This window comes from Haloferax elongans ATCC BAA-1513, assembly GCF_000336755.1.
GTDB lineage: Archaea > Halobacteriota > Halobacteria > Halobacteriales > Haloferacaceae > Haloferax > Haloferax elongans.
Genome location: NZ_AOLK01000026.1, coordinates 1 through 57671, shown reverse-complemented (window position 1 = coordinate 57671; position 57671 = coordinate 1). Strand labels below are relative to the sequence as shown.

51 protein-coding genes, 6 pseudogenes and 1 CRISPR repeat array (1 of these 58 running past the window's edge) are annotated in these 57671 nt (G+C 57.4%); of the genes and pseudogenes, 29 read left to right on the top strand and 28 right to left on the bottom strand.

All coding sequences use genetic code 11. The features are described from left to right. The 6 genes and pseudogenes from C453_RS19265 to C453_RS20755 all read left to right on the top strand — a co-directional run. A protein-coding gene (locus tag C453_RS19265) for a DUF4129 domain-containing protein (RefSeq protein WP_008327234.1) crosses the window boundary here: on the top strand, window positions 1-339 show its final stretch. Its footprint begins 402 nt before the window's first position; only the last 339 of its 741 coding nucleotides appear in the window; the start codon falls outside the window, past its left edge; its stop codon occupies window positions 337-339. Further along, window positions 336-2309: a DUF58 domain-containing protein gene (locus tag C453_RS19260; RefSeq protein WP_008327233.1), complete on the top strand. Its 1974-nt coding sequence runs from the start codon at window positions 336-338 to the stop codon at window positions 2307-2309. The genes C453_RS19265 and C453_RS19260 overlap by 4 nt, the downstream gene beginning before the upstream one ends. 25 nt (window positions 2310-2334) lie before the next feature. After that, window positions 2335-2829 carry a DUF7519 family protein gene (locus C453_RS19255; protein WP_008327232.1) on the top strand — a complete coding sequence of 165 codons (495 nt, stop codon included), beginning with the start codon at window positions 2335-2337 and terminating at the stop codon, window positions 2827-2829. Between the two features lie 178 nt (window positions 2830-3007). After that, window positions 3008-3286: pseudogene (gene tnpA, locus C453_RS19250) on the top strand (IS200/IS605 family transposase); the annotation flags it as partial. Then, window positions 3283-4669 (top strand): annotated as a pseudogene (locus tag C453_RS19245) (RNA-guided endonuclease InsQ/TnpB family protein). The pseudogenes tnpA and C453_RS19245, both read left to right, overlap by 4 nt. A gap of 78 nt (window positions 4670-4747) precedes the next feature. Continuing rightward, the gene (locus C453_RS20755; RefSeq protein WP_008327229.1) at window positions 4748-5269 is read left to right on the top strand and encodes a hypothetical protein; all 522 of its coding nucleotides are present in this window, start codon (window positions 4748-4750) and stop codon (window positions 5267-5269) included. A gap of 43 nt (window positions 5270-5312) precedes the next feature. Here C453_RS20755 and C453_RS19235 read toward each other — a convergent pair whose 3' ends face one another. From C453_RS19235 to C453_RS19220, 4 genes are all read right to left on the bottom strand, one after another. Continuing rightward, entirely contained in the window at window positions 5313-5639 is a 327-nt protein-coding gene (locus C453_RS19235; protein WP_008327228.1) for a hypothetical protein, read from the bottom strand. Between the two features lie 6 nt (window positions 5640-5645). After that, window positions 5646-5999, bottom strand: coding sequence for a hypothetical protein (locus tag C453_RS19230; RefSeq protein ID WP_008327227.1), 354 nt, complete (start codon window positions 5997-5999; stop codon window positions 5646-5648). A gap of 146 nt (window positions 6000-6145) precedes the next feature. Next, complete coding sequence (locus C453_RS19225; protein ID WP_008327226.1) at window positions 6146-6487, bottom strand: type II toxin-antitoxin system PemK/MazF family toxin; 342 nt, start codon at window positions 6485-6487, stop codon at window positions 6146-6148. Then, window positions 6484-6843, bottom strand: a complete 360-nt coding sequence (locus C453_RS19220) for a MarR family transcriptional regulator (RefSeq protein WP_008327225.1) — start codon at window positions 6841-6843, stop codon at window positions 6484-6486. Before C453_RS19220 ends, C453_RS19225 begins: the two co-directional genes overlap by 4 nt. Window positions 6844-6984: 141 nt before the next feature. Here C453_RS19220 and C453_RS19215 point away from each other — a divergent pair, with 141 nt between their 5' ends. The 3 genes and pseudogenes from C453_RS19215 to C453_RS20080 all read left to right on the top strand — a co-directional run bounded on the left by C453_RS19215 (window position 6985) and on the right by C453_RS20080 (window position 9572). Then, window positions 6985-7908: a winged helix-turn-helix domain-containing protein gene (locus tag C453_RS19215; protein ID WP_008327224.1), complete on the top strand. Its 924-nt coding sequence runs from the start codon at window positions 6985-6987 to the stop codon at window positions 7906-7908. Window positions 7909-7964: 56 nt separating this feature from the next. After that, window positions 7965-8780 (top strand): annotated as a pseudogene (locus C453_RS21040) (hypothetical protein). Window positions 8781-9104: 324 nt separating this feature from the next. Continuing rightward, the gene (locus tag C453_RS20080) at window positions 9105-9572 is read left to right on the top strand and encodes a hypothetical protein (protein ID WP_152418108.1); all 468 of its coding nucleotides are present in this window, start codon (window positions 9105-9107) and stop codon (window positions 9570-9572) included. Between the two features lie 178 nt (window positions 9573-9750). Here the strand turns inward: C453_RS20080 and C453_RS19700 are convergent. Further along, window positions 9751-9972 (bottom strand): annotated as a pseudogene (locus C453_RS19700) (transposase); the annotation flags it as partial. 102 nt (window positions 9973-10074) lie between these two features. Between C453_RS19700 and C453_RS19200 the strand changes: the two are divergent. Then, on the top strand, window positions 10075-10386 hold the full coding sequence (locus C453_RS19200) for a hypothetical protein (protein ID WP_008327223.1): 312 nt from the start codon (window positions 10075-10077) through the stop codon (window positions 10384-10386). 63 nt (window positions 10387-10449) lie between these two features. Beyond that, window positions 10450-11601: a signal peptidase I gene (locus C453_RS19195; RefSeq protein ID WP_008327222.1), complete on the top strand. Its 1152-nt coding sequence runs from the start codon at window positions 10450-10452 to the stop codon at window positions 11599-11601. Between the two features lie 44 nt (window positions 11602-11645). On the opposite strand, the gene C453_RS19190 is transcribed toward C453_RS19195, so the two are convergent. The 3 genes from C453_RS19190 to C453_RS19180 all read right to left on the bottom strand — a co-directional run bounded on the left by C453_RS19190 (window position 11646) and on the right by C453_RS19180 (window position 14198). Further along, on the bottom strand, window positions 11646-12743 hold the full coding sequence (locus C453_RS19190) for a LamG domain-containing protein (RefSeq protein WP_008327221.1): 1098 nt from the start codon (window positions 12741-12743) through the stop codon (window positions 11646-11648). 54 nt (window positions 12744-12797) lie between these two features. Continuing rightward, window positions 12798-13358 (bottom strand): DUF7344 domain-containing protein, encoded by a 561-nt coding sequence (locus tag C453_RS19185; RefSeq protein ID WP_008327220.1) that lies wholly within the window; start codon window positions 13356-13358, stop codon window positions 12798-12800. 210 nt (window positions 13359-13568) lie between these two features. Next, the gene (locus tag C453_RS19180) at window positions 13569-14198 is read right to left on the bottom strand and encodes a hypothetical protein (RefSeq protein ID WP_241430799.1); all 630 of its coding nucleotides are present in this window, start codon (window positions 14196-14198) and stop codon (window positions 13569-13571) included. Window positions 14199-14322: 124 nt separating this feature from the next. Between C453_RS19180 and C453_RS19175 the strand changes: the two genes are divergently transcribed. Together C453_RS19175 and C453_RS19170 are read left to right on the top strand one after the other, a co-directional pair. Next, window positions 14323-14895, top strand: a complete 573-nt coding sequence (locus C453_RS19175) for a hypothetical protein (RefSeq protein ID WP_008327218.1) — start codon at window positions 14323-14325, stop codon at window positions 14893-14895. A gap of 30 nt (window positions 14896-14925) precedes the next feature. Further along, a complete protein-coding gene (locus C453_RS19170) occupies window positions 14926-16233 on the top strand; it encodes a hypothetical protein (protein ID WP_008327217.1) in 1308 nt (435 codons plus the stop codon). Between the two features lie 71 nt (window positions 16234-16304). Here C453_RS19170 and C453_RS19165 read toward each other — a convergent pair whose 3' ends face one another. The 4 genes from C453_RS19165 to C453_RS19150 all read right to left on the bottom strand — a co-directional run bounded on the left by C453_RS19165 (window position 16305) and on the right by C453_RS19150 (window position 19726). Continuing rightward, complete coding sequence (locus C453_RS19165; RefSeq protein ID WP_008327216.1) at window positions 16305-17441, bottom strand: DUF5305 domain-containing protein; 1137 nt, start codon at window positions 17439-17441, stop codon at window positions 16305-16307. Between the two features lie 116 nt (window positions 17442-17557). Then, window positions 17558-17869: a DUF7521 family protein gene (locus C453_RS19160; RefSeq protein WP_008327215.1), complete on the bottom strand. Its 312-nt coding sequence runs from the start codon at window positions 17867-17869 to the stop codon at window positions 17558-17560. 1 nt (window position 17870) lies between these two features. After that, a complete protein-coding gene (locus C453_RS19155; RefSeq protein WP_008327213.1) occupies window positions 17871-18242 on the bottom strand; it encodes an ArsR/SmtB family transcription factor in 372 nt (123 codons plus the stop codon). 299 nt (window positions 18243-18541) lie between these two features. Beyond that, window positions 18542-19726, bottom strand: a complete 1185-nt coding sequence (locus C453_RS19150) for a LolA family protein (protein ID WP_008327212.1) — start codon at window positions 19724-19726, stop codon at window positions 18542-18544. A gap of 420 nt (window positions 19727-20146) precedes the next feature. Here C453_RS19150 and C453_RS19145 point away from each other — a divergent pair, with 420 nt between their 5' ends. Next, window positions 20147-20908, top strand: coding sequence for a rhomboid family intramembrane serine protease (locus C453_RS19145; protein ID WP_008327211.1), 762 nt, complete (start codon window positions 20147-20149; stop codon window positions 20906-20908). Between the two features lie 45 nt (window positions 20909-20953). Here C453_RS19145 and C453_RS19140 read toward each other — a convergent pair whose 3' ends face one another. Next, the gene (locus C453_RS19140; protein WP_049907936.1) at window positions 20954-21919 is read right to left on the bottom strand and encodes a DMT family transporter; all 966 of its coding nucleotides are present in this window, start codon (window positions 21917-21919) and stop codon (window positions 20954-20956) included. 203 nt (window positions 21920-22122) lie between these two features. On the opposite strand from C453_RS19140, the gene C453_RS19135 reads away from it, so the two are divergent. After that, the gene (locus C453_RS19135) at window positions 22123-22911 is read left to right on the top strand and encodes a helix-turn-helix transcriptional regulator (RefSeq protein ID WP_008327209.1); all 789 of its coding nucleotides are present in this window, start codon (window positions 22123-22125) and stop codon (window positions 22909-22911) included. Window positions 22912-22963: 52 nt separating this feature from the next. Here C453_RS19135 and C453_RS19130 read toward each other — a convergent pair whose 3' ends face one another. From C453_RS19130 to C453_RS19115, 4 genes are all read right to left on the bottom strand, one after another. Next, entirely contained in the window at window positions 22964-23155 is a 192-nt protein-coding gene (locus C453_RS19130) for a helix-turn-helix transcriptional regulator (protein ID WP_008327208.1), read from the bottom strand. Continuing rightward, on the bottom strand, window positions 23152-23556 hold the full coding sequence (locus C453_RS19125) for a DUF2178 domain-containing protein (protein ID WP_008327207.1): 405 nt from the start codon (window positions 23554-23556) through the stop codon (window positions 23152-23154). Before C453_RS19125 ends, C453_RS19130 begins: the two co-directional genes overlap by 4 nt. Window positions 23557-23756: 200 nt before the next feature. Continuing rightward, entirely contained in the window at window positions 23757-24161 is a 405-nt protein-coding gene (locus C453_RS19120) for a DoxX family protein (protein ID WP_008327206.1), read from the bottom strand. A 201-nt stretch (window positions 24162-24362) separates the two neighbouring features. Beyond that, on the bottom strand, window positions 24363-25196 hold the full coding sequence (locus tag C453_RS19115; protein ID WP_008327205.1) for a zinc metalloprotease: 834 nt from the start codon (window positions 25194-25196) through the stop codon (window positions 24363-24365). 635 nt (window positions 25197-25831) lie between these two features. Here C453_RS19115 and C453_RS19110 point away from each other — a divergent pair. From C453_RS19110 to C453_RS19090, 5 genes are all read left to right on the top strand, one after another. After that, entirely contained in the window at window positions 25832-26515 is a 684-nt protein-coding gene (locus tag C453_RS19110; RefSeq protein WP_152418107.1) for a rhomboid family intramembrane serine protease, read from the top strand. Between the two features lie 192 nt (window positions 26516-26707). Beyond that, window positions 26708-27397 carry a hypothetical protein gene (locus C453_RS19105; RefSeq protein WP_008327203.1) on the top strand — a complete coding sequence of 230 codons (690 nt, stop codon included), beginning with the start codon at window positions 26708-26710 and terminating at the stop codon, window positions 27395-27397. 84 nt (window positions 27398-27481) lie between these two features. Further along, the gene (locus C453_RS19100) at window positions 27482-29266 is read left to right on the top strand and encodes a spermidine synthase (protein WP_008327202.1); all 1785 of its coding nucleotides are present in this window, start codon (window positions 27482-27484) and stop codon (window positions 29264-29266) included. A 2-nt stretch (window positions 29267-29268) separates the two neighbouring features. Then, window positions 29269-29808 carry a hypothetical protein gene (locus tag C453_RS19095; protein ID WP_008327201.1) on the top strand — a complete coding sequence of 180 codons (540 nt, stop codon included), beginning with the start codon at window positions 29269-29271 and terminating at the stop codon, window positions 29806-29808. Further along, window positions 29805-30758 (top strand): hypothetical protein, encoded by a 954-nt coding sequence (locus tag C453_RS19090; protein WP_008327200.1) that lies wholly within the window; start codon window positions 29805-29807, stop codon window positions 30756-30758. The genes C453_RS19095 and C453_RS19090 overlap by 4 nt, the downstream gene beginning before the upstream one ends. A 46-nt stretch (window positions 30759-30804) precedes the next feature. On the opposite strand, the gene C453_RS19085 is transcribed toward C453_RS19090, so the two are convergent. Next, on the bottom strand, window positions 30805-31458 hold the full coding sequence (locus C453_RS19085; RefSeq protein ID WP_008327199.1) for a ribonuclease HI family protein: 654 nt from the start codon (window positions 31456-31458) through the stop codon (window positions 30805-30807). Between the two features lie 415 nt (window positions 31459-31873). Here C453_RS19085 and C453_RS19080 point away from each other — a divergent pair, with 415 nt between their 5' ends. The 4 genes from C453_RS19080 (at window position 31874) to C453_RS19055 (ending at window position 42375) form a co-directional block, all read left to right on the top strand. Next, window positions 31874-32302: a hypothetical protein gene (locus C453_RS19080; RefSeq protein ID WP_008327197.1), complete on the top strand. Its 429-nt coding sequence runs from the start codon at window positions 31874-31876 to the stop codon at window positions 32300-32302. 209 nt (window positions 32303-32511) lie between these two features. Further along, window positions 32512-33189: direct repeats of the CRISPR family, unit length 30 nt; unit sequence GTTACAGACGAACCCTAGTTGGGTTGAAGC. 1268 nt (window positions 33190-34457) lie between these two features. After that, window positions 34458-35024 (top strand): TATA-box-binding protein, encoded by a 567-nt coding sequence (locus tag C453_RS19070; RefSeq protein ID WP_008327193.1) that lies wholly within the window; start codon window positions 34458-34460, stop codon window positions 35022-35024. A 537-nt stretch (window positions 35025-35561) separates the two neighbouring features. Next, complete coding sequence (locus C453_RS19060) at window positions 35562-38744, top strand: PD-(D/E)XK nuclease family protein (protein WP_083881638.1); 3183 nt, start codon at window positions 35562-35564, stop codon at window positions 38742-38744. Next, a complete protein-coding gene (locus C453_RS19055) occupies window positions 38737-42375 on the top strand; it encodes a UvrD-helicase domain-containing protein (RefSeq protein ID WP_008327190.1) in 3639 nt (1212 codons plus the stop codon). The genes C453_RS19060 and C453_RS19055 overlap by 8 nt, the downstream gene beginning before the upstream one ends. 659 nt (window positions 42376-43034) lie before the next feature. Here the strand turns inward: C453_RS19055 and C453_RS19045 are convergent. The 8 genes from C453_RS19045 to C453_RS19005 all read right to left on the bottom strand — a co-directional run bounded on the left by C453_RS19045 (window position 43035) and on the right by C453_RS19005 (window position 52225). Further along, window positions 43035-43352, bottom strand: a complete 318-nt coding sequence (locus C453_RS19045; RefSeq protein ID WP_008327182.1) for an RPA12/RPB9/RPC11 RNA polymerase family protein — start codon at window positions 43350-43352, stop codon at window positions 43035-43037. 378 nt (window positions 43353-43730) lie between these two features. Then, window positions 43731-44075 (bottom strand): DUF7521 family protein, encoded by a 345-nt coding sequence (locus tag C453_RS19040; protein ID WP_008327180.1) that lies wholly within the window; start codon window positions 44073-44075, stop codon window positions 43731-43733. 1 nt (window position 44076) lies between these two features. Further along, window positions 44077-44436: an ArsR/SmtB family transcription factor gene (locus tag C453_RS19035; protein ID WP_008327179.1), complete on the bottom strand. Its 360-nt coding sequence runs from the start codon at window positions 44434-44436 to the stop codon at window positions 44077-44079. Window positions 44437-44537: 101 nt separating this feature from the next. Beyond that, complete coding sequence (locus C453_RS19030; protein ID WP_008327178.1) at window positions 44538-45851, bottom strand: hypothetical protein; 1314 nt, start codon at window positions 45849-45851, stop codon at window positions 44538-44540. A gap of 125 nt (window positions 45852-45976) precedes the next feature. Continuing rightward, complete coding sequence (locus C453_RS19025) at window positions 45977-46996, bottom strand: outer membrane protein assembly factor BamB family protein (protein ID WP_008327176.1); 1020 nt, start codon at window positions 46994-46996, stop codon at window positions 45977-45979. Window positions 46997-47414: 418 nt separating this feature from the next. Beyond that, on the bottom strand, window positions 47415-49190 hold the full coding sequence (locus C453_RS19020; RefSeq protein ID WP_008327175.1) for an ABC transporter permease subunit: 1776 nt from the start codon (window positions 49188-49190) through the stop codon (window positions 47415-47417). Further along, a complete protein-coding gene (locus tag C453_RS19015) occupies window positions 49187-50098 on the bottom strand; it encodes an ABC transporter ATP-binding protein (protein WP_008327174.1) in 912 nt (303 codons plus the stop codon). Before C453_RS19015 ends, C453_RS19020 begins: the two co-directional genes overlap by 4 nt. A gap of 1248 nt (window positions 50099-51346) precedes the next feature. Then, window positions 51347-52225, bottom strand: a complete 879-nt coding sequence (locus C453_RS19005; RefSeq protein ID WP_008327172.1) for an N-acyl homoserine lactonase family protein — start codon at window positions 52223-52225, stop codon at window positions 51347-51349. Between the two features lie 111 nt (window positions 52226-52336). Here C453_RS19005 and C453_RS19000 point away from each other — a divergent pair, with 111 nt between their 5' ends. Then, complete coding sequence (locus C453_RS19000) at window positions 52337-52678, top strand: winged helix-turn-helix transcriptional regulator (RefSeq protein ID WP_008327171.1); 342 nt, start codon at window positions 52337-52339, stop codon at window positions 52676-52678. 75 nt (window positions 52679-52753) lie between these two features. Here the strand turns inward: C453_RS19000 and C453_RS18995 are convergent, their stop codons facing one another. Both C453_RS18995 and C453_RS18990 read right to left on the bottom strand, forming a co-directional pair. Then, a complete protein-coding gene (locus C453_RS18995; protein WP_008327170.1) occupies window positions 52754-53398 on the bottom strand; it encodes a VOC family protein in 645 nt (214 codons plus the stop codon). A 215-nt stretch (window positions 53399-53613) separates the two neighbouring features. Then, the gene (locus C453_RS18990) at window positions 53614-54168 is read right to left on the bottom strand and encodes a hypothetical protein (protein WP_008327169.1); all 555 of its coding nucleotides are present in this window, start codon (window positions 54166-54168) and stop codon (window positions 53614-53616) included. Between the two features lie 104 nt (window positions 54169-54272). On the opposite strand from C453_RS18990, the gene C453_RS18985 reads away from it, so the two are divergent. The 4 genes and pseudogenes from C453_RS18985 to C453_RS20740 form a co-directional block, all read left to right on the top strand. Then, complete coding sequence (locus tag C453_RS18985) at window positions 54273-54539, top strand: hypothetical protein (RefSeq protein WP_008327167.1); 267 nt, start codon at window positions 54273-54275, stop codon at window positions 54537-54539. Between the two features lie 861 nt (window positions 54540-55400). Continuing rightward, entirely contained in the window at window positions 55401-55895 is a 495-nt protein-coding gene (locus tag C453_RS18980) for an NUDIX hydrolase (protein ID WP_008327166.1), read from the top strand. A 670-nt stretch (window positions 55896-56565) separates the two neighbouring features. Beyond that, window positions 56566-57027, top strand: a pseudogene (locus C453_RS18970) (ADP-ribosylglycohydrolase family protein); the annotation flags it as partial. A gap of 7 nt (window positions 57028-57034) precedes the next feature. Continuing rightward, a pseudogene (locus C453_RS20740) lies at window positions 57035-57308 on the top strand (hypothetical protein); the annotation flags it as partial. Window positions 57309-57671: the final 363 nt, after the last annotated feature.

Sequence of the window (57671 nt, the reverse complement as noted above, 5' to 3'; positions counted from 1 at the left end):
CCGGAGACTCACGTCCGGGATGTATCACCGACAAACGGTGTCTATCACTCGTGGTACACCATGGTCTCGCTGCTCGATTCAGCACCCGACCCGCAACGGACGCCCACGGAACTCGAGCAGGACGCACTCGAATCCGGATTTCCAGAGTCAGCAGTCCACTCGATAACTGACCTGTTCTGTGCGGTTCGATACGGCGGTCAACCGCCGACAAGCGAGCGTGAACAGCGTGCACAGGACGCTCTTGAGTCGATTCAGCGTGGTCGAACAGCATCGACCGACTTGGAAGCACCTGTCTCAGAAGAATCTGTTTCAGAAGCACCTCACTTGTCTGAGCCATGAGCAGCACCAACCGCATCGTTCTGGTCGTCGGTCTCGTGTCGAGTCTGACTGGTCTCTGTCTCGTCGCCCTGCCATCGGTGGCGAGTCTCGTCTCCCTTTCTGGCGTCGCACGAACAGCACCGATTGCACTCGTCGGCATGCTCTCGTTGCTTCTTGCAGCACGCTATGTCGCTGGCGAGATTTCCTCTTCGAAGGCCCGTCACGACGAACAACAGACGCGCTCGACTGAATTCCCCACTCCGAAGCACCGGCCCGGGTACGAACATCCCGGCGTAGCGTTTGCTCGGCGCTTGGGGGGTATCGAATGGACGGACCGCCGCGAGGAAGACCCGAAAGAACGACTCGAACTCCGGGCTGAACTCCGGCAGGCAGCGAGGACTGTCCTCTCTCGAACGGAACAGTGGTCCCGAACAGATGTCGAGACACGGTTGGACGACGGAACGTGGACTGAAAACCCACAGGCGGCGGCGTTTTTCGCTGACGACGTTGTTCCGTCACTCTCGCCTTGGCACCGAGTGCGCTCTCTCTGTCGCAGCGAACCAGTGTTTGCTCGACGGGCACGGCATGCCGTCTCCGAGCTCGCGAGTCGATTCGATGGGAACGACGTTTCACCGGAAGTGTCTGCTGCAGCCCAAACGTCGCTTGACGACGACCTAACCGTGACGACACGTTCGTTCTGGGACGGCCGTGAAGGCGCAGAGGCCCGTGAAGTGAGTACAGGACGGACACGTGGCGTCGCGGCGGCAGCACTCGGTGCTGCTGGACTCGGTATTGTCACGCTGCGACCAGCGCTCTTCCTCCTGACGGTGTTTGGTATCACCGTTTATGGGTATGCTCGTGCCGTCTCACTTCCGACACAGACGGTCTCGGTCACACGAACTGTGAGCGAGGCAGCTCCTGACCCTGGGCAAGAAATCGAGATAACCGTCTCGGTTCTGAACACTGGTGACGAGACGCTCGCTGATATCCGTGTCGTCGACGGTGTCCCCACGGGACTCATCGTCTCTGAAGGCTCGCCTACCTTTACGACCGCACTTCGGCCAGGGAAGGAGGCGACGTTTTCGTACTCCGTCGAAGCTGTCGCCGGCGCCCACACGTACGACCCGGCGCTTGTCGTCACGCGTGATGTCGCTGGCGTCAGAAAGCGAGAACGCCTTCAACAGTCGTCAGAGACGACGATTACGTGCCAAATCCGGGAACACCCCGTGTCTGGCAATGGTCTCCAGCAGAAGACGACAGTTCTCCCAGGCCAAGCACAGTCGCGGACCAAAGGCGCTGGCGTCGAATTTCATTCGGTACGTGAGTACCGGCACGGTGACCCTCTCTCGCGAATTGATTGGAATCGGAAAGCAAAGACGGGCGAGTTTACGACGGTCGACTTCCGAGAGCCGCACCTCGAAACGACTCTCCTCGTCGTCGACGCCCGTGCGGAAGCGTACCTGGAATCGGCGACCGACTGCACTGAACCAGTCGTTCGTCAGAGTGTGACAGCTGCGTACTCCATTGCCTCTCAGTTACTGGCGGACAGTACGCCTGTTGGAATCACAGCACTGTCCCCGCAGCCTTGCTGGTTGTCCCCGGGCACCGGTGACGTCCATCGCCGTCAACTTCGGGAGCTGTTGCTCAGAGAGTCTGCGTTTTCGTGGGACACACCGGACGGTGAATTCGACGCCATCGCCGCGCTTCGTGAAATCAACCAGCGAGCGTCGCTGGAGACGCAGATACTCTTCATTTCGCCTCTTTGTGACGACGAGGCGAGGGAGGCTGTCCGACGCCTCGACGCCTACGGCTACACAGTATCGGTTCTCAGTCCTGACCCGACGGTTTCGACCGCTTCGACGCGGACGTGTGGGGTCGGATACGCATCTCTCAGGAGACAACTCCGTCTCAAAGAACTCCGAAATGCAGGCCTCAACGTTACGGACTGGGACCCATCAGAGCCGTTTTCTGGGGTGATTTCTCGTGAATAGTAATCTACCTACGCGTCCCGAGGAGATGCCACCACTTCTGAGTAGTTCCATCGCACTCGTGACAGCTATCGGAACGGCCATCGTCACTGCAGTGTCTGTCTACACTGTCGCGGCGGGCACACTCGGCGTTTTGATTCTCGGTGCTGGCCTCGTTCGCGGCTCTGTGAACGTGTATTCGACGGGGACCGTTCTGCTCGTCGGTGCAATCCTGTTCGCCGGTGCTGTTGGGATGGCACCGTCATTTCTCCTTGCCGCCTCCTTCTTGCTACTCCTCTCGTGGAACGTCGGCCAAAACGGATTCAGTATCGCCAGAGAAGTTGGCGGCGATACCTCGACACGCCGAATCGAATTGGTTCATACAATCAGTAGCAGTGTCGTGTTGGCGGCTGGATGCAGTGTCGGGTACGCTGTGTTTCTCTCTGTTACGGGAGGTGAGTCGGTAGTCGCACTCGGTGCGCTTCTGGTCGGTGTCCTCGCTCTCCTGAGTACGCTTCAGGGGGAAGGATTATTTGAAAATTGATGTGTATGTGCACGAACCTCTCGACAGAGCTGCGTTAGCCTATCTGAACTGCAAATACATTTGTGCGTTCAGGATACTGTAGAGAGACTTCTCCGCATCGTTCCACTCCTGTGTTTCCGTACACAGTGAGTTCGAAGTCGCGTCCTTGACTGATACTTCGACGTCGTAATCTCCTCCACTCGAAACCATCTTCGCGGAAATCTGTGAGGACAAGGGCCTCGAACTGGCCGAGTCCGAGGTCATGCCCGACTACGTACACCTGTTCATCGGGAGTCCACCCAAAAACGCCCCGTCACTCATCGTCAACTGGGTCAAGGGCATCTCGGCGCGGAAATACAACAACCGCTACGACGACCGCGTGAAGTGGACTCGTTCGTACTACGTCGGTACGGCGGGGAGTGCCTCAAAGGGCGCTGTCGAACGCTATATCGCGGAACAGGAAGGTGACGACACATGAAGCGCGTCAACACCTTCGAGATGGTTCCACAGACCGAGAACGACAAAGAGTGCCTCCTACGGCTACTCGACGCCTCCGCCTCCCTGTGGAACGAACTGACCTACGAACGCCGTCAGAACTACTTCGGTGACGGCGACGTGTGGGACACCTCCGAGTACCGAGGGCGCTACAACGGCGTCGTCGGAAGTGCGACAGTCCAACAGGTCACGCGCAAAAACTCGGAAGCGTGGCGGTCGTTCTTCGCCCTCAAAGAGAAAGATGAGTACGCCAACCCACCTCGTACTGGGGCAACGAGGAAGACGGACGCGAACTCCGTACCTACATCCGAAACAACTAGTACACGATTGAGTGGGGAAAGCGTAGCCGTCTCGAAATCCCTGTCGGGCAAGAACTGAAAGACGAATACGGACTCGGCTACCACGAACGACTCCGCCTCGAAGTCCGAGGCAACCCGAAGTGGGACGGCAAACAGGTCGTCTGGAACTTGAGTACGACGAGGTGAGCGACACATTCAGGGCTTTTCAACCAGTCACCATCCCGAGAACCGCAACGCGGTTCTCGTGGGCCAATCAGAAGCCTCTGGCTTCTGATGACGTACCTGCTTCTCGACTGGATTCACCACTGGCTTCGGAAGAAGCCGCCCTCGACGTTGGCGCGAACAACCTCGTCGCCTGTTCCACGACTACTGGGGACCAGTACCTCTACGACGGTCGGAAGTTGTTCGGACGGTTCCGCGAGACGACAGACGAAATCGCCCGTCTACAGTCGAAATTGCCCGAGAGACGCAGTCTCTCGGAATCACGGAAGACGGAGTCTTCCGGACGACTCCGAGAGGGACGCTACAGTTCCAAGCGAATTCGACGGCTGTACCGACAGCGAACGAAGCGCCGTGACCACGCACAGAACGCGCTGGTGCGCGACCTCGTTGAACGGCTGTACGACGAGGGCGTGGCGACGGTGTACGTGGGCGACCTGACCGACGTGCTGGAAACGCATTGGTCAGTCAGGGTGAACGAGAAGACGCACAACTTCTGGGCGTTCAAGAAGTTCATCCACCGTCTCGCGTGTGTCTGTGAGGAGTACGTCATTTCTCTTGAAGCCGAGTCGGAAGCGTGGACGAGTCAGACGTGTCCCGAATGTGGCGACCACGAGGAGACAGTTCGCCACGGGGATACGCTGACGTGCCCATGCGGTTTCGAAGGGCACGCCGACCTCACAGCGTCAGAGACATTCCTTCGAGAAAACAGCGATTGTGAAGTCAGGCCGATGGCACGGCCCGTGCGATTCGAGTGGGACGACCACGACTGGTCGGGGAAACCACACCCTCACGAAAGTCCCAAAGAAGTGCGCACGAACCCGCAAGTTGCCTCCGTGGGTCGGTAGCCGAACCCCCAACGGAGGGATCCTCGCGCTTTAGCGCGGGGAGGATGTCAAAATCGCGTCCTCACTATCGGCACCCGAATGTCTGGCCTCTATGATTCGATTATGTCGCGGGCTGCTGACAGTGAATACATCGATCCCGAACACGTCTGGCCGCTCGGAATCGGCTGCACCGTCGTCCTCATCGCTCTTGTCGATATTCGTGCTCTGAATCAGCTCCTGGCGTCCCTTGACGGGTTCACACAGCTACGACAGCTGCTGGTAATGGCGTTGAAAGGGATTGGCGCGGGGATGATCGCACATTTCGCTTACAGTACGAGCGAGATCTCGTTTCGAAGCCGCCAAACGCTCCAGAGCAAGGAACGCGCGCTTATGATCATCCTCGGAGTTGGTGTCGGCGCCGGCCTCTTGGTCGACGTCGTCATCCCTCGGCTAATCGAACCCTTTCCGTTCGTCGTGGTCCAGACCGCTGGACTCCTGCTCGTGGTCGGCATGTGGTATCTGCACTTGTTGATCGAGAATTGGAAGCTGTCGAATGAGTGGCCCCACGTGCTGAGTGGGCTCCTCATTGCCTTCGGTCCGTATGTTCCCTACTTGTTGTAGGATCTCTCTGGGGACCTTCTGAGGGGCGGTATCAGGATAGGTCTCAATCGCCCTGTGAGTTCAGTTCGTTGAGAAACTGGCCAGCGGTCGTCCCGATACGAACGCCGTCGATGTTGGACATTTCGAGGTTATAGGTGGCGGTCCGGAAAGGCGTACCGTCGACGAGAACACGATGAATGACGGTACGGACGGGGCTGGTCCCGTACCTGTCGACGGCACTCGCCATTAGCTCGTTGAGATGCCCGTCCTGGTGATCTGTCCGGGGATGCTGGGCGCGCTCGAACACAAGTTCCACCACGTCGTCTATTGACGCGTGTTCTGGATTCTCGGTACGTTCACGAACGTCGTAGAGAGTCTCGGAATCGGTCATCGGTACTCACTCTGGGGTATCCGCGTCAGTATCTGCCGTCGATGGCTCCAGTCGTCGCTGCCGACGAACCTCGGCTAGGGCGTCTTCGAGCGTGGCCAGACATTCGATCGCTGCGAGTTCGTCGGTGATCTCGTCGAGGAGTGCGGCTCGTTCGATAGCGGTCTCGTCTCCCTCGGTCGTCTCGATCGAGGCAACGCAAACCTGGCGCACCTCGTGCCACCCACAGTTCCAACAATTCCGTGAGACCTCGATACACTCGTCTTCATCCGCTGCAAGGAGGGCGTCGGTGAGTGACGCCGAAGGCGGGTGGTCCGCCCCGACTTCGAGTGTAACCGAGGACCCGCACGCGGGGCAGTCCATGATCTTCCCGAAGAGCGCCCGTCTGTTGAAGATAGTGGAGCGATTCGAGTGTCGCACAAATACGCCGTGAAGGGAGAAGATTTCTTTTTCCGAGTGGGAGCGGCATCTGTGCTCTCGGTCGCGCTATTGGCAGCAGGCAAGTCCCTTTAGGAGGAGATGTAGTTGATCAACTGGCTCGCCACATCATTGGTTCGTTCGTCGACGAGCGAGGTCAGGTAATGCTCGACGTCCGCAGCACTGTTGAGAGTCACGATCGACCACGGGAGGACGTGACTTCGTTTACCGAGTGGGTCGCCCTCGTAGTCGTCGTCTTGGAGTGTGAGTGACTCCTCGTGGTACGTCTTCGTGGAGATCAGGACAGTGATGAGTTGCACGCCGTGAGTCGGGAATCGAGGGGCCCCGATAATGAGCAGTGGGCGACCTTTCTCCGAGAGCGGGTCTGTTCCCCAGACGATGTCGCCGCGTTCCAGGTCCTCGAACGCAGTCACTGTACGTCTTCCATCTGGTCGGTCCGGAGATCCTCGAGACGCTCTTCGCCGTATTGTTCGGCTGCACTCTCGTGGTGTCGGTGGAGCCGGTAGGCTGACTGGAGTCGTTCCTCGTCGTCTGTGATCGCCCAGTACGGGCGCTTGTGCCGCACGAGACCGCGCTCCTTCAATCGCGACAGGATTGCACTAACAGCGTCCGTGTCCAACCCGAGTCGCTCGGCGATCGTCGCTGCCTTCCACGCACGGTCGTCGTGGTCGTCGAGGAACAGCACGATCCGCTCGGTGTCATTCCGGTCCTCGAATTCGTCGGCGTCGGCGTTTTCGAACTCGTCGATATCGATGGTTCCGCTCGACATAGACTAGTGTTGGGACTGTTGGAAGATAGTTGTTTGGTATGTTTGCTTCATTGGGTTGGAGTATCTCCATCTCAACGGAATCAGCTCTGCGTTGCAAAACACCGAAATGATTTATATATTGGTTCGCTAGTATGCAATAGTATGCTCACAGAAGGCGAGATTCGTGCCCTCACTGCCCTTCGCGGTGAGCAGACGGTCTCTGAACTCGCAACGAATCTCGAGCGGAGTCTCAGCTACACCTCAGAACTCGTCGAACGGCTCGAAACGGCTGGCCTCGTCGAGACACGCCGACAGGGGAAAACAAAGCAGATTCGACTGTCGGACGCGAAGGCACTCGAGTTACTCGCGAACCTCACACAGCAGTATGCACACATCGACTGGCCGGAGCTGTTGTCAGGGGCGGCCCTCCGTGTGTGCTACTATCTCGATACCCCACGGACCGCGACAGAGCTCGCACGCCACGCCGACGTCCACAGAAGTACCGCCCACCGTGCGCTTGCCCCGCTTCAACATCGCGGACTCGTCTACCAACCCGACGACGGGGCGTACGCACTGAATGACGGCTTCGAACAGCTGAGTATATTCGCTCGTGAGCTTGCCCATCACGTCCACCGCCAGACGGTCGAAGCACAGACCGCCACCTACACCATTCTGTGGGAATCGCTTGACGAGTTCCTTGTGCAGACGCCGACTGAAATCACCGACGAACACTTTATTCCGACAGGCCCCGACCAATTCCAGCGATATGGCCTCCCGCTGTTGGCACGTGACCGTCGGTACTACCTCTATTCGGAGACGACGAGTGAGCTCTCGCCGGAGACATTGTGCTGCCACATGCTCGTGATCGATTCGGGCGCACGAACGCAGTCATACTGTCTACTCTTGCTCAGTCACGTCGATATCAACCGCGACGAACTCCGATCCCAAGCCGTCACGTACGGCGTCGACGATGTCGTCGACGAGCTTTGGACATATCTCGACACCAGCGGTGCCCAGCGAACGTCGCGACTCCCCGAGTGGGAGGACTTTCAGGAACTGGCTGAGGAGTACGAGGTGACGCCATGAGGGCGCGATTTGATCGTTCATACATCCGGTCGGAACTCGAGCGCATTGGCTAGCAGCTGGACACCCCACTCACCGTCTTCTTGATTGGCGGGGGGTCGATGGCGTTTCGCGGACTCAAAGAGACGACCAAAGATATCGACCTCATCGTCTCCTCCGGGGACGACCTGGGTCAGCTCCAAGTGGTACTCCTCGAACTGGGATACGATAGCGTCCGGGAACCGGACGAAGCGTACGAAGAACTTGGTGCCCAGCGCATCCTCGAGAACGATGATGGATGTCGCATCGACGTTTTCAACCAGTAGGTGATTGGCAAACTGATTCTGTCTCCCGGCATTCGTGAGCGGAGTTGCCGCGAGTGAAACGAGCGGGAGTACGGAAGACGAGCGAAGCGAGTCTGCAGGAGCGAACGGTATCTCGATCCGGAGAATCTCGTGGTCGAGCTCGTGCGTCCAGAAGCCATCTTCCTGTTCAAAGCGGTCGCCGGTCGGGTGGACGACATCGAGGATCTGTTTTCGGTGCTGCAGACTGGCCTCAATTTTGACGCCGTCGAAGCAGAACTCGAGACGCAGGTCGAACTCTTGGAGCAAGAACTGTTCGTGACGTACGTCAACGACGCGTTGACCGATCTCACCGAGCAACACAACGTGACGACACCGTTGCACGATCCCGTTGCGGAGCTCACCGAGCGCGTCTACGAGGAGCTCGAAGTGCTGCACGCGCTTGACGACCCGAAGTCGGTGGCTGCCCTGCAACAGGAACTCGACTGGCCTGCAGCGGCCGTCCAGGAGATTGTGCGACGACTGGAAGAGAAAGACGCCGTCGCAGTCACCGATGGGCGTGTCGAACGTCGCGCAACGACGAATAGAGAGTAGCGGGTTCAAAGCGGAAACAGAAGACCATACTGTCACAGCAAAAATAACGAATAAAGATACTGGAGAGCAGTGGTCCGCCCTCAGATTGGGCTTCTCCTACACGGGGGAGACTACAGATAACCAAGGTCATGCCGCGATACTATATGCTCAGAAGCAGGACGATATAGTCTCTGTCCGTGGGATCACTCAGCATGAGGGAGAGCCGGTCACAGTTCACGAAATGACGGGTTCAGCACACGGAGGTTCAGCACGCGCTTTCGCGACTGCTGATGACGGAAATGCATCCACATATACAGTCCCAGTTGTTGGAGGGGACAAGTAACAATGGCTCTAAATTACGTTGGCAGGATTCCGATTGATAATCTTTGTGATGCCTTTGAGGATCCGGACCATCAGTTAAATGATTGGTTAGACGAACACGGGATAGACTATAATGCAGAGGTGCTCAGTTGCGCAGCTATCAGTATCGGGGCCGTTAAGGCCGATCCTCGACTTGGGGCCATTGTGGCAGGAGTTTGTGCCGGGCCCACTTTAGGATGCGCAGTTAACGACGCAATTCGAGAGAACACTCCCTGTGATGCACAATATGTCGGGGTATACGTGACTGATGCGCGTTTTGCAGATGTGAAGTATCCAGTAGGACTCAAAGTCATGTGTGAGAGTATTGATGTACCCGAGGAAGCAGAAGAAGCCGCAAAAGAGATGGCTAATGATCTTGAGGATGCTGCTAATGATGGCGCTGACTATGCTGTCGAAGTGGGACAAGATGTTATTAAGGAAATAGAAAAATAATTGATAATGGAATCGATGAGATAGGTGATATAATAAACATGGGACAGGACTACGTTATTCAATAATAAACCCAGTCAATCAAATTTCTTCATTTTAATACATAACCAGATAATGATTCCAAAAAACACCTTGTCATAAAATTGGGCTCTGGTGAATCGCCATGCGGCGGTTGATTTGGCTAGGTTGCGGCACGCTTGATGTTATGAACGACACATTTCAAGACGAGTTCACGAAATTCTCGGTACCACGTTCGCGCACGCACGGCGTCGCCGTGCGTGCGCTTGATCGACGAGAAGACGGTCTCACACATTGATCTTTGACGGTATCGAGGCCCATCGACCCGCGCGTTATGCGCGTGGTCGATGGGGCGGAAGATGCGATGTTTAATCAGCGGTCTCACGCTCGTCGATTCCGGAAGTCCAACATCCCACTCCGGTTCACGCCGCCGACGTCGTGCCACTTTGTAGTCAGATTGATGTATGTTGAATTAGAAAATTAATCTATGTCGTTTGATATCCCTGCTTTGGACCTGCTCCCGGACGTTCCGCTTTCTCCTGATGCGGTCGGTCAGTTCGAGTCTGAGGATGGCATCTGCAGAGCGCTCCCAGTAGCAATCAAATCCACTGATTCCACGGGGTTCGAGCCGCCACACGTCGATGATATAATTTTAGCAACCCAGAGCGAAGTTCTCTACGTCACACGCTCACCTGGGAATGGGTGGGAAATCGAGCATTCGGAAGAATACGAAGCCGAGAACCAACTCACAGACGCTATCGAGTCAGTCACCGAGTTTGCGGAACACCAACTCTCGTAGCAGAGTGTCGCATGTTGCTTCCACCTCCGCTAGTTTGAAACCCTACAACTAAGAAGAGAAGCTATGTTGCGGCAGTTCGCAGAGGATTTTTTCACCGTCGTAGCCACGATTGTGGTCATCTCACTCGTGGTGGGTCAACTCCTCGGCCAACCTGTCCTTCTGGGGTACGTCACCTCTGGGAGCATGTCGCCGACGCTGCACACGGGAGATGCCTTTGTCGCTATCCCTGAACCGTTCTCTGGTGAAATCGAACCGGGAGATGTCATCGTCTTCGACGCCATCGAACTGCAAGGGGGTGGGCTGACGACACACAGAGTCGTCGAAGAGACAGAGCGGGGCTATATCACGAAAGGTGACAACAACCCGTTTCGGGACCAAAGCAGCGACGAACCGGTGGTCACAGAAGACAGAATCGTCGCGACAGCCCTCCAGATAAACGGCAACGTAATTCGAATCCCGGGGCTGGGGACTGCCATCGCGACGGTTCGAAACACCGTGTCTGGTGCACAAACGGCGTTGACGACTGCACTCGGTGTCGATTCACCGTTCGGCTCACAGGGGCTCAGCGGCTTGTTCATCTCCGTCGGACTCGTCCTGTTCCTCTTCATATTTATCGACGATTTACGCGATGGACAACAGAAGAGCCGAGACCGAAAGCGGTCACGAACTGACAGCGACGCCATCGACGGTCGGTGGGTCGCGCTCGGGTTAGCATTCTTGGTGCTCGTCCCGGCGAACGCCGCAATGTTGGCACCGAGCGGGACGCATCAAGTTGCTGTCGATGGAGACGAACTGTCAGACGATATCCAGCCCGGTGACCAGGTCGAAAACGGGTTCACCGCGAAGAACGGCGGGCTCGTGACGATGCTTATCTTCCTCGAGACGACCCATCCAGACGCGGAGATGAGCCAAAACAGGCTCGTCGTTCCACGTGATAAATCGGCGACAGCGACGCTCTTCGTGACCGCACCACCGCCGCGCAAGCAAACCGTCGTCACGATTACCGAGCGTCGATACTTCTTGATACTCCCGCCGAGTATCATCGAACAATTGCACTCAATTCATCCGGTTGTGGCTATCGCTGCATTCAACGTACTCATACTCTTGAGTGTCTCTGCGATGGTCGGTGCAGTGTTCGGGTTCGGCTCGAAGCGTCTTCGAGATACGAGCCGCGATATTCCGCTCACGCGTCGGCTAAAGCGCTTGTTCAAATGAGCACATTGTAAATTGCGGGCTCGCTGTCTACGACGAGGTGGATGTCACCCGTCGATGTTTCCGTGACGGTAGAGATTCCGAACTTCTTCCGCGGTCAGTGCTCGACTGTAGATACGGGCGTCATCTAACAGCCCAGTAAAGCCATAGTCGAGGTTCCCTCCGTGGTCGAGACCGTTTCCGATACGGAGTGGTTGCCCAGATGGTTGTGCATCGGGGACACTCGGGACGTCGTAGCCAACTTCGTTGACGTACACGTGGTCTCCTTCGTCACTGTGTGTCCAAGTCAGAAGCTGCCAGTGGCCCTCCTGAACTGAAATGCCAGTGAGTTCGTATCGCTCTGTCGTCTCGATCACGATTTCGTGGTCTCTGTTACTAAACGGTCGCTCGGCGATGAAGAACTGGTAGCTTTCGTCGCCGACCGAATTCCACTTGCTAAACAACCTCGCCAGGTCGTGACTTGATCTCTCCCAGTATCGCACCCAAATAGAGAGTGTGAAGTCAGACGTCAGGTCTAACTCGTCGTCGTCTTGGACCGTCACGACATCGTGATTGCCGTTGAAGCGCAACGTCCTATCTTTGGGCAAGGCGTTTCTCGGCCACGTCTGCGGCCACGTAGAGCGACTTCGTTGCGCAGTGTGGGAACCCCATTCGTCGTCGAGGTACGTGGTATTCTTGGGCTCGCTGAACGTCCACCTGGCGACTTGGGGGTCGTCGCACACGATGGTGAAGTCTCGTGTAAGTTCGACTTCTTGATCGTTGCCACCTGCAGAGATAGTGAGTTCGACAGACGTCGTCTCTTGGGAACACGACAGCGTGGCTTCGATGTCGCCCTGTTCACCGGGCGCAAGTTGCCTCGGTGTCTCGACATCGCGTATCGGCGCGCCGAGTGGCACGTCGACGTGGAACCACGTGAGTGGCTCGTCGAATCGATTCGTCAGCGTGGTGAGTGTCACGCTGTTGCCGTCACTGCCCTCTACATGCGTGTCACCAACACCAAGGAGGGCGTTCGAATCAGCCTCTGTTCTAAGGGTGCTTGCTCGGTCGGCGTTAATCGTCGTGAACCCGGCGGTATCGACAGCGAGCATTCCCGCGCCGGAGGCGAGTAACGCGAGTGCGCCCCGCCGAGTCCACTTTTTCGTCATTCTTGGATTTCTGGGAGTGTATTCGTCATTCTATGGGCCTTGGGGAACTATTCGTCATTGCATAAGTTCTGGTGGTTTGTCGGTCTCTCCCAACTGCATACGCCGATTCTGGTAGACGTGATACGCCGCAGAGCCCATGAAGAGAAGCGAAATAACCGCGGCCCACACCAGTTGTGGAATCCAGGCGGGGAACACGCCAACCCAGACGGCAGCGACGAGGCTAATCGCTACTGCCGAGAGCCCAAGATAGTATTCGGCCCACGGAATCGAGTTGCCTGGTACGACATCCAGATAGACGTCCAAATCTGTCGCCTGTTCGGTCAGTGTGATGGTCCCGTTATCGTGAGTGATGACACCTGCACGTTCCAACGCCGGAAGGTGTGTCTGCTGCATCGAGGTGTACACGCGATGTCGTTCGGTAGACGTGACTTCGCGGACGGACTTTCCGTTTTCCCATGCTGCGACTTGTTCAGCGAGGTTCGAGAGTTCAGTTGGTCCATCTCCTTGTTTGATCGCGTGGAGGGCGTATCGACGGCGGTGGTTACTTAAGAGACCGTAGACCTCGTCGCGCGAGACAGGTCTCTCACCAGAGCCTCTCTGCTCCAACTGCACCATACGCGTATCTTCAGTATTGACAGTAATACGTGTTCTCGTTACGTTCTGCATTTTGATATTGTCAATGGCAACCAATCATCAATACCGATAGTATCTTCCAACGTGGCGAAGGAAAACGCCACCCAACTCTCCAACTGACCGTCAGCAGAGTCGCGAGACGAACGCCGACAGACAACCCAAGCGAATACCCATATCCGCCGTGAAGACCGATTAGGCTTCGTTGATCGTGATGGTCAGCGTTTCACTCTCGGTCCCGGTGTCGCCAGTTTCGAGTTTGGCACTCAGTTCGGACGTCGTATCGGCGGCGACGTCTTCGCTGTAGGGGTTGCTTCCGCCAATCTCGGTGAGGAACGTGTCGCCAGATTCGAGTTCGACAGAGAAGGCCTGTCCACTGCCATCGTCGTTGTTCACCAGCGTGAAGAAGCCAGTGGGGTAGGTGTACGTGCTGTTCGGCATCAGACGCTCGTCGGTACTCCCGTCTTCGTATCCGAAGACGACAGTCACGTCGTTGGCGATGAGACTCACGTAGTTCTCGTCGATGTCAGCGTTTCCGTTCGCATCGAGCGTATCGCTCGCCGTGGGGAACAGCGTCGTGGGGTCTGTGACGAGCGTTCCGTCAGCGCTGCGCAGCGCGACTTCGTCGGAAGACGCGTCAACCAACACGTCCGTGAACCGGTCTGCAATCTGCGAGCCGTCTTCGTTCCCGTCGTCGTCGACGCCGACCACGTTGACTTCGACTTCGCGTGTCGCCTCGACTGTGCTAAATGCGCCAGAGCCGAATGCCGCACCAGTTCCGATACCAATCGTCCCGATGAGTCCGAGGACACTTCTGCGGTTCATCTTCATACCCGTCCCTTCACAAAGTGACGACTTACTAATGACTGGCGTTAGCTGGGTTAAACCACTGATTAAGGGGGCTAATGCTGTTCAGTAATAAGCCCATGTACGAGAGAGTTCAAGTAAGATGAATCGCAGAAGTCTCTTACTCAGTATCGGTGCCGCAAGCGTTGGAACGGGTGCCGTCTTCGGCTCCGGTGCGTTCACTTCTATCGAGGCAGACCGCAACGTCGATCTCAATGTTTCCAGTGACAGCGGGTCGGCACAGGTAAGTTTCGACAAGGGAAGTGGCGTTGGTGCGGGGACGATTATCGGGACAGATACGAGCGAGTCCGTCGACGTGATCAAGTTCGAAGAGACGAACCTCAACGAGCGCGCGAAGACGACGTTCACTGACGCTCTCGAAATCGACAACAACGGCAGTAACACGGTTAATTTGTACGTCGATGGTAGCACTGATGGCGTCGGTGACGACCCGAGTAATGGCGACGTTCTCGACTTTCGTGTCGACGACGCGTCTATCGTCGGCGACGGGACGTCCGGGAACGCAATCGAACTTGGTCCCGACGGAAACAATGGGCAGAACGCTGACGTCGTCGAAGTCGACATTGTCGTCGACCTCCTGGACGACAACGTCGATGGAAGCAGCCTCGACGATATCGGATCGGTGACGTTCGTCGTGGAAGCGACGAACAACTGACGGACGAGCCACCTATAGGTCCCCGCAAGTATGAACCGTACCCTCGTCGCCCTCGTCGCTCTCGCCGCAGTTCTCAGCGGCACCGTCTTAGCGACAGGTGCCTTCACGGGTGGCGACGAGATTGCACCAGCGTCCGACTCTGGGGTGTATCTCACCGCGGCAGACACCGAGAACGGCAACCAGTACGTCGAGTACGACGACGCTGGACGCATCCGACTCCATCTCTCTCCGGTCCTTCCAAACAGTCACACGCAAGTGAACGACCTCTTTGTCGTCGGATTCGCTGGCTACGAGAACAGCAACGACAGTACGACCGTCCGACTCAGGACCGATAGCGAGCGGATAACGATTCATCGGATGGACACCGGCCAGCGCGTCGAGGGCGAACCCATACAGCTTCGTCCAGACGAGTCTGTGTTGTTCGGCGTCACTGTCATCCCCGAGGACCGCGATTTCACCGGCGAAATCACCGTCGAAGCCACCGTTCCTGAATCGGGGTCCAACTCTGGCGGAGGGTCCGGTGGCTCGGGTGGTAGCGGCGGCTCGGGCGGCGGTTCGGACGGTGGCGATGGCGGAGCTGGTGGTGGCGGCGATGGCGGAGCTGGTGGTGGCGGCGATGGCGGAGCTGGTGGTGGCGGCGATGGTGGAGATGGTGGCGGTGACGATGGAGGTTCTGCCGGAGGTGGCACGGGTGGTGCTGGCGGTAGCACCGGCGGAAGCGACAACGATGGTGCTGACGGTGTCGATAGCGGAACGATTGGTGACGATGCGACGAACGACTCAGGGACCCAGGGTACCCTTACGACTGCCACCACCACTCCCGAACAGTCAGGCGATGAGAACACGAGCGATGACACCGTCACCAGTGCTCCCGAGTCGGACGATGGCGATACCACCGACGACGGGCAGTCGTCGAGGCCGACAGACGGGACTGAACAGTCCACCGAACTGAGTGGGTTCATCCCTGGACTCAGTCCCGTCTTCGGTGTCTCGTGGGTATGGTGGTTCCCACTCGGTGGGTTCGCTGCCGTGCTGTCGAACTACCTCGTCCAGACGCGACTTCGGGACGTGCTGCCCGTCTTCAAGACACAACAGTCTGTGCGACGCCGCCGACTGAGAGACGTTCTTCTACGCGAGGCCGCAGTAGGGGCGGTTGTCGTCGTCCTCTCGGTACTGGTCTCGTTCGCCCTCGCGAGTGCTGGCATCACCGGTGTCCCACAACTCGTTGGCACACTCGGCTTTTCGGTCATCGCCGGCAGCACGTCGGGCTACAGACGCCTGCCGAACCTTCAGCTTACCAGTCACGGTGTGGATGGCGACCCACTCGAATCAGAGTAGTTAGGCCGAGCGACTCGTCGCGTCGGCTTGGCCGAGTTGCCCGTCAGGAGTTGTTTGGGCCGAAAGAGCCGTCAGGAGTCGACCGAGTCGTCGACCTGCGCTTCGTCGTTGTTGTTCCAAAGGAATTCCCCGTCGGTCTCTGGCTTCGGTGGCTTTTGATACCGGAACAGTCGGTCGCCGGTAAATACGACAAATTCGTCGCCCTCTCGCTGCTCGATGACGCGGTTGTCCGTGTCGATGGCGACGTCGACCAGCCCTTCGAGGGAATCGACTTCGACAGACCAGACAGTCTCTCCGACGGGTTTGATTTTTCCGACAGTAATCCAGTCGTCGAACTCCTCGCGGGCTGACTGATAGGCCATCCACTCTTCTTCGCGGTCACTGAGCGAGAGTCGACCGGTCGACCGCGCAACGACGAGGCCGCCCGCGGCGACCACGCCAAGCAAGAATAGCACTGGACTCCCGACCTGCCGGAGGAGGCCATAGTCGGGCGTGACCGTCACGTCTGCGGTTCTCTCGTCACCGTGGTTGATTCGTCCGGGGTCTTCGACGCGGTAGCTATTCTGTCTCGGAACGACCGGGAGGCGGTACGTTCGAGCCGTGTCCACTTCCTGTCCGTTCCGAGTCCCCGATAGCTCGACCCGTGTGACAACCATCACGTCGAGTTGTCCGGGCGTCCCACCGTGTTCACGGTCGATACGACGAACGGTTTCAGTCGCGTCGCTGACGTTCAGCGAGAAAGGAACCGAGAGGCGTTCGTCTGGCGTGAGTGTCTCGTCTCGTTCTTGGGCGAGTTCGCGCTCAACCTGCCAGTAGACGACTTCGTCGGACGAACCGGCCGACTCGACAGACCGGTACTGCACAACTACTGTCGTCTCTGCGGCGAGGTCGCTGTCGTTGCTGACTCCGTACGTATAGCTGAACGAACCGGTCAGTACGGGAGCGACGTGGGTCACGTACACTGACCGGTCTCGGAGGACAGTTCCCTCGGCGAATGCCGACGTTCCATTGCGGACTGTCGCGTTGTGCGTGTACGAGCCGCTGGACTGCCACGAGGAGAGTTGCCGAGTAACTGTCTCGGTTTCCGGGGCGACGTGGGTCGTGTACGTCATGTACCCGCCAAGCAGTCCGACGACCAGCAGACAAACGAGAATCAGACCGAAATTATCGACAATTGTCTTCGTGATATCACGTCGCCGACTGCTCATAAAATATGAAACGACGAGTGAGGTAGATAAGGTTTGATACAGATTGGCGGCGGGACGGGTTCAGCGATTTCGAAGCGCGAACCCGAGGCGGGTGACAAACAAGTACGTAGGACGGGTCACTCCCTGGAGTGTAACGAATAGGCGATGAGGAGGACGCCGAGGAACTGGAACGTCCGCGTGGCGAGTGTCAGCGGGCGCTGGTATTGCAGCCCAATGTAGCCCTCTCGAAGGAGGACCGAACCGACGAAGGCAACGCTGAACGCGACGGCTGTGAGGAAGAATAGCCCAAGCGACAAGGCCTGCATCGTCCGGCTATCGTGGCGGAGATAGCCGCGATAGGCTTGATAGCCAACGTAGCCACCGACGAGCGTCGAGCCGAAGGCGAGTGCAATGATAAGCCAGTCGAGTGTCGCAGTTAGTCCAACCATCTCAGAGGTTCTCCCACATTTTCTTGAATCGGTCGGCAGTGTCGTCTTCTTCTTGGCCTGGGAACGCCTCGGGAGACGTTCGGGTTACGGATGTTTCGAAGCTTCCGACGTCCAACTCGAGAGAGAACTCCGAGAGTGTAGCCGCATAGACCTTGTAATGGTTACCGCTCTTCTGGACTTTGGTTTGTTCTTCGATAAGACCGTATTCCTGTAATTGTTCGACCCGCCGGTAGACTGTCGGCTTGGACATCTCACATTGGGTGGCGAGTTGTTGGGCGGACATGGGTTTGATACTTGTTGCTGCGAGGATGTCTCGGGCGTACTCGTCGCTGAGGATGTCGAGAATCTCACTCAGCTCCGGCTCCTCAGTCACGCTTCGACTGTGGAACTGTAAGCCGAATAGAAAGCCTGACCGGTTTCGGGGTCAGCGATTCGGGGGAGACTGAGCCGACAATGGAGTGCAGGGGTCATCGTATTTCAGTGTGCGAGTACTTTGGAGGGGTGATGTCAGAGGGGACCACGATGGCTATCGTGGTATCGCGATGGGCAGGGGTGAAGTGACGGGTGCGGGCAACACCCTATCGACTCCGAGACATCCATCGCATTTCGACGAAGGGGCTGGGAGATAATATAAAAGTGGGAGTAGTTTCTGGGTCAGAAACAACCCCCGAATTACGAGTTCGAACAGCCGACTGATTGCCCGACAGCGACGAGTTCGTCTGTACTGACACCGGTGCCACGGACGGTGTACCGGTACTGGTCACAGTTCCACGACAACGATGTCGTCGGGCCACGGTCGAATGTCGCCGGACGGCCATCGATAGTCAGGTCCTGGTCTTCGGAGTCGATGGCGTAGGTCATGTTGTACTTGGCAATCGTTATCCGTCGTCCTTCTGTGGCGTACCGGAGGCCGACGCTCTGGATTCGACCGGTGGTTCGGGTTGCGTACGTCAACTCGAACTCGGCAGGGAGAGACGGGTTCGGAATCGAAACCGAACTCTGTGCTCTGAGTCTCTCGACGCTGTGGTACCATTCTGTTTTGGGGGTCTTCGGGCGTTCGACTGTCGTCTCTGCGGTGATTTCAGGACGGAACGTGTCCGCCGGTACCTGCGGATTGAAGCTCACGTTCGTATATGTCGTCGTCATCGACCGGGTGGTTCCGTCGATAGTCCACTCAGTCTGTTTTCGGAGTGGGTAGAACCGTTCCGTGTCGAGCCACAGGCGCTGTCGGAATTGGGTGTCGGTTTGGTTTGTCGCGGGCGTGACGCTGATGACGTACGCATTTCGCCCGCCGACAGAGGCTGTCTCGACGTACTCAGCAGTGTATCCGCCAGATGCGTTGGTGTCTGGAGCAACCCCGTGCCGTGGGACAACTGGGAGTGGTGCCACGTCCGGTGCCTGTGGTCGCCCAGACTCGTCTGTGAGTCCTGCGGCAGTGACGAGCCGCTGGAGACGGAGCGAAGTCACCGACTCGGCCGGGGGACCAGTCAAGTGGATGGCTGTGACGGTGCTCCGGTTTCGAGTGTGGAGCCACAGGGTTGAGCCGTTAGAAACCTGTAGTGTGTAGCGCCGCGACGAGTCGTCTTGGAACTGAACGCGCTTCTTGTCGGTTCCAGGGACGAGCGTCACGTCGGCGACGGTTCGAGTTGTCGTCGTTCCATTTTTTTCGTGGATGACTGTTCGAGTCGCGTCGAGTGTGTCTATCGAGTGGTAGCGTTCGCTCACGTTCGCGTCGACTGATGGACTGCTGTCGGTCGCGACGAGTCCCGACGACCAGATGATGGCGGGGAGCGCGACTCCGACGATGAGGAGGACGACGAGTGAGCGTCGGTCGGTTGGGAGGGGAATTTTAGCCATTTTAATGACACGATCGCCTGATGGGAACTATCCAGGTGCGTGAGGTCGAGACGTGAACAGGTCCACAACTTACGTGGACATGTCGCTCGAGGACCTTCTCAGCACGTGGTTTGCGGCGGTTCTAGAAGAAACTTGGGGACGTAACAAGACAGTGACGGTATCGAAGCAGACAGTGAAAATATAATTAAATCACAACACTTCCAACGAATTATAAATGATATAATTCATACCAGTCCTCCGAGGGCCAGTTTTGATAACTACTGCAAAAATATTATACCTATTCAGAGTACAATAATGTGTAAGAGCGTGCGCGCCGACACAGAAAACACGAGTCAGAAGTCGTTACGCCGGCTATTTGTTGAGCGCACGCACCTGGTAGACTTTGGGTTTATCTGCACGTTCCCCGCCATACTGCTTCTCGTGTACCAACTGCCATACGCGGTCCGTGAGTCTCTCGTATTCGATTACACCGACCCGACGGTCGTGACCGCGTTTACCTCGTCGTTCGTTCATCTGGAGACCGGACACCTGCTCACGAACGTCTTTTTGTACCTCGTCGTCGTCCCAACACTGTATCTTCTGGGTATCGCGAGTGGTAACCGGCAACGATTCTACATATTCGTGAGTACAGTTCTCGTTGCATTTCCTCCTGTGCTTTCATACTTGAACCTCGCCATCATTCGGTCCTCGGCCACGCTTGGCGCATCGGGTGTCGTTATGGGCCTCGTTGGATGTCTCCCGCTCACGTTGGCTGACTATTTGGAGAGTCGGTTCGCTATCGGCCCGGTACGGACGTTCGCACCGATGATGTTTCTCACGAGTTTGGGGCTCGTTTCGGTCTTGAGTGTCCAATCTGTCGTCCCGGAGAACTCGACGGTGTTGTTCGTGACTGCCGGACTGGTCCTCGCTGTCTTCCTCACTGTCTTGTTCTACGCAATCTCAGCCTACGAGCAAGTAGATAATATCCTCTCGAAACTTCGCTCCAGTGCCGACGCGACCGGCTACTTCGAATTGAGCGTCGCTGCCATCTTTCTGTTTGTTACGGTTCTGTTCGTCGCATTTCCGGTCGACCCGACGACTGAGAATGGTGTCGTAAATCTCTACGAACACTTCGTCGGCTACTCGTTGGGCTTTATCGCATCGTTCACGACGGTCGAAGTACTGAACCAATTCGGACGTTGAGGTCGTCTCCGCTGCTGTCTGCCGACCGAAAACACCCGACGAAACTCAGTTCGTCGAACGAAGCGACGACAGCACCACGTCGTACAACGCTTCTACTTCTTCGACAATCGAGTCACTCGCAAGGACAGCGAAGCCGACGAATATCGTCGCGAACCCCGTGATGGTCGACGCAGAGATGGATTCTCCAAGGAGGACCGACCCACCGAGCGTGGCGACGATTGGGACCGCGTAGAACACGAGGTTCCCGTGAATCGGTCCCACTTCGTCGAGAAGTCCGAAGTAAGCGATGTAGGCGACTGCACCGGCGAAGATGCCGACGTATCCGAGTGCGACGATTGCACTGGGGGTCCACGTAACCATCGACAGCGACTCCCCCGAAGCGACACTAAAGCCGTGGGTGAGAACAGCGCTCACCGGGAGCGCCCACGCTGTCCGAACGGTACTCGAAATAGATGTCTCGGCCCAGCGGATGACGACAGTCCCGAGTGTGCCGGTGACAGCGCCGAGGAACACGACGCCTTTCCACACAGCCGCTCCGCCAAGGAGATTCGACGGGTCGACGTTGACGACGAGCGCGACACCGACCAGTCCGATGAGCATCCCGACTGCGCCGCGGGACGAGAGGCGTTCGTCTGCCAGAACGACCATCGCGAACACGGGCGTCAAGATTGGGTTGAGACTGAAGATAATCGACCCGACACCGCTGGAGACGTACTGCTGGCCAACGAAGAGGAAGGCGTTCGACAGCCCGATTACGAACACGCCAGTTGCAAGGATACCGACGATGTCGTGAACTGACTGAGGACGTAGTTCGTCGCGTGGCGTCGTCACAGCGACATACGCAAGCAACACGACAGCAGCGATGTCGAACCTGAGTGCGACGAACAGAAGCGGTGGGAAGAACTCGAGTCCCGCCTTCGCTGCGACGAACGTCCCTCCAAAGAAGACACTCGCGAGCGTGAACAACACGAGGCTTCGGTGCGTGCCTCCTGTGCTCCCGTGGGCCTTCATTCCGAATACTCACCCCGGGCCGCTGAGAGAAACAAAGAGTGCGACAGTGAACTCATACCTCTGTGTAGGACGACCCACTACTTACATTGATTCAGAAATTAGTTCACAGTAAGAAACCCGCAGGAGCGTGTGGCAGGTATTCAAGGAGTGAAATTATTTCGCGACACGAAAACCGTATACCAGTGGGACACAGAGAGACGTGTATGGAATCGGCGTTAGAAGAAATCGAATTTCTCGCGCTCTCACCGAATCGGGTGGAGGCCTTAGCACATCTCACGGAGACGGCCCACACTCGGCGTGAACTCGTCGAACTCACTGGTGCATCCCAGCCCACGCTGGGGCGGATTCTCCACGATTTCGAAGACCGGGGATGGATTGAACGGGAAGACGGTGCGTACCGTGCGACTGTGACGGGGACACTCGTTTCTCGGGGGTTCAGCGAGTTGGTCGAGATTCTCGATACCGACCTCGAATTGCGTCCAATCGTTCGATGGCTCCCCGCGGAAGCCATCTCGTTCGACCTCGAACACCTGACGGAAGCGACGATTACGAAGCCGAGTCGCGTCCGTCCGAACGCGCCGGTAAAACGAGTGCTCGACCTCCTCGGAACCGCGACAGACGTGCGGGTCGTCTCCTACGCGTTCAACGAACAGAGCCTCGAACTCATCTCAGAGCGGACTGCCTCGGGAGACCAGCAGTTCGACGGGGTCTTCTCGTCGACGGCAATCGACGCTCTCGCCGACGATTCACAGTTACGAGACCAACTCCGAGACTTGCTCACGGCGGAGAACGCCACGATTCGAATCTCTGACGAGTCGATTCCAGTGGCCATGACGATTACGGACTCTGTCGTCCATCTCTTCTTGCGCGACGACAATGGCATTCTTCAGGCCTCGCTCGATGTCGACGAGCCCGAGGTGTTCTCGTGGGCAGAGGCACTTTTCGAGCAGTATTGGGACGACGCGACGCCGCTCACAATCGACCGGCTGTAAGCCGAGGTTCGAATAACACCTCGCGTTCGTTTGACCCCGGCACACAGCCGGTTCAGTCGAGCCAGAACAGCGCTTCGACCGAGCACTCGAACTCCGCAGCCAACTTCAAAGCGAGTTCGAGACTGGGGTTGTAACGTCCTCGTTCGATGGAGTTGATAGTCTGCCGCGTGACGCCTACGTGCGAGGCGAGTTCACCCTGCGTCAGATTCCTCTCTTCGCGATGCTCTCTGACTGCGTTGTTCATGCAACCTGTGTCGTCTCGTACAGCGTGCTCCCGAGATGTACGAACGACAGTGCGGCGACGAAGAACGCGATGGGTGTCAACCAGACGGGCCACGCGACGACGTCGAGTGCCCAGAGTGCAGTCACCGTCGGGAAGACGATTGCTGACGAGATACCGACGATAGCGACGGTTCGTTGACTCGCGGCTGCCTGTCTACTTCTGTCCCGTTCGTCGAATAGTGGCCCGTCGTACCGGCGAACGATAGCGATCGCGACTGTGGCGCTCACGACGAACGCGATGACGCCGATGATTGGGTATCCGAGCGTAATGAAAGCCGCAAGTGCAACTCCCGATAGCAGCCACAGGCCGGCGTAGAGACGACGATACGAACGTTCTCTGGATTGTGTGTTTGGATTTGACATGGTGTCTGTCTGGTCACTGTGTAAAGCGACCTTTACAGTAAAGCGTATTTTACATCCTATTAATTCTATCGCCGAATCAGGTCTCTCACGTGGTCTCGGATGTACACCACCGACGAAGAACTGCGTCTGGAACTGCTGAGATGGTGTCTCTCGACTCCGACTCGACTAGAAGAACTCACACCGACGTCAAGCGTTCCTCGTCAGGTGTACCACCACGCCCACGCAATCAAGACACCCTGCATCGGGAGTCGGAGCCACAACGCGACCGTCGAGGGTGCTTTGAGTGCTGGTGAAACGCCGGCGAGCACGACGTCGCTCGTCGCCATATAGACGTTCGCCGGGAAGACAGCCACCAAGAGCGCGATGAGTCCCCACGCGGCGAGACGCTGGGTGCGCTGAACCAGGACGCCCACGCCGAGTACGATTTCGGCGATACCGGATAGGTAGACGAGTGTGAGTGGCTGGGGAAAGAGTGGCGGGATGACGCCAGCGTACGCACTCGGCACGACGAAATGCATCACACCGGCCACGACGTAGAGAACACCCATCGCGTATCGAAGCGGGCGTTTGTATCGAGCGAGCCTCGAGAGACTGTCGACGTTCATTCCGGCTGACTGTTCGACCGAGTACCAAAGAACGTTGGCACCTGGCAACTGGTATAATAGAACGGTCTCCCGAGACAAGTCGTGCGAACGCGAGTAATTGTCGGCTGAAACGGTGCAGTTGTCTACTGGGCTTTCCACTCCAAAATCGAGAGGCATGCTGACTGGGAGGGAGTCAGGTACGTCCTTTCGGCTGAGTGATGGCTAATCGGTCCATTGGTCTGTCTCACCTAACTCGTCGTCTCCATCGAACGGTTCCGGGAGTTCGGTTTCATTCTCCGCATTCAGGAGGAGGTACCCAAGTGCAGTCGCAGTGTTGTAATCGATATACTCTGGATTTCGTTCGCCGACATATAGGGTGGCGTTTTGGTAAACTTCGAAGCTGTCGTCGCTATCTGTGTTGAAAACCCAGTACTCCCAGCGAACGCCCTCGTGATCACGCATTTTGACCACGATGTTAGCCTCTTCTCGACTGTCGACGAAGCGGAAGGAGACGTCTTTTTCGAGGTGGTCAGTGTCTTTGGTCCAGTATTGCCATCCCTCTCGAATCTCCTGTCGATACGTATCTTCTTCGACGCTGGAGACGGTCCCTGACGTATCGAAGTAAACTCGGAAGCTGGTCGTCTGCCACCCGTAAGATCGGTTTTCGAGATTCGTCTCCGGGATGAGTAGTGTACCAATTGTCTCGTTCATCACCGGAACCTCGTTACTATCTTCGTGAACGAGGCCACGTGTATGTCCTAACTCATGGATGATGATATCCTGAGTGCTCTCCATCGCATATCGGTCTTCCACTCTGACAGTCTGCGTGAGGGCGACATCGTCTTTTTCGAGCACCGGTGCACATCCAACGGTCGAATTGTCGTAGCCATCGCAGTAGGTGATTTTATCGACGAACTGAATCACAATCTGCGCTTCAGATGCGTTAGATACGTACGTGTAGTTTGCATCGTACGACCCTACCGATTGGTTATTCCAGAAGTCGATAGCGCCGACGACCGCCTGTTTGTACGAGCGATTCAAGGCATTTTCATCCACGGCGTATCCCACTCGAATCGGGTCGCTCTGGAAAGGATTATCTGGGCGGGCCTGTGTCTCCACTTCTGGTGTCGGCGTCGCAGTGGGTGATGCTGTTTGTGTCGTAGTGGTTGTCTGTGTCGACGAGGGAGTAGTAGGTGCCGGGTCGGTGGTGCCTGCGCACCCAGCCAACACGACGAGAAGACATAGTAGGAGTACGCGTCGAGACATACTAGAAAGAAATACAGTTCGAAATTATGTCTTTTGATTACTGGCTCTCCCGTGAAGATACGATATCATGGGTGTAAACCCGGATTCTAAATTCTAGTACTAAATTTGGAAACCAGAGTCACGTCCGTCTCCTACTCGACGCACATCGCGATGTTTTCGGCCGCTTTCATCTCGAAGACGGCGTACGAAGCGGGCACGGTATTGACGATTGTCTTCCACGTCGGGTGTTGTTCAGTTATACAAACACCTCAACGCGACCATTGATTTAGAGAAGGTCTGTGACGAGCTTGTTGTGGGATAGCGACTGAGGGTAATTCGGAGTCGATGGGTATTCCTACCAAATGAGACGATTTCACCGTTCTATAGTGCTGCACCCCCGGAACTGAAAGGATGGTTTTAACATGTAGTTCAAAAATCAATATTCAATGAACAAATCGGTCAGTGAGCGAGTTGAAACTGTTCTCGACACATACGTTGTGTCGATGCCAGCGACCGCTACTCTCGTTGGTCTGTTCTGGATAGTTCATCTCCTGAAAGTGGGTGTCTCGCAGTTCTATGGCTCTGAAATGGCGTTGACACTGTTTTACGTTCGGTTCGTTCATCTGGACTACGTGTGGACGTGGGTGACTGCCACAGTTGGGCACGTGAACCTCCTTCACCTCGTGGTCAACACCTACTTCGCATTTTTGATCGGTGGGTGGGCCGAATCGACCGTTAGGACACGTCGATATCTCGGTGTATTCCTCATCGGTGGGGCTCTCACAGCACTCCTTGGAACGATAGTCACTGCGGCGGCAAACGGCTATCTCATCGTCGAGTTTACACCTATCGCTGACGTCTCAACCTCGTCGGTTAATGTGATCGCTGCTGGGTCGAGCATGGGGTGGTTTGCTGTTCTTGGGATGCTGTTGGCACTGGACCTGAATGGACGGGTATATCTTTGGAAATTCAAGCCACGACGGTGGGTTTGGTTCGTCGCGCTTTTCGTTCTCAGCCTCGCTGGCACAGTTAGTGACGCGTGGCTGCTCGGAGTGACCATCGGCCACCCATATCACATGGTTGGCTTGGTTCTCGGTGGACTATACGGACTTTTCGTCGCTTCCGATTGACATCGTAGACCGTTCTGTTACTGGTCACCAGCGCGGTCGGTGATGAAACTCCACCGGACTCGTACGCGAGCGTATCCCGTCGGGGCAGTCGGTCATGGCAACCTCACCACTCCTATACACGTAACAGAATTCTCGACATTCCGAACCACAAGACTGTTAATCACGTTATCTGATTGAAAGAGACGAAAGACTATGCGCCGCCGTAAATTCCTCCACGCGTCCGGCCTCGCGGCACTCGGTGCCCTGGCTGGGTGCATCGGTTCGAAATCGCCGCCCCCGCGACGGTCGAGTGTCGTCTCCGACTTCGAAATGAACAATGGGAAACTGGTTATCGACCTCGCTGACGAGACGTGGGTCACCTCCCGCTACGAACCAAACCAGCAGTCTCTCTCAGGTGTAAGCCCTATCGGTGTCGCCAGCGCGAAAGGAAAAGGCGGTGGCGGTGGCCGAGGTGCAACCGGCCGTGGCTCGGGCGGCTATTCCACTGCTCCGAGGACAGTCCACGGGCACGCTTGGTACCACGGCGGCGATTACGCCGACGACTGGTACGAGGACAACCGAGGCAAGTTCGACCGGTACAAAGTCGGCATCGCCGCACTCGGTATCGCGTACCTCGGCGGGACGTCTCAGATGAGAGACGATACGCCGGATGCCGGTCCCGTTCCGTGGGACGAGACGATTCAGAACCCGGACGAAACTGTCACCTACGATATCACCGACCGAAGCGAGTTCCGACGCGACGGCTGGTACCGCGTGGGTGCCAACATCGTCGGGGACAACGTCAACCACGACTTCCGCTGGGAGTGTTTCGACCTCGAAGTCGACAAAGACACTCAAGGATTCGATATCGAAGAGCAGTGGAAGGTGTCCCCGCGTATCTGACCGACTGACGACTGTCTGTTGCCCTCTCCCCGCGGTCGCGACTCGCCCGACTCCTCTCCCTCCCACCGAACCCTTCCCTTCGAGATGACGACGACACGAACCGACACTGGCACGCTCCTGGCACTCACGTTCGTAGTGTCGTTCTGTAGCTTCGCCTACGAGTTCGTCTACTCGGAACTCCTCACTGTGATGTACGGTGGGACGGTGACCCAGTACGTCATCACAGTCGGGTTGTACTTCTTCAGTTTGGGTATCGGGGCTGCGCTCTCCGACGACCTCAACGCCACGGACCTCGGTGGGAACTTCTTCCGAACAGAGGTCCTGCTCGCGGCCGTGGCCCCTGCAGGGTTCCTGCTCATCGTCGGTCTCAACAGCGTTCGAATCCCACAGGCCGTCCCAGCAGAACTCACCTGGACGGTCGCGCGCCTCCCTGTCGTCGTCGTCGGGTTCCTCTCGGGCTTCGAACTCCCGCTTTTGACCCACATGGTCGACGAACTCGATGCTGAGGAGACCAGGACACCGACGTGGTTTCGAACTGTCGGCAACACCGTCCACAGTGCCGTCGTCTCCGTAATCGGACTCGTTTGGACCATCGAACGAACTGAGGGGCGACGAAGCGGGCTTTCGGTCGTCCTCGCGATGGATTACGTCGGTGGCCTCGTCGGAGCAGTCGTCTACGCGCGCGTTCTCTACCCTATACTCGGGCTCATCCCGACGATATTCGTCTTGGCCCTGCTGAACGGCATCGCCGCACTCGTCTTCGCTGCCCACTTCGGTTCGTGGTCGTGGTGGCCGTTCGGTAGTGGCAGCGCTTCCGCTCGCCCCGACGACCACGCGCTCTCGCTCGGCCGCGTCTCCAAGACGCTTCTCGTGGTCTGCCTGCTGTTGACGGCGTCGTACGCCGGGGTCGTTGCCAAGCACGACGTGGCCGACGAGCGCCTGTCGCAACTCTACTTGGAACAGCAAATCGAAAACGAGTATCCGCCGGGTGCGATGCGTGCGAGCGTGGTTTCACAGAAGACGACCACGTATCAGCACGTCATCCGGTACAATCGGACGTGGACCGGTGCTGGACCGAATCCACACTTCACTGGACAGACCGAGCAGTGTCTCCGTCTCGGTTCGGCCGTGCAACTCTGTGAAAGCTGGGCAGAAAGCTACCATCGGGGACTCGTCGACGTTCCCATGTCGCTCGTAGAGCCCGGACCGGAGACGAAGGTTCTCGTCGTCGGTGGCGGCGACTGGATTGCAATCGACCATCTCAGAGCGTACAACGTCACTGTCGACCACGTCGACCTCGACGCCGAGTTCATGCAGGAGGCGAAGACGGACCCCTACTTCCGCCAGTGGCACGACGACGCCTACAAATACGACCGGCTGAACACGACCACCGCAGACGGCTATCATTACCTCCAAGAGACGAACGAGACGTACGACCTCGTGCTTCTCGACGTTCCCGGCGCGACGGACGACGACCTCCTCACTCTCTACTCGGCGGAGTTCTACCGCTCAGTTCGCAACCACCTCTCTGACGACGGCGTCGTCGTGACGTGGGGGTACTCGCCGGACGGGTATCCCGAACACCACAAAGCCTTCGTCAACACGGTCGGCGCTGCTGGCTTCACACAGCAGCTTTCGTACTGGGTTCGTCAGGACATCGACGCCGACGATGAGACCGAACGCGTCGAGAAGTTCTACGTGTTCGCCCCCGGTGACCGCCGACCGCTCACTGGGGAGTCCGAGACCGAGTACGTCCGGCAACATCGTGACCACTACCAGCACGTCGAATGGCGTGCAGTCCCTCGATACCGCGGGGTTCGAGCGAACTCTATCTTCCACCCGAACTACGACATTCTCGTCGATACGTAACCATGCCCTCCGAATCATCTCACAACCCACCGACTGCACTGCACTTCGGGTACACGACCGAGGTCCCGGACCTGTCGTCTGTCGAAGTAAAGACCGTCCACCCAGAGTCGCTGCTGGGCGAACCGGCCGTGTTCACCGTTATCGGTGAGTCGCACTACGTCGGTCTTCCCACACTCGACTTCCACGAACTGTGTTCGTGTAAGCCGCTCTCCTCGGACACGACGCATGAGACGCCGCTTTCGGTCGGGGTCGCCCACGACTTCGACTTCGAGAGCGAGCACCTCCACGCCCAGACGGTCGTGGAAGGACGCTCCCTTGAGCACTTCCCCGGCGCGGACGATGCGACCGTCGCGTATCGGTTTGGTCCCGATGCGTGGACGACGATTCACGCGACAGACGCTGGCTACGAGACGTACCACACCTATCCTGAGTACGAACTCGCATTGTACACGGAAACTCGCCTGACGATGAACACGTCCGAAACTGCCGAATTCGAAGACTCGACCGCCCAACAGATGACGAACCCGAATCCACGACGATGACACGAAACACCACCTACGACGGCGACGTGACGCTGAATGGCTCCGAACAACCACCAGTCGAAGTCCGAGACCCGGCGGACGCCTTCGTCTCGGGAGCGAGTATCGACGGCAACCTCACTGTCCAGAACGCGGAGTACGTCTTCACGCACACGCCCGTGAGCGGCGACACGAGTGTCTCCGACTCCGAAACCCAGACGACGATTCGCGGAAACCTCGAAGACGGATACGTGCAATCGGTCGGTGGCGACGTCCTGCTCACCGATGCAGAGGACGTCTTTATCGCGGCCGACGCCGTCGAAGGGGCGGTCTCCGCACCCGGTGCCGAAAACGTCTACACGGACGAGTCGATTCCCGTGGATTCGGCCGACAACTATGACGTTTCGACGTTCGGATGGCAGCAGTCAGGCTCCGCGACTGACCCCGATTCAGGCGTCTACGCGGTGGGGATGGACCACGATATCGAACTGGAGAAGGTGCGTCAGGACGTGGACTTGTATCTCGTCGGCCACAGCCACGATGTCCGCGTCGATGGTCGTGGTGCGAGTGTGACTGTTCACTTCGTCGGCTACGACAACACCGTCCACGTCGGTCCGTATCTCTCGTCGACAGTCGAGACGGACACCGGCTTCGACAACGAAATCGACGCCGACCCGTACCCTGCAGAGGACCTCATCGAGATGTCGCGCCGAGAAGCGTACTCCAATGCCGGGTTCGGTCGCCGAAAGGTGACGTTCCAAGTCCCGAACGAAGACGACGACTGGTGCCCGAACTGCGGGCAGGCAGCCGAGGCGATTATCGAACGACACCAGAAGGAGGCGTTTTTCCTCTTCGGGTGGCCGCTGTGGACCTACGACCGAAGTACTAACCCCGCACGCGAGTGCGAAAACTGCTCGCCGAACGCGGTGCACACGGAACTCACAGCGGCAGAGCGACGCGAAATATTCGACTGAGAGCGTTGTGGTTGTGTTCCTCTCCTCTCCTCTCCTCTCCTCTCCTCTACCCGGGTCCGAAGGCCGCAATATCGGCACCCACTGTCGCGAGCGCGTCAGCGGGATTCGGGTCGCTGTCAGCCAGGTGCGTGTATCGGTGGTTCGGGACCACGGCGAGTGCTTCCTCGATGGCTGTGCGGTACGTCTCGCCGCCCAGTTCCGGTGGGTCGCCGCCGCCCCAGATGTCTCGGATGACCGTCATGGAGTCGATTCGAACTTCCAAGTGTTGGGGGTCGTAGCGGTCCAGTAGCCCGACCAGTCCGAGTTGGAGCGCGACGTATTCGGCGGTATTGTTCCCCGTGCGAGACCCCACTGGCCGACCCAGGCGAACGAGTTCAGTTTCTGAATCGTCCATGATGACGGCACCCGCACCCGCAGGGCCGGGGTTGCCGCGCGAACTGCCGTCGACGTAGAGGATAAAGGAATCGCTCGTCGGTGTCGAGGCCGGTGGTTTGGTGAGGCCCGACGCCAACAGGTCGTCGAGTGCTCGACGCAACTCGGTTGTGGTGGTTGCGGGGTCGAATAGGCCGCCGTACCCGGGCACGGCGTCGTCGATGGCGTCGGTGGCGGCTTCCATCTCGTAGCCGACGTGTGCGAGCACCTCGTCTACGAGCGCGGCAAGCGGTGAGAGGTATTCGGCTGGAAGAGTGTCTTCGGTCACGCTATCTGTCCCGGAATCTCGTCGTGGACGCCTGTCCCCCGTCTTTGGTTGGCTTCGTCGAGTGGTCGCACCGCTGCATACCGGTCGTCGGTGGTCGAACGGGAAAGGTTTTCAGGTGGCGTTATCCGTCGCTTAGCGAACAGCTGATAGCCGAGCGATGACTCTACTGGTGGCCGCCTCACCAAGAAATTAGTTAGATGAATAACAATTGTCTGTGTTGATGGGCTCCGCTCTCACTCGCCGTCAGGTTCTCGGCTCGGTTCTCTCCGTGCTGTGTGTCGGGGGTACAGGTTGCGCCTCGACGCCACCAACCTCGGGTCGTACAGCCCAGAATACGACTCTCCACCCCCCTTCAGTTGACTCGCCTTCGCTATCCACAACGATTCCCCCCGCGACGGTAACTTCGTATCGGGACTTGAGCCACGAGGGTCAGGTCCTGTTCGAGACGCTACTTGCACAGGGGACCATCGAACGCCCCGCAGACACCGTTCCATCGACGCTCGAAGACGCTGAGTACGTTCAGTTCGAGGGCTCGATATACGCTCTCACCGTGAAATTCATCGACCAGATGCTTGCGGAGTACACGTTGCGTACGACCCCGGTCTCTGCGTCTGAGGTTGATGATGACACAGAGCGGGTCGATTTCGACGCGTTGTCGACAGACGCGAAAGCTGCGTTCAAAGACGCACTCACTGACGGACAGCACACGGTTCGCGGAGAGACGCTTCCGCCACAACTCGTGGGACACCGATACGTGCGTTACGAGGGGACGACTCACCATCTCGAAATCGCGTTGTTCGAGATTCCCATCAGGAAATTGTCGGTTGAGAAGGTATCCACGTAGCGGCGTGTCATTTGGGGGCGCATTCGCCGAGCAGTAGGGCCAGTGGCGTGATTCCGAACGTTGTCTGCCTGCCCAACGATTAGTGCTTGTGTGGGTCGCGGATGCAGCGTTCTTTCGACCCCCCGGGGGTTTGGGGGTGATTGGGGGTCGACGGAAACACTTGAGTTCGAACGGTGCGTAGGAGGGCTGTGGTGGCCAAACCGGCCATGGTTACAGACGAACCCTAGTTGGGTTGAAGCGAACTGGTCCACAGTCGGACCCCGGTCACCGTCGTTACAGACGAACCCTAGTTGGGTTGAAGCTTGGCTGCGTCTGGTTTCTCCCGTATCATCCAGACGTTACAGACGAACCCTAGTTGGGTTGAAGCCATCGGGCAGGGTGACGGAGGTGGTTCCGAATCGTTACAGACGAACCCTAGTTGGGTTGAAGCAATCTCATTGACCGACTCGTTCCACGACTTGAGGAGGGTTACAGACGAACCCTAGTTGGGTTGAAGCAACGGTGTGTTTGGACTCGGTGAGTTCGACGCAGTTACAGACGAACCCTAGTTGGGTTGAAGCCGTATGACCGCGTCGAACTGCGCGGGCGCGAGCGTGGTTACAGACGAACCCTAGTTGGGTTGAAGCCTCAAACGTCTCCTGCGTCCTGTCGTGGCTTTCTAGTTACAGACGAACCCTAGTTGGGTTGAAGCGTCCACGGGGCGAGCGAGCGCGACCGGTATCAGTAGTTACAGACGAACCCTAGTTGGGTTGAAGCGCATGACTGCCGAGAGAGCGTATCCCGCAGCGACGTTACAGACGAACCCTAGTTGGGTTGAAGCAAGAGATTCGAGTCGGTCGATAACGTCGTCTGAGGTCGTTACAGACGAACCCTAGTTGGGTTGAAGCACGCTGCTCGCGACGGTCGGCTGCTTCGCCGTGTTACAGACGAACTCTTGTGGAGTAGTTGACCACCTCGATTGCGCAGCGTATGTGTCAAACCTTATTGGATGCGTACGAAACGTACAACCCAGATGGGTGGGGACACGCTTCGAATCACGGACTTGTCCGCATTGCGTCCGGAGAATTTCAAGCTCCGAAATACGAAATTCCTGATGGACGACAGTCTCCACTACGACGTGCAAACACACGAGTCACGACAGCAACTTCGGCACAGCATCTGGGTCGTGAGAAACGGGGATATCAGACGTGTCTTGAAAGACTTCCCTCGGAATGAGCCAGTACACGACCAGTGCGCATTTTGGATGCACGCAGTTGTCGGCAAGCACTTTTTCCCAGACGCGAATCACCGAACTGCAATTGCACTTCTTCGCCAACTCCTCGTCGAAAACGGCATCAATCCTGGCAAGTGGTCTCCCGAGCGGACGAGGCAGGCACGCGATGAGTCCCACCGAGTCAGAAGGGAAATTGACCCGATTCGACTAGATACACTCTACGTACATGATGAACTGTGGGATGTCTAGAAACGCTATTTTGAGGACGTATTCGAACCGGAACCCCTCGAAAAGAGCTAACTACTCTTCGTCGTCTTCCGGTTCGTCTGCGAGGGCAGCATATAGCTCGTGGTTTTCCTCCACATCGCGAGCCATCTGTTTTTCTGCTTCCCAATTAACGCTCATACTCCATCTAATGGTAATCGCTGTATTAGGATTTCCGGTGGTCCGATAGGAGTCGAATCTGGTGCCCACTACCCCCGGTGTGTTCGATATCTTGGGTTGGAGAGGTGTATTCTATCCCTCGGCTCTCTGGCTCATTTTGAATGTGGGGGCATCCGGGTTACAGACGAACTCTAATTGAAGAAGACTGCATGCCTACAGATGAATAAGCGAGTATCTTGGGACCGTATGGTATCCCGTGATTTCTGTGACGACGAGATGCTCTGCATCGTGAACCATCTGACTCCCAACGGTCCACTATCAATAAAAACGAGCGAGAGATGTATCTCGTTCGAATATCGTTCCCTCAGTCACCTCGAAATACCATCGAGATACTTCGGGCAGTATCAAAATCAATCCCGCACAGTCCGGTACTACGTCTGGAACCAACGCAAGAAGAACGAGATAGCAAACGAGGGACTCCCCCTACGTTTGGTTGTCCTTCGCGACTCTCGTGAGTCGCACAATCGTTTAAGTATGAGTATTTAAAATATAAGTATAATGTCTCACGAAGCACGCCTCGATTCGCTCGAGATTCAAAACGTGGTTGCATCGAGTGCCGTCGGTCAGGAATTGGATTTGGAATCGCTTTCGGATGACGTCGCCGGGGCGGAGTTCAACCCGGATAACTTCCCTGGACTCGTGTATCGGACCCAAGACCCCAGAGCAGCGAATCTCATCTTCCGGTCTGGCAAAATCGTGTGTACTGGTGCAAGTAGCGTCGACGAGGTCAATCGCGCATTAGAACAAGTCTTCGAAGAACTCGGGAGTCTTGGCATTCCAACCGATGGTCGCGAAGAGGCGACGGTCCAGAACATCGTCTCGAGTGCCGACCTCGGCACGACTCTCAATCTGAACGCGCTCGCGATTGGGCTCGGTCTCGAACATGTCGAATACGAACCAGAGCAGTTCCCCGGGCTTGTCTACCGAATCGACGATCCGAACGTGGTTGTCTTGTTGTTCGGGTCGGGCAAAATCGTCATTACGGGTGCGAAGAAGGTGGAATTTGCACGTGAGGCGATTAACGTCGTGAGTGACGAGATCGAATCGCTTGGGTTACTCGGCTGAGTGTCGGTTGGCGTTCTCAAAAACGGTGGAGTGTGTAGTTCGGATACCAACGACTCGGTTGCAGTGTGCACTCCTGGTCTATGATTCAATAGTGACGTTTAGATTCCATAACCTCCTCTAATTCATGTCAATAAATTGAATATGTGTGGTGAGAATAGAATCTGAATGAATGGTGACCAATCTAAAGCGAACGGTACGAGTGTATGGCTCACTTCTCGTTCTCGCGACTGGCTTTCTCTGCGGTGCTTTGACCGTCGCCTTGTTCATCTCCGCCTCTTGGGTGGTTGAAACGCTTGGCTTGGTCGGGTTTGGAATCTATGTCGTTACAACCTTCCTCTGTGCAATCCTTTCGTTCATGTTCGACCTCATTGGAAACGCCAAGGAGGCGTTCGCCTAGAGAATCTCCGATACTTACTTCTCGAGTTAGTTGATGAGCGACTGCGACGTATCGTAGCAGGATGGACCGAGAAGACGTCATTCACATCGTTACTGTTACCAAGAGTGAAGTAACAGCCTTGTCATCGTACAGGTTGTTCGATGGATTCCACGCTTTTCACAGGCCCCACCCATTCACTTTTGGAAGAGCAAGCGTTCCGGAAGGCCAACACCGTTTCTGGTGATTCACTTGGGAGTATTCTCTATATTACGCGAAACGACGCCCGACGGTCTCACGTCGAAGATGCGTGGGCAGACACGTATCGACCACTCCGTCTTCGAGCAGAGACGCTCGACTCAGTCGTCCGTGACTGGTACGAAGAACTCGACGGCCCAATCGAGAGGCTCTCTGGACAGGTAAATCGCCGTCTCACAGAATACGCTCTCGACCGTGCGACCGAGAGAGAAGTGAGCATTCTCGCAGGCGAACCAGCCTCTGCGGCACTCGCAGACGCGTTCAGTAGTCGCTTCTCGCTGTTCGATGATGCTGGTGTCTCTACGGCTGATGGACTTGCAACCGAATTCGCGAGGTCAGACCTCGACGAACAGATTTCGGCGGCTACTGTCGACGCCTATCGGTCCTATGGAGAGCTTCGTCGCGACTACGTCGATGAATGGACCGCAACACGCGGTGAGATTTTCGAATCCGTCGCGACTACCGACGCCGATTTATCTGACCTCTCGCCAGAACTTGACACCGTCATACTCTCTGGCTATCACGAGTTCCGACCTGTCGAACGGGCTGTGGTAGAGCGTGTCGTCGATGCGTTCGATACGATTGCGCTTCTTCCCCTCCACCAGAACGGTGAGGGTGGCGTCGACAGTGTCACTGCCGATGGTCTGGCGGTGTACGAGGAGTTGGGATTCGAGCGGACCGTGGTCGAACCACGGCAAGCTACCTCCGTCGACGTCGCCACAGTCACGAACGCGCTGTATCGCCACGAACCCGACGATGTCTCGACGCCGGAGATGCTCACGTGGCGGGAGTTACCGACACCGGAACGCGAGGTTCGATTCGTCGCTCGCGAACTCCGAACTGAACTCGCTGACGGCCGCCACCCGGACGACCTCGCGGTCGTAATCCCCGGAATCGAGGCGTATGCCGGGTACGTCGACGACGTCTTCGAGACGTATGGCATCCCTCACGTGACGACCGCTGCATCCCAACTCGACCGAACCTTTGCAGGGAGCGTCGTCCACGACCTTCTTCGTCTTGCCGAGCAGGAACCTCACGCGGAGGATTTAACCTCGCTGCTGGCAAACCCGCTCGTCGATTTCCTCCCACGAGAGCACGTTGACGCTATCACGTCGGCCGCTAGACGCCGTGACACTGTCACGCTTGGACCTCTTGACGACATCGGCGACGACGCGAGGACACACATTGAGGACCTCATCTCGTCGCTGGGAACGCTTCGTACTGGTGACCTCGAAACAGCGCTCGGCGTCCTCCGCCGAGTGCTGGATGACGAATTCGAGCTTGAATCTGCGGTTGAAAACTACGCTGGTGGGACGACACAGGCGACGGAGAAACAAGCATACGCTGTTGTCGACGAGGTTCTCAGTTCGTTTGAATCGATGAACGAGGTTCCCAGTCGTCTCTCTCCACTGGCGTTGCTTACTCGAGCGTTCGACGGCGTTCCAATTCGCGTTCCACAGGGGGCTGCCAGCGGTCACGTCGAGGTCTTAGGGATGCTCGACGCTCGGATGCGTTCATTCGAGAACGTCTACGTCGTCGGACTCACGACTGAACATTTCCCAATTTCACCAGAACGACCGGCATTTTTCGATGAGATGACCGATGCCCATCCCCGGTTCGACACGTGTGACGAGCGGCTTCGAGGCCGCTATCTCTTTGCGACGCTTCTCGCGAACGCCGACGAGGTCACCCTCACAACTCCAGAATCGGGCGTTGACGAATCAGCAGTCGTCCGCTCACCAGTACTCGACGAACTCCAACGAGTAACCGGTATCGAACCAGTTGAAGGTCTTGACGAGCGAATCGGCTCCCGTGAAGACCTCCAACGTCGCATCGCCGCTCACCCAAGTCGTCGAGTCGCCGTCGACCACGCTGGCGAGCAGGGTGACTTCACACCAGCACAGACGAAGCGAACTGACCGAGGGCTCAGTTGTGCCGAGAACCGAAGTGACCCGAACCTTACATCCCACGATGGACTTCTCGATGCAGACACCGTAGAAGCGGTGTATCCCTCGTCTGAGCGCGAGCCGTACAGTGCAAGTCGAATCGAACGGTACGTCGAATGCGGATTCAAATTCTACGCGGAGAACGCTCTTGACATCGAGGACCCGGATAATGTCGAACTGACACCGACATCGCTTCAGACTGGCAGTTACGTTCACGACGTTCTCGAACGCTTTTATGTGGATATTACGTCGGACCCGGCTGAAGACCTCGATATCAACTCATACGAGAGAGACGTATTGGAAGACCGCCTTCTCGATATCGCACTTGACGAACTGACGGACGCTGACTTCGAGTACGACGGCCTGTTCTACGAGCGGTGGCTCACTGAGTTGTTCGCCGGGTTAGGCGATTCGGAAAAGAACCCATACGCAGGCAGTTCGAAACCCCACGACGCACCCGAGAGGGGGTTGTTCGTGACGTTCATCGAAGAGGAACTCGCGCGCGGAGATGCCCGACCGCGCTGGCTCGAAGCCCCATTCGGTGACGGCTTACCTGATTCTGACACTGGACCGGTCGAGGTCGAGCGCTCCGACGGGTCTGCCGTTTCAATTCGCGGGTACATCGACCGTATCGACGCTGGTGGTACCGACGAGCGACCGGACGTAGCGCTGTACGACTACAAGACGGGACGCGCACCGTATATGACCAAAACGACAGGTGGAACGAAGTTCCAACTCCCAATCTATCTCCTCGCTGCGGAGGCCGTCTTGAGTGAGGACGATTTCGATGACGCTGCGCTGTCCGCAACGTACTATCAGGTTCGACCGCCGAACGACGTCAAAGTCCCACGCGGTATAGAATCTAAATTTGACTCACAGGCAGAGCTACGTCGGTTCCTAGACGAGGTCGTTTCCGAGTGGCTCGGCCAAATCGACGACGCCATCGCGGACGGACGGTTCCACACGACGCTGTTGTCGAGTCGCGGAGCGAAGTGCAGCTACTGTGACTATCGTCGCGCCTGCGACGTCCGTCACCATCGGAAGCGCGGGCGTATCGAACACGCACGAGAAGATGAGTCGGCGTATGTTCCGTTACGCGTGCAGGACGATACGGACCTTGAGGCGGTGATGGGCGATGACTGATCAAGACGATGCAATTCAGCTGACGACCGAACAGAAAGACGCGCTCGTTCAGGACCGAAACGTGGCCATCACTGCCGGTGCTGGAACCGGTAAAACGACGACGTTGGCCGAGCGATACGTCACAATTCTCGAAGAGAATCCAGCACTCACTCCCGAGAACATCGTTACGATAACGTTCACTCGAAAGGCCGCAGCAGAATTGACTGAACGCGTCCGAGCGGAAGTGTACGACCGGCTCACGGCGGAGAAATCGTCTGATGGATACCGTCGATGGCGAGACGTTCTCGACGAACTCGAAGACGGCTACGTCCACACGATACACGCATTCTGCGCCCGACTGTTACGAGAACGTGCCGTCGAAGCGCCAGTTCCTCTCGGGTTCGATGTCCTCGACGAGGACGGCGCCGCAACCCTCCAGCGAGAAGTCGTGACGGAGTTCCTTGAAGAGAACCAACGTGACGAGGACGTCGCACTCCTCGCCCAACTCTGGGGACGAAACCAACTCGTCGACGTGCTGACCGGCTTGCTCGACGAACGCCCACGGAGTGAGGCCATCCTCGACCGCTGGCAAGGTTCCAGCGTCGAGGAGTACATGGACGCCCTTTGGGAGACTGTCTGTGACCTCGACGCCGATGAGGCTCGTGAGGTGCTCTACACACAGAGCGTTCTGGAGACTCTGCGAGAGCTGGTTGGCCGACTTCCCGACAGAGCCGACGTTCAGGACGAGGATGGCTTGCGAGTCTATCGGACTTTCGAGGAAATCACCACTGTGCTTCCGGAGTCTCCATCAGAGAGTGGCCCTCGCCGATGCCAGCGCGCGATTCTCGACCTCTACGAGGTGTGTGAGAAGAAGAGCGGCGGCCTCTATAGCAGTTCAGGCTACGTCGTTGGGTCCCGGGAAGACTGGCACGACCACGGTGACATCTACGATGACTTGAAAGACGCTGTCGACGTAGTAATTGAGGCCGTCGAATCCCACGAGGACGCTGTCGACACGACGCCAGGCGAACTCGAGGAGAACAGTGCTCACTATGCGCTGGCGCTGATGCGTGTTTTCGAGAGCGTTCTGGAGCGATACGAGGCAAGGAAGGACCGGCGAGATGCGCTCGACTTCCCCGACGTAATCGAGACGACAATTTCGTTCCTCCGTCGGAATGACGAGGTCCGTCGCCGTCTTCAGGACAAGTTCGAGGCTGTGATGGTCGACGAGTTTCAAGACACGGACGACCGACAGTGGGAACTCGTGAAGCTCCTCACTGGCGTCGACGAGGGGACGGCGACGAACGTGTTCCTCGTCGGTGACGAGAAACAGAGCATCTACGCCTTCCGAGGCGCTGACGTCACCACGTTCGGCGCAGCACGGGACGAACTGCAGTCTGTGAACAGCAGCCTCGGGCTAGACGAGGTTCCCGAAAGCGAGGTCGAGAGCCCGACCGCCCTCGAACTCTCGGGGAATTTCCGGACGCTCGAGGGTCCCCTCACGTTCCTGAACGAACTCTTTGATCAGTTGTTCCAGCCCGAAGACGACGAACATGCGCCATTCGAAGCACTGCCGCAACCACTCACAGCGAGACGGAGCCGAGTCGAAGACGTCGACGGACTCGACGGCAGTATCGAATATCTCGTCGTCCCAGACGACGCAGAGACGGCAGCGACGCTCTTCGGTGACGAACATCCCGTCGCTGAAGGAGCATTGGACCATACAATCGAAGCAGAGGCACAGGCACTCGCGGCCCGACTGACGACCCTGTTTGACGACCCACCCCTCGTTCAGGACACGGATATTGGTGAGCACCGCTCAGCGACCCCTGACGACGTGGCAATCTTGCTCCGTCGGCGAACACACCTCGACCGGTATCAGCGAGCGCTCGAAGAGTACGACATCCCGTATACGGTCATCGGCGGTGTCGGGTTCTACGAGACACCCGAGGTGCAAGCACTCACGAACCTCCTCCGGGTTCTCGGTGACCCGACCGACGACGTCTCTCTGTACGGTGTCCTCCGGTCACCCTTGTTCGGATTCACCGACGACCGACTCGCGCCGGCGGTCGCAAGCGCCGACTCGATCTGGACGGCCTTGGAAACGTCCGATGATCCACAGCTTATCGACGCGTTCGAGCTGTTGTCGAATTGGCGTACGCTGAGTGGGTGTGCGGAGCCGGGAGAGGAGGGCGTCCTTTCGTGGAATCGCGTCCTCACGCGCGTCATCGACGATACAGGGTACCTGACGAGTGTCAGTGCCGATGAACGCAGCCAGCAGGCAGTCGCGAACGTCGAGAAGTTCCGCAATCAGGTCCGAGTCTGGAGCGAAAACGGTGTTCACACGGCTGCTGGGTTGTTGCATCGAATCGACCGGCAGGCAGAAATCGACCCACGTGAGGGCGAAGCGGACATTCCCGGGGATGCAGAAGGCGTTCGAATCATGACGATTCACTCCTCGAAGGGACTGGAGTTCCCGATCGTCGCGGTTCCGGATATCGGGAGCAGTTTGAACTTCGGGCGAAGCGTCGACGACTACGGCTACGTCCGACTCGTAGAGGGAACTGCTGACGCACCACCACTTCCGGCTGTTGGCGGTCCTCACCCGAGCGACGCTTTCTCGACCGAGAAGACTGCCGTCCACGAGTACGCAGATCGTCTCTCACTACCCCAGGAACGAGCGGAAGCGAAACGTCTCCTCTACGTCGCTTGCACACGGACTCGTGACCACCTCCTGTTGTGCGGAACGCACGACATTGACCGCAGTGAGTCCGGAGAACTAACGCTCGGCGAGCCAGCGGCGTTCGACGACGCTGACCGCTGGCGAGACTGGCTTCAACCTCTCCTCTTCGAAGACGGCGAGCTTCTGAGTGAGGCAGTCCGGAACGGCCATGCTCGAGGTCAGTTCGGTGAGGCTAGCTATATTATTCGAACACCGCCACGGGCGACAGACTGGGTATCTGACGAAGACGTCGACGAAACGATGCCGGAACTATCGATTCTATCGCCGACTGAACGCGATACCGGAGTTCGAGTGGCAGCGACGACGCTCGTGAACGAAGTCGCCGACCATTCCGGTGGCGGAAACGCCTACTCAGCGAGTGAAGAATCACCTGGCCTCAGCCCGACCACGTTTGGAACAGTGGTTCATCGACTGAACGAGCTTCGTCCACCGAGAGACGAGTGGGAGTCGTTCGTCGAGCGAGTGAGTCAGATGGCCGGTGAAGAACCGACTGTGGAAGATATTCGTACGGCAATCGACCACGCAGAAGACGCGATTCGATTCGTCGACGGCCTCGAGGATTCGGCTACTCTCGAAGCAGTCCACGATGAGTACTCGGTGATGGCACGTCTCGATGGGTCGAAAATCGTCGGCGACATTGACCGCCTACTCGTCACGCCAGACTGGTATCACATCATCGATTACAAGACGAACGACCTTTCGGCGACGTCTCCGGGTGATATGGCGGCGCACTACCGTCCACAGATGCTCTCGTACGCACTTGCCCTCTTCCAGCACGACCCGAGTCGGCGTGTTCGAGCCTCTCTTAGATTCACTGACGCTGGTGTCGAGGAACGCTTCGAGTGGGGGGTGGACGACTTAGAGGAGATTAAATCTGAACTACGTGAACTGGTCAACCTAGTAAAGTAGGGTAGTTCACACAGTAAAGAGGGATACTATATTCATGGATGCGGCCCGCTTCTTTGGAGTATGACAGCCCTCCAACCAAGCGAAGCGGCGACGAGGAAGTCGGTTTCAACTGGTCTCCTCACTGGTTTGATTCACGCCGTCCTTGCAGCCGTTTTATGGAGTACGTTTGGTTTTGAAGACTTAGTCGCTACATTTAGCGCTGAACCGCTGTATGTCACCTACGTAGTGGTTGGCATGTNCGTTTTATGGAGTACGTTTGGTTTTGAAGACTTAGTCGCTACATTTAGCGCTGAACCGCTGTATGTCACCTACGTAGTGGTTGGCATGTTCGTCGTTGGGTTCGTCCCTGGCCTCCTGTATGCTCAAAATCGGACGTTTTTGCCGATTGTTGCTACGGGAGGACTGTTGGGGGTAACCGCTTTCGCGACGTGGCAAGCTGTTCAGGCTGGAGAAACGCCGGTGGACCCGACCCCATTCGGGTGGTACATGCTACTCTGGATTGGGGTGCTGGTTCTCGATGTTGTCCTTGGTAGAGTTGAGTTCTGGATGCGGCGATCACCAAATAACTAAAATAGTAATTCCAAGGAGAGCCAACTTAACAGAGGTATTCGGTAGCACGTTCTTACGACTTCAGCCCACAGGTGTCCGATCACTTCCTGTCAGGACTCACGCCACTTGTGGCCGCACTCGACGCAGGTGAACAGCCGAACCTCGTAGGACCCGCCCGGCTTTGGCATCATCTCGTAATAGGCTCGGTCGCTGTCGCAGTCGTCTGCCGGACAGGGTTCCTGCATCGTCTCGGTGGAGTCCTGAGTCGCGTCAGCCACGGCGGGTGCCCCGTCGTTCTGCTGTCCATCCTGTGTCGTCATCGCCGCTTCTGCTTGCGAGTCCCGCGGCTCCTCGTTCTCACAGGAGCGACATACCCACGTGTCACCCTCTGTGTGCATTATCGAACCACACTCGTCACAGAATTGCATATGCCGCTGGAATACACGGTTGTCGGATATATGTGTTAATTTCCGATCCGCCGTGGTTCTCGGGCACTTGCCCATGCTGACTGTACTGAATTATCGGAGAGGCAATCGGTGGCGTTTGGTCTTGTTCGATATCTCTCGACTGGCCGTTGCGTGTAGTAGATGGGGCTCAGAACCTCGGGACGAACGTGGATGTCGCTGTCGAAGTCCCCGGAATCATCGCGAGCATACTCCTAAGCAGCCAATTACGGCGATACAGTTGTAATCGAGAGGTGCAAAACGGTCGCACCGCCACCTCTCGTGTCTGACGCCCCGTGACTGAACGAAATCGAGACAGTCTCTCAGGAATGGCCACGGGCCGACTCGACGAGGACAGCTATCTCACCCGTCGAGGCGCTCACTATTGGTTGCGATATGGAGAGAGTATCCAATCAGCGACAGCCCCGCCAGCTGTAGGACACGAGTCAGGAACCGGAGGACGTCCTGAAACGAAAGCGTAACAATGTGGAAGGCGATCAACCCTTGTCCAACGACAGCAAGTGCATAGGTAACACCGAACAGGAGAACCATGCCAGCAGAGAGATACCGCATAGCTGGTTCGTCATTGCGCCGAAGGCCACGGTACGCTTGGTAGCCAATATACATGCCAATAATGGCTGACCCAGTTGCCGCCACGCCCGCAAACAGGTTCAGCAGTGAGCCATCGAGTACTCTGTCGACTATCATCTCAGAACTTCCTCCATAGCCGTGTCAATTCATCTGCAACGTCCACGTCTGTACACTCGACTGTCCACGTCAACTCGCCGTCCCGGACAACGAGCTCGAACCGTTCGAGGGAGGCAACGTAGACCGTGTCGTGGTGGCCATCGCTCCGTGGCCGGGTTTGTTCTTCGAGGAGGCCAGCCTCGACGAGTCGATCAACACGCCGGTAGATAGCCGACGGTGAGACGCCACAGTGGTCGCTCAGCGCGCTGGCCGAGAGTGGATCGGCACTGGTTGCGGCGAGGATATCCCGAACGTGGTCGTCGTCGAGGAGGGAAACGATGTCTGCAAGCTCAGCGTCGTCGGCCACGGACGTATCAGTCATTCGTTGGGCGTTTAAAATGCCGGTCTCTGGCCAGTGTCTGGCTGTCGGACGGGTGTGGTGCGTCACGGCCCTGCGTGGGTGCTTGGGTCGGGACGAAACAGTCATGTCGTATCCTCTAGGTCGATTGCAAACAGCGGGCGGGTTGCACTCTCGGGAGAATATGCAAGCAAAAGTCGCGTCGCTGGTTGCGGTTCACTTGTGGCGTAGGGGTCGGCCGCATCCCAGTCGATGTCGTCGGCGTGGATGACCTCCACGTCTGGTATGGCTTGTCGGTCGATAGTCACTGAGTCACCCGGGCCAAGTTCATCGTGATCGGTTGGCAGTGGGCGTGTCTCCGAGAGTGACCGAAGCTCGCTAGTGTCCGCGATATCTGCTCTGAACTGGAGGTCGGCCGTCGCCACCGACTCACCTGCCTCATGGGTGAACGTCAGCGTCTGGTCGGTAGCATTCCGAGTGACACCCCATGTTATTTGTGGCGGCTGGGTCGTCGGCAGTGGATAGCCTTCTCCTAGCGGAATCCGTCCTTCGGCGACTGCGAGTTGGCCATCGACTCGGAAGTCGGTGGCATCCACCTCTCGTGTGAGAATCGTGCTGTCGATGCTTCGGTCGCGGAGGTCGGCTTCGGGGACTTCCATCTCCTCTGGATACAGGAAGGACATGATGTGGTAGGCAGTATCATCGCCGAAGCGGAACCCTTCGAGTTTCGTCCACTGGCGGTCGCCTTCTGGTGGAATGAACTCGACCATCCTACTTTCACCAATCACCTCGCTGAGTCGCCGGTAGGCGTCGTTTTCCTCGTGGTAGCGTGGGATACGGCCATCACGAGCATCAACTAGCGCCTCGACATTGGGGTGCTCGTGGACACGTTGGCTAGCCCAGACGATTGCTTCGTCGGTCACCAGTGCCTCGCGGTGGACGTCCGACCGGCTGAACCGTTCGTACTCTCTGTAGGTACCGTCGCGGCGGTAGCCGCTTTCGGTGAGAGTGTTCGTGATAGTCGTGGGGTCGAACCCACCAGCGAGGACGGTCCCGAATCTGGTTTCCAGCAAGCGGTTGTAGCCCGTGTACCCGACCCCGAAATAGTCGAGTTCGGTACGGAGGCGTATTTGAGGGACGACAAAACGGACAGGCGCGGGTGACGTGAGTGACTGTGGCCGCCGAAAGCAAAACGGGTACTGCGAGTCGTCGCCCGTATCCACAGCCGTGGGAGCGGGCAGCCACTGTCGATACGTGGGCGGGTCAGCATCGGGCACGTCAACGCGGCCGAAGTGCTGGCGTGACCCCAGTGGTGGTAACGCAGCGGTACAGCCGGCCGACAGCGTGGTGACCCCGGTTGCGAGGAGCCCCGCACAGCGACGGAGCACTGTCCGGCGCGTCTGGAGACCGTTGGAGGGCAGGTCGTCAGTGGGAACCATTGCACTTCCAACTGTGGACGATAGGACTATCAGGTTGTGTGATGCGTCACAGTGAGCCGCAACCCGTCGATGGATTTATATATTTGAGTGCCACCACCTGCGCTCAGGAGTGCATTGCTGCACGGTCATGCTCGTAATCCATACAGCAGTGGCGTAGCGCTCACAAACAGTGCCCCGCGAACGACTGCTGGTGGAGCGACTGCTCTGTACCCCAAGGTCGGCAGGCGACGGACATCAAGTCCAGACTCGTTCGGTGACGCGCTGGCTAGGCCGCCGTCCGGTGCAACGAACAGCACCCGATTCCCAGCGACCACTGGCGACAGGTCGATATTCCCGGATGCAACACCAGGCAGGTCCTCAGACTCCTCTGCCGTGGCTGTCGCTTGGATGGCGCCGGTGTTTGGACTAATTTGATACAGTGTTCCACGTATGTCGGTCGTGTAGAGTGTCTCGTCGAGGACTGTCGGTGAGAAACTCTGTGCCCCGTTGAGCTGTGTCCGCCACTGTTGTGCACCTGTCGTGCCGTCTACGGCAACGAAATCCCCACCTCCAGTCCCGGTGTAGACCGTTCCATTCCAGACAAGTGGGACATCACCAAGGTGCCCGCTCTCAAGCCTCGGATACGTCCATTGGACGGTCCACGAATCGATGTCGACTGCAAACAGTGTGTTTTTCGTTCGTACATAGAGCGTGTCAGGGCTCGCTGCGAGATGTCTCGGTGCTGCAGGCACACTGAGTGTCGTCGGTGCTGCTGCAGGGTGGTCGAATACGATAAGTTGGCTTCCGGTGTTTCGATGGACACCAACAATAATGGCGTCGTCAATGATGAGTGGCGAGGTTCGAATGGTAACCGATTCCGGGAATTGATGAATCGTCTCACGCGTCCCCGTTTCGAGGTCGATACGAGCCACCGCAGTCCGACTCACGGTGTATACCCAGCCATCAGCAAGCGATGGCGGTTTCACCAATTGCTCTCCGTCTGGTACTTCAACCTCCCACGCTTGCTCTCCCGTCAGTGCATCAAGTGCTGTCGTCGAGAACGGTCTCGCTTGGACCACCAACTGTCCGTCGACGAGCGGTTGCGACGGTGGTTGGATGACAGACCCACCGAGACGGGTCGACCACGCCATTTCGGGCTCGGACATCTGGGGACCTGTTCCAGACCGGGCACGGTCGCCGTGGTGTGTTGTCCACGAACTGCCGACGGTTTCGATTGTGCTCTGTTGGCTCCGGTCAGGAGTGTTGTCCGGGGTTGAGGACGACTCTGGTGACAGGCTACAGCCTGCGAGACTAGCGGCTACACTAACGAGGAGGGCTCGTCTATACATCCATTTGACATTTTAATGCCACAGAGTGATAAGGCACACGGAGGTCGTTATCTTGTCTCTGTTCCGCCTAGAGTTCGAATTTAGGTCACTTCGAGAATGTAGATTCGTCTGAATCACACATCTTGCATACTTGAGGTACTGAAATGTCGTCGGAAGGAGGGAGACAGTTTTCGACTGTCGAATACACCTGCGGGCGTCATCTTAGTACATGACGACTGCTTCTTCACGAATCGCTTCAGAGGTCGGCCTTCATGAACCGCACCCGCCCGAGGTAAAGCGCCGTTGCGCTCACAAGCACAACAATGCCGACACTGTAGAGGAGGACTCCGGGCGGAACGGAACTGCCACCGCCGCTCGGAAGGAGCGCATGCTCGATAGTGTCGAGAGCAACGAACGGGCTGAGGTGGTTAAGCACAAGCGGGAGAGAGAGGCTTGCAGAGCGTTCGGCAACGATAGCCGCTGAGTCTCCCGCGATGGTAGCCTCAATCGCTGGGGTGACGAGTGACTTCCAAACTTGGCTGAATAGCACGAGTATTCCGAGTGTTCCAGCAATCGCGCGGTAGGTGGACCGCGTTATTGCGGACATGCTGAGAGTCAGACACGTGATCACGACGACACCGGCCACGGCGACCAGCGTCCACGCGGTGAACGCGACGAAACGCACTTCGCCAAGTCGGAAGACGAAGATAAGCTTCGCGAGTATCGAACACGCGAGCATCATCCCAACCCCGAGTACTATCCTGGAGCTGGCTTTCCCGAGCAGCAGCTCGTCTCTAGTGAGTGGCTTGCCGAGGAGGGTTCGGAGCTGCCCGGACTGTCGCTCTGCAGCGACCGCTCGGTGGCCGATAAGAGCACCAAACAGGAGCGCAGTGGTGGTGAGTCTGTCAGAGACAAACGTTACTTGTGCGACGACCGGGGTGATGCTGCTGGGTTCAGTTGTCGTCCACACCGTTGAAGCGGTAAACACGAACAGCACCAGGGTACCGGTGAGGACAGGCCCGTCTCCAATGGCGTGGCGAACGTCCCTCGACGCGACGAGGTAGATTCGTGACAGCGGTCCCTTCCCCGTTCGGTCGCCGTCAGAGATGTCGGCCAGGCTATGGAGGACACTGCCCCCGCCACCGGGGAGTCGGCGTCGGAGCCGCGTTGCAAGGGTAATCGCATCCGGGTCGACTGTCAGGTCTTTCCGGCAGAACCGAGTCAGCGAACGTCGCAGTGGAAGCGTTGCGAACCCGAGGAAGGAAGCAAGTGCGAACGCGAGCAGTGACACCGGAAGAAGCGATTGGCCGGTTGTCATGGCTGCGACCGACGACTGGAGGAGCCGCCAGCAGGCGGTGAGCGGGTTTAGCAGTGTGAGGAACTGATGCCACCATGGCGCCTGTGCGAGTGTGTCGTTCGATAGCGCCCCGGACGAACCGGCGAGTGCCTGGGAAGCGAACGGCTCGACGACCGATACCCAGACGCCGAACTTCGGACTCAAGAGGAGATAGACTCCGAAGAGTGCGACGAGAGCCGTGTACCGCGACGAGACACGGGCAGAGAGTGCAACTGCAACGGCCGTCCAACTCATCGCGTACGTGAGTATCCACCCACCCATCACCCAGAACGGGACGACGTGCAGTGTACCGTACACGTCGAACACGATGTACTGTGTTACGAGCAACACCGCCACAACGGGGACGGCAGTCAGGGATATCCTCGAGATTGCGTTCCCGAGAAAGACATCGCGGCGTGTCAGTGGGAGTCCGAACAGTGTTCGAAGCCTCCCTTGTATTCGGTCTCCGACGATTGCGTTGTATCCGATTGCGACTGAGACTGGAACTGTGTACGTCACCAAATCGTATGCGGCCCGACTGAGGAACGTCTCGATTGGTGGTGGTGCCCCGGACGGCGGTCTCACACTGGGCAGGTAGACAACAGCGAGCAGGAGTACGGCACCCCAGACGACCTTGTTCTGAACCATCTGACGGAGGTCGCGCCGCACGATGGCACGAATTGCGGTCGCACTCATCTCTCCGCTTCGGCCGTCCGGAGGAACGCCTGTTCGAGTGACGGCCCTCGGCTGTGGAGGTCGGCGATAGCCACGCCCGATTCATCGAGCTGGCGAACGACTGCCGACTTGTCCGCTGGTGATCTGCAGGTAAGGTGCAGCATGCCGTCGTCTACTGTCGCCTGTGCGACACGGTCCGAGTCGGAGACCTGTTCTGCGAGGCCTTTTGGTGGGTCTTCGACCGACAGTTTCATCTGCGGAACAGTATCCATTCGCCGCCGAAATTCGTGTACGTCGTCGGTGAGGAGGAGTCGGCCGCCGTGCATGATACCGACCCGGTCGCAAATCAACTCAACTTGGTCCATGATGTGACTGGAGAAGAACACTGTCGCTCCCCGGGCGCGCTCCTCGCGTATCGTCTTACGGAAGACGCGAGCACCTGCCGGATCCAGCCCACCGAGTGGCTCGTCGAGAATCAGTAATTCCGGCTGCCCGACCAGTGCAGTCGCGAGTCTGAGACGTTGTCGCATCCCCTTCGAGAAGCCTCCAATAGGTCGGTCTGCTGCGTCTGCGATTCCAACCCGGTCCAGCAGTTCGTCGATGTCATCGTCAGCACCATTCATTCGAACGGCAAATTGGAGATGGTCTCGTGGCGTATCTCGTGGATAGAGGCCACCAGCCTCGGGCAGTGCACCGACCCGTTTTCGGACTTCGAGCGGGTTCTCCTCGGGGTCGTATCCGAGTATCGAAAGCGACCCCGAGCTACGCCGAACCAGATCAAGGAAGATATTGATGGTCGTCGATTTCCCGGCTCCATTCGGTCCGAGAAACCCGAACGACTCGCCGCGCTCGACACGGAGGGTGAGACTGTCGAGTGCGGTGATGTCTCCGTACCGTTTCGTTACGGACTTTGCTTCAATAACGGGCACGAAAGGGCGTAGATAATGACAGTTGAAAAACATTCATCTCTGGGACTGATCGGTTCTCGTTTGGTTACAAAGAGAACCCGAATGGGGTGACTCACGCTACTTACTCCCGATAGTGAGACACATCTTAGGGGAAATCGCAGGCGGACATGCGCTTTAACTATCTCCCATCCCTCAGGATGCGAAGGACATCACGCCACAGCAATTTTCCCAAGCCGTCCAGTTAGATACCCCACTCCTCCAAAGAGCACAGCATAGAGAAGCGCAAAGAGAATTGTGAGTCCAACAGCCAGATTCGCGACTCGCTGTGCGAGTGGCAGGTAAGTGAGCCCAAGTTGCCACGCGGCGTGAAATCCAAAGGCGACGCCAAACGCAAGCAGGAGACTGGTGACGACGCCGTCGTTCGTATATGAATTCCAACACGCCACGATGAACGCACCAATCGCAACTGGGAGTGGGACAAACACAACTCCNCTGGTGACGACGCCGTCGTTCGTATATGAATTCCAACACGCCACGATGAACGCACCAATCGCAACTGGGAGTGGGACAAACACAACTCCGCCAAGTGTGTGCTCGAACCCTGTTGAATACGCGACCGCAGTGAGCCCAGAAAGCAGTGGAATGAGTCCAACACGGCGTTTTGCCGTGCAACGGCTTTGTCCGAGGAGAGACACCATCGATATGACTGATGTAATTATCAATCCATTAATATTTTTGCCCGGACAGAACCTAGAATTGCCGTGTCGTATCTCTGCCCGGTCGTGGAGCTACCGACTCACCGGTCACGCCATGTCCCTCTTTCACTGCTGGCACCCCGTCTCACTGGGTTACTCACCCCGTTCAGACGTCTAGGTGTTGTGATCGCCCCGGTTCGTCTGAATTACTGTGTACACGGGTCTATGCGGTTAACACGTTCGGGCCCCTTTGTGCACCCCCCGTCTCTGGGGGCTTCCCCGCTCTCGCTCGCCGACCGTGCTAGGCCGGGTCGGAATGGTACAGCTGGCCTTTCGGTTGGTTGCAGCAGGCCTCAGGTGTGGCGGTCGCAAAGTGTTCTGGGTGATAGCTGATTTCTTGTGGGGTGACGCCACGAGCACCGTCCACTTATGAGCGACCACGGGCTGTGTCTATTCGCATCCCGGACATCCCGTCACGCTCGAATGATACTGCGGCTTTTGAGTCCACAATCCGCTCTGCGAGGTTGGGGTGTCTCCAGAAACCAAGACGCCGTTTGCTCACGCTCCGAATACTTCACTGCGATGTGACCCGCCCCGGCTGTACGTTCGGGTCGTGGTTCGGGAGTACCGCGACACAGTCCGAGCGGTCCGCCACGGAACGGACCCACTCAAGGGAGGTTCGTGCTGCTTCTCGGTCGGTTGTCAGACCCGGAATGCTCCCGTCTTGGAGTGACTGCCTTCCGTAGATGACGTCACTTGTCAGGAGAACCCAGCCCTCGACTGTCCGTGCCAGAATCGCAATCTGTCCCTCGTCGTGGCCCGGTGTCCAGACCAACTGCACTGCCCCGTCACCGAAAAGGTCGTGTGAGCGGCCGAACGGACCGAGACCACTCTCCTCGAACCCAAATGGTGAAAACTCGATTCCATCCCACATGTTGCCGGCGAGGAACCGATTCTGCGAAAACCGGCCCGTTGCATCAGCTAATGCTCGCTCGCTCACGAGAATTTCCGGCGCATCTCGAACCAGGTCGAGTCCGCTGACGTGGTCTGAGTGCATGTGTGTGATGACGACAGACGCGAGGTCTGCCGGTGTGAGTCCCCTGTCGGCCAACTGTTCGGTCACTGCTGCGCCGTCGGGAAGGCGGGCGTCGAACATCGACGAGAGGACCCGGCCGAGATGACCGCGTTCGTCCGTTCGAACATCGGTATGCCAGCCAGTGTCGACCAGTACTGGCCCTTCCGGGTGCGAAATCAAGTACGCCGACACCGGCACCCAGACTCGATTCGAGTCCGACCGAAACCAGCCGGTTTCCGGGGCCGGATGCCAGGTCTGTTCCTCGTATGCGAGTGCGCGGTCGATGGCTACTGCTCCAGTGTGCAGGACGTCGACAGTCACGGTCGTCTGTTCGGGTTCAATGCTGGGAACTGCTGCCGCCTCTGTGGTCATCTCCATACGCTTTCATACGAGCCGACGTGTCATAAAATAGTCAGTACAGATACATGTAGCCACTACAGATACCAGTAGCGTAAGCACAATTATACGGTTCGAACACGTAAAAGTGTCATGGCACACGAACATCCGAAGTACGATCCGGCGGAGCGTGTCGCCCAGGATGCCGAGTTGGCCGAGTTGTTCGATATACTCGGTCGGCCACACACGACAGCGATCGTTCGTCGCTTTGCCTGTGAAGCTGGCCCGTGGCGCTACTCAGAGCTACAGGAGACACTCGACATCTCTCCGACGACGCTCTCGAAACGGCTGGCTGCACTCACTGAGGCCGGCATCATCGAACGTGAGTCGTACGACGAGATACCACCGCGGGTTGAGTACTCGACTACGGAAAAGGGCGAAGCGCTTGGCCCGGCGTTCGATGAACTGTTGGTCTGGGTCGACAGCTACGACTGAACGGCAGTCGAGCCAGCGGCTCTTCGTACTTTCACAGCAACGGTGAGACAGACATCAGTGACGGACAAACTATGATTAGTAGCGTATCGTCAATGGCTCTGTGGGGTAAAGCTCGAGCGTCTCTCCTTGTATTTCCTCATCGAACACGAGAGTCATGTGATGATTCTCTGCGTTTTCGAAACGGATTCGCCGGTCTATGGTTCGGAGCGCGTCAGAGGGTGGATTACTTGCTGGAGTATGGACGATCACTTCGGTCAGTTTTCGGATTCCAGCATCGTGGCTGGGGGGGTTGTCCGGTGGTTGTCCCCACGGCAGAAAGAACAGAAACGGTTCCCTGAGATTCGCGGCGTTGTCAGCGACTTTGATGTCGAGGTCAGCCGGTAGGTACGGTGGTTCGTAGTCCCACGTCGTGAAGGGTGGTGTCCCGCTGGTCTGTGGTGTTGGCCGGAAGCAAAGTCCGAACGGTGAGCCACCAGTATCACGTCGACGCCATCGCTCAAGTAAGTACGTTGGTTGGACCAGGTCACTCCCAGCCTCGTCGATATCGTGGACCCAGAGGAATTCGAACATAGCGTTCTCGAAGAAGAACCGACGGTTTGTCGTCCCTTGGCCAGGATGAACACGGGAGGCTCCTTCAGAGATCCCTTCGTCCACGAACTTGTCAGCCACAGGAGCGCCCGGAGCGGTCATGATGAAGATGTGGTCGATTTCGACTGACATGGCTATGAGCTCTCAGATGGTGCGGTGGTGTACTGAACCTCGCTTGGAACATAAACGTCTCGACGCGCTGCACTGACTTCTTCCTCTGTCTGTGCCACGCACTTATTGTCAGAGAATAAGAATTTCAACAGATCCCTATCTCCAGTCGAAGTGGTGACGTTTCCCGTCAGTGGGAATACGTTTGTCACTGTCGACCGAAAGGCGCGTGACTCAAACTACTCGCTCACACTATCCACGCTCAGCAACTCGTCGATGGCGATAACGTCACGGTCGGTGTCGACGGTAGCCGAGACGCGATTCCCCGGCGCCACCTGCCCGAGTTGCTCGAGCGTGGTCCGGTAGCCGTAGCTGTTCCCCTTTGGAACCTCGTTGTGTGAGTCGTCGTTGTACAGGGTCAGGACGATCACACCGTACGGGTCGTCGTACCCATCCCGAATACGTTCGGTGGTCTCGGAGTCGAGTCCCATCCTCCCGTCACCGGAGAGGTCGACGACGGCCGTGTCGTAGGCTACTGTACGTAGCCCCAGCTCGGTCGGGGCGGAGTCGACGACGGACGAGTTGGTGGGAGTGGTTTCGGCCACCTTCCGGTTCGTGCCGTCACGGATGCCGCGGATGAGTGTTGACTCTACTCCGCCGACGATTTGATAGGGCGTGTCACGAGCCACGAGTTCCGAACAGCCGGCGACCGACACGGTACCGAGAGCGGCCAGAACGCCACGCCGCGTGGCGGATAGGTGGGAGTTGTTCGTCACAGAGAGACAGAACGTCATACTCGATACCACTGTCCAGGGGTGAGTACAAAGTGATGGCGGAGGCACAAAGACCGGTTTGTCCGTCCAGCACCATTTTGTGGCTCTAGTGGGAATCTGCTTGTATGAGTGATACGGAGTCCGCTGTCGCTGTCTCCAGCGTTGCCGACGACCCCTACGTCGCCGGTGCGCTGTTCGGGGTAGTTCTCGGCATACTCGAGCGATTCTTCGTTCACTTCGAACTGATGACGCTCGCTGTCGGTCTCCTCGTCGTCGGTGTCGTTCTCGCGGGGTTCGGTGATCGCTCGTCAGTCGATGTCGGCCGGGCACTGACCGCCGTCGGTGCAGCGAGTTTTGTCACTCTCCAAGCACTCAGCCTGGTCTTCGAGTGATTGTCGTTGGGGTACCGTCGGACGGCGAGACGTCGAATACACATTCTTCTCACGGTCTGGCTTCACTGATGGGCTCGTGAGTAGTGCAGCAGCATGTGATACATCTCTTCAACCTACCGGACGTTATGGCGCTATTCGAACATGGATCGTAATCGGTTGCTGTTCGTTTTGTGGGTCTCCCCGTTGGGAGAACCATATTTCAACCAGACAAAAATATTCCAAACTAGTTTCACTCTGTCGCATGAAGCGGAAGACCCTCCTAAACGCATCAATAGGCACACTCATACTGGTCACTACACCGAGCTTCCCCAGTGTTTCTCTGTTGGCAGGAGGGATGGCCGGGTACTTAGAGTCAAAGACACCTCGAGTAGGAGCTCGTATTGGAACGATTGCAGGCGCAGTAGCACTAGCCGTGGTACTAATCTCCTCGATGCTTCGTGAAATTCTTGCGGCGTTTGACCACGGGATCGCGCATTATCTCTGGGTCGGTCTCGGTAGTCCAGCCACCAATGGCATATTGTCCTTCATTGTCTGGCCGTTATTGGGCGGTGCGATTGGGGCTTACATTCGGTCAGAGACCGCCTCTAATTAGGTGGGCTGTAGCGTAGGTTCGACCAATTTTCGTTGCTCAGTAGAACTCCTGTACTCAGCGGTACTTTTCAGTCTGTTTCAGCAATAGTGCCGTGACCGACTCGCGCTCTGTATGCAGTACGACCGTAGAAACCGCATCAAGTGCTGTCAGGGGCGGCCTGACACACAGGATGCAGTCAGCAGGTGGCTACTGTTGATTTCAAATTAATTGGTACGGCCGGAAAGACGAACCAACAGCAATACAGCCAGACCTCAAGTACGCCTGGAGACATGTCTGAAATCCAGGTGACGGTTCTTGGAATTGTTCGTCGTGGAGACGAGTATCTCGTCCAGCATCTTACGGATCCATCGGCAGAAACATTCTACCGGCCGATTGGCGGTGGCGTACAGTTTAACGAGCCGAGTGACAAAACGCTCGAACGAGAATTCGACGAAGAACTCGGGATTTCGATTCGTGCCGGCCCAGTAGTCGGGACGATTGAGAACCGGTTCACCTGGAACGACGAGTTGGCTCACGAGATTGTCATCTTTCGAGAGGCATCGTTCGTTGACGACGCTCTCTACGAGCGCTCCACTTTCGACGGCATTGACGCGGGTGGTACAATCGAGTACGAGGCCACCTGGGAGACGATCGAAGATCTCGTGGCAGGTCCCAAACCGCTCTATCCCCAGGGTCTACCTCGTCTGTTACGCATCGGTGACGGCGAGGGACACGGTCACCTCGACAGTCCTACGCAGAAGTCCGCACGTGGTCTGCCATTGTGACCTCTGCAACCCCAACATCGCCACGGCGACACGCACGGGCTTCAGGTCCGGTCTTGCATTTAGAGCGAGCATCCCAGAGTGCTAGCGAGGTGGTAGGCGTGGTGCAAAACACGCGCGCTATCTGCAGCACGACCACAGGAACCGCACCACGTGCTGTCAGAAGTAGGTAACACAGACTGCGGGGGCATGTCGCAAGCACGTACGAGAAGTCAACTCGCCTTCTCGGGCCGCTCTTGACGGACGCAAGATCGTTGGAATAAAACCTCCATTGGGGTAATTTCGGATGATGCCCTCCAACTCAGATGCAGTACTTCGATCCATTCGACGCTGGCTACTGGTCGCCGTATTCCTGCTCGGAATCGGCATAATCGTGCTCGCCGACATTGCATACACTGTCTCGGGATACGGCGATGGACCCATCTCGGCAGCTGTCGGAGTCACAGGTGGCTTGATCGCACTCATTGCAGGCGCGAACGCTCTCAGGACACTTTCAGCCGAGTAGTGACATACTCGCGCGCTGTCTGCAGCACGGCCACAGGAACCGCACCGAACGCTGTCGAGAAAGGCGTGCAACAGACAGCGGGTGACTCTGCCATGCAACTCGAGGGCCGAGTTGCATTTCTCGCTCTTCTATCGTGGGTCAAACGCATAGTAGCCAAGCGTCGATATGCTGTGCATCGCACGCAGTGTGGCGGAACACGGCGAGTTCCGACCAGAGGACGTCGTCGACAGGTTCGTTGAGTGGTACGACAGCGGGCCGTTCGATATTGGACGCATGACGGTCCGCGCCCTAAGCCGACTCACACACGGTGCTGCTTGGGACGATGCTGGCCACCACGTATGAGATCACAGCCCAGAGGGGCAGAATGCAGGGAACGGAAGTGTGATGCGATGTGCACCGCTCGCGATTCTGTACGCGACGGATTGGGACACGCTCGTTGACGTAAGCCAGCGGTCCTCACAGATTACGCACGCTGACCCGCGTGCACGTGGGTGTGATGTATTGAACCTCACAATCGCCGGGGTGCTCGACGATGTCGACACACCACTGGCAGACGCACTGGACTACGCCGCCGGTGACTGTTTCACTCACTACAAACGGCGCTTCACGACGCGCTTACCGCGACAACGCTGGACGATACCTAGACGCAGTGACAGCGGCCCGACTCGACATTCGGTGGTTCACGACTGGGATTTCTCAGTTCACTACGTCGAAGAACATGAGGACGGTGGACGCTGGGAGTGTCGCTGGGATCGGCACCCGAACACACACAACACGGGTGCATTTCCATGAGCCACCGTCTGCCATCGAAATCACTGACCTCGAACTTCCGCCGCTCCATCCACTCGACGTATACGCCACCTCTCAGGGCGATCGAACACCGCATCGAGACACTGTGGTCGTCACAGTGACCTCACGACGAGGAGGGACATGAGTTCATGGACGAACGTCGGTTGTGGAGGTCACTCACTTGCTCTGGATTGAGCAGTTGCCTTGATTGCGTACTCTGGAATGCTATTCCATCCCTATGCTCCGACGATACGACGGTGTTAAATGTTCCAAGGTATTTCGAAAGAATGCACAAGACAACAACGCGATTCCAGGGCGTTTCAACACGTCCTGACTCACGGGCTGAGTCCGAATCGAGTTCAAAGAGTTTATACTCTCGAACCGTTTCGACTCAAGTCCGAAGGAAATGAGGATTCCGCCCCTGCGGTACGCCGCAAGACGGTATCTGATGTTAGCCCTAGTAGTTCGGTGACATCCGAACGGAT

Coding starts and splice junctions, on each gene's coding strand:
- C453_RS19255 (WP_008327232.1), top strand. CDS start 2,335: ATGCCACCACTTCTGAGTAGTTCCATCGCACTCGTGACAGCTATCGGA.
- C453_RS19005 (WP_008327172.1), bottom strand. CDS start 52,225: ATGGAGATGACCACAGAGGCGGCAGCAGTTCCCAGCATTGAACCCGAA.
- C453_RS19100 (WP_008327202.1), top strand. CDS start 27,482: ATGACGACGACACGAACCGACACTGGCACGCTCCTGGCACTCACGTTC.
- C453_RS20755 (WP_008327229.1), top strand. CDS start 4,748: ATGTCTGGCCTCTATGATTCGATTATGTCGCGGGCTGCTGACAGTGAA.
- C453_RS19165 (WP_008327216.1), bottom strand. CDS start 17,441: ATGAGCAGTCGGCGACGTGATATCACGAAGACAATTGTCGATAATTTC.
- C453_RS19150 (WP_008327212.1), bottom strand. CDS start 19,726: ATGGCTAAAATTCCCCTCCCAACCGACCGACGCTCACTCGTCGTCCTC.
- C453_RS19000 (WP_008327171.1), top strand. CDS start 52,337: ATGGCACACGAACATCCGAAGTACGATCCGGCGGAGCGTGTCGCCCAG.
- C453_RS19135 (WP_008327209.1), top strand. CDS start 22,123: ATGGAATCGGCGTTAGAAGAAATCGAATTTCTCGCGCTCTCACCGAAT.
- C453_RS19180 (WP_241430799.1), bottom strand. CDS start 14,198: ATGAACCGCAGAAGTGTCCTCGGACTCATCGGGACGATTGGTATCGGA.
- C453_RS19030 (WP_008327178.1), bottom strand. CDS start 45,851: ATGGTTCCCACTGACGACCTGCCCTCCAACGGTCTCCAGACGCGCCGG.
- C453_RS19235 (WP_008327228.1), bottom strand. CDS start 5,639: ATGACCGATTCCGAGACTCTCTACGACGTTCGTGAACGTACCGAGAAT.
- C453_RS19095 (WP_008327201.1), top strand. CDS start 29,269: ATGCCCTCCGAATCATCTCACAACCCACCGACTGCACTGCACTTCGGG.
- C453_RS19020 (WP_008327175.1), bottom strand. CDS start 49,190: ATGAGTGCGACCGCAATTCGTGCCATCGTGCGGCGCGACCTCCGTCAG.
- C453_RS19260 (WP_008327233.1), top strand. CDS start 336: ATGAGCAGCACCAACCGCATCGTTCTGGTCGTCGGTCTCGTGTCGAGT.
- C453_RS18990 (WP_008327169.1), bottom strand. CDS start 54,168: ATGACGTTCTGTCTCTCTGTGACGAACAACTCCCACCTATCCGCCACG.
- C453_RS19120 (WP_008327206.1), bottom strand. CDS start 24,161: ATGAACGTCGACAGTCTCTCGAGGCTCGCTCGATACAAACGCCCGCTT.
- C453_RS19140 (WP_049907936.1), bottom strand. CDS start 21,919: ATGAAGGCCCACGGGAGCACAGGAGGCACGCACCGAAGCCTCGTGTTG.
- C453_RS20080 (WP_152418108.1), top strand. CDS start 9,105: ATGGCTCTAAATTACGTTGGCAGGATTCCGATTGATAATCTTTGTGAT.
- C453_RS18985 (WP_008327167.1), top strand. CDS start 54,273: ATGAGTGATACGGAGTCCGCTGTCGCTGTCTCCAGCGTTGCCGACGAC.
- C453_RS19060 (WP_083881638.1), top strand. CDS start 35,562: ATGGATTCCACGCTTTTCACAGGCCCCACCCATTCACTTTTGGAAGAG.
- C453_RS19090 (WP_008327200.1), top strand. CDS start 29,805: ATGACACGAAACACCACCTACGACGGCGACGTGACGCTGAATGGCTCC.
- C453_RS19160 (WP_008327215.1), bottom strand. CDS start 17,869: ATGGTTGGACTAACTGCGACACTCGACTGGCTTATCATTGCACTCGCC.
- C453_RS19105 (WP_008327203.1), top strand. CDS start 26,708: ATGCGCCGCCGTAAATTCCTCCACGCGTCCGGCCTCGCGGCACTCGGT.
- C453_RS19040 (WP_008327180.1), bottom strand. CDS start 44,075: ATGATAGTCGACAGAGTACTCGATGGCTCACTGCTGAACCTGTTTGCG.
- C453_RS19200 (WP_008327223.1), top strand. CDS start 10,075: ATGTCGTTTGATATCCCTGCTTTGGACCTGCTCCCGGACGTTCCGCTT.
- C453_RS19195 (WP_008327222.1), top strand. CDS start 10,450: ATGTTGCGGCAGTTCGCAGAGGATTTTTTCACCGTCGTAGCCACGATT.
- C453_RS19230 (WP_008327227.1), bottom strand. CDS start 5,999: ATGGACTGCCCCGCGTGCGGGTCCTCGGTTACACTCGAAGTCGGGGCG.
- C453_RS19070 (WP_008327193.1), top strand. CDS start 34,458: ATGTCTCACGAAGCACGCCTCGATTCGCTCGAGATTCAAAACGTGGTT.
- C453_RS18995 (WP_008327170.1), bottom strand. CDS start 53,398: ATGTCAGTCGAAATCGACCACATCTTCATCATGACCGCTCCGGGCGCT.
- C453_RS19110 (WP_152418107.1), top strand. CDS start 25,832: ATGAACAAATCGGTCAGTGAGCGAGTTGAAACTGTTCTCGACACATAC.
- C453_RS19175 (WP_008327218.1), top strand. CDS start 14,323: ATGAATCGCAGAAGTCTCTTACTCAGTATCGGTGCCGCAAGCGTTGGA.
- C453_RS19170 (WP_008327217.1), top strand. CDS start 14,926: ATGAACCGTACCCTCGTCGCCCTCGTCGCTCTCGCCGCAGTTCTCAGC.
- C453_RS19055 (WP_008327190.1), top strand. CDS start 38,737: ATGACTGATCAAGACGATGCAATTCAGCTGACGACCGAACAGAAAGAC.
- C453_RS19130 (WP_008327208.1), bottom strand. CDS start 23,155: ATGAACAACGCAGTCAGAGAGCATCGCGAAGAGAGGAATCTGACGCAG.
- C453_RS19025 (WP_008327176.1), bottom strand. CDS start 46,996: ATGTCCGAGCCCGAAATGGCGTGGTCGACCCGTCTCGGTGGGTCTGTC.
- C453_RS19035 (WP_008327179.1), bottom strand. CDS start 44,436: ATGACTGATACGTCCGTGGCCGACGACGCTGAGCTTGCAGACATCGTT.
- C453_RS19045 (WP_008327182.1), bottom strand. CDS start 43,352: ATGCAATTCTGTGACGAGTGTGGTTCGATAATGCACACAGAGGGTGAC.
- C453_RS19185 (WP_008327220.1), bottom strand. CDS start 13,358: ATGGTGCAGTTGGAGCAGAGAGGCTCTGGTGAGAGACCTGTCTCGCGC.
- C453_RS19190 (WP_008327221.1), bottom strand. CDS start 12,743: ATGACGAAAAAGTGGACTCGGCGGGGCGCACTCGCGTTACTCGCCTCC.
- C453_RS18980 (WP_008327166.1), top strand. CDS start 55,401: ATGTCTGAAATCCAGGTGACGGTTCTTGGAATTGTTCGTCGTGGAGAC.
- C453_RS19215 (WP_008327224.1), top strand. CDS start 6,985: ATGCTCACAGAAGGCGAGATTCGTGCCCTCACTGCCCTTCGCGGTGAG.
- C453_RS19220 (WP_008327225.1), bottom strand. CDS start 6,843: ATGTCGAGCGGAACCATCGATATCGACGAGTTCGAAAACGCCGACGCC.
- C453_RS19125 (WP_008327207.1), bottom strand. CDS start 23,556: ATGTCAAATCCAAACACACAATCCAGAGAACGTTCGTATCGTCGTCTC.